Source organism: Methylobacillus rhizosphaerae, from assembly GCF_900187985.1.
Lineage (GTDB): Bacteria > Pseudomonadota > Gammaproteobacteria > Burkholderiales > Methylophilaceae > Methylobacillus > Methylobacillus rhizosphaerae.
Genome location: NZ_FZOA01000005.1, coordinates 1 through 57,671 on the forward strand (window position 1 = coordinate 1; position 57,671 = coordinate 57,671).

The 57,671-nt window shown below is 51.7% G+C and carries 48 protein-coding genes, 2 tRNA genes and 1 riboswitch; of the genes, 31 read left to right on the forward strand and 19 right to left on the reverse strand.

Features of this window, described 5'->3' with window-relative positions; translation table 11 throughout:
• The coding region (locus CHB59_RS06350) for a transposase (protein WP_143738696.1) at positions 1–248 on the reverse strand (248 nt) is incomplete at its 3' end.
• A 141-nt stretch (positions 249–389) separates the two neighbouring features.
• On the opposite strand from CHB59_RS06350, the gene CHB59_RS06355 reads away from it, so the two are divergent.
• Positions 390–914, forward strand: a complete 525-nt coding sequence (locus tag CHB59_RS06355; RefSeq protein ID WP_281252024.1) for a tyrosine-type recombinase/integrase — start codon at positions 390–392, stop codon at positions 912–914.
• Between the two features lie 37 nt (positions 915–951).
• Here the strand turns inward: CHB59_RS06355 and CHB59_RS06360 are convergent.
• Positions 952–1,037, reverse strand: a tRNA-Leu gene (locus CHB59_RS06360).
• 228 nt (positions 1,038–1,265) lie between these two features.
• On the opposite strand from CHB59_RS06360, the gene CHB59_RS06365 reads away from it, so the two are divergent.
• Positions 1,266–1,673 carry a hypothetical protein gene (locus tag CHB59_RS06365; RefSeq protein WP_089375413.1) on the forward strand — a complete coding sequence of 136 codons (408 nt, stop codon included), beginning with the start codon at positions 1,266–1,268 and terminating at the stop codon, positions 1,671–1,673.
• A 100-nt stretch (positions 1,674–1,773) separates the two neighbouring features.
• Positions 1,774–2,271 (forward strand): DUF2059 domain-containing protein, encoded by a 498-nt coding sequence (locus CHB59_RS06370; RefSeq protein WP_089375414.1) that lies wholly within the window; start codon positions 1,774–1,776, stop codon positions 2,269–2,271.
• Between the two features lie 103 nt (positions 2,272–2,374).
• Here the strand turns inward: CHB59_RS06370 and CHB59_RS06375 are convergent, their stop codons facing one another.
• Positions 2,375–3,568 carry a pyridoxal phosphate-dependent aminotransferase gene (locus tag CHB59_RS06375; protein WP_089375415.1) on the reverse strand — a complete coding sequence of 398 codons (1,194 nt, stop codon included), beginning with the start codon at positions 3,566–3,568 and terminating at the stop codon, positions 2,375–2,377.
• 197 nt (positions 3,569–3,765) lie between these two features.
• Between CHB59_RS06375 and uvrB the strand changes: the two genes are divergently transcribed.
• Complete coding sequence (gene uvrB, locus CHB59_RS06380) at positions 3,766–5,811, forward strand: excinuclease ABC subunit UvrB (protein ID WP_089375607.1); 2,046 nt, start codon at positions 3,766–3,768, stop codon at positions 5,809–5,811.
• A gap of 78 nt (positions 5,812–5,889) precedes the next feature.
• On the opposite strand, the gene CHB59_RS06385 is transcribed toward uvrB, so the two are convergent.
• Positions 5,890–8,592 carry an Rne/Rng family ribonuclease gene (locus tag CHB59_RS06385; protein ID WP_089375416.1) on the reverse strand — a complete coding sequence of 901 codons (2,703 nt, stop codon included), beginning with the start codon at positions 8,590–8,592 and terminating at the stop codon, positions 5,890–5,892.
• A 590-nt stretch (positions 8,593–9,182) separates the two neighbouring features.
• Here CHB59_RS06385 and CHB59_RS06390 point away from each other — a divergent pair.
• Genes CHB59_RS06390 through CHB59_RS06405 form a run of 4 tightly spaced genes read left to right on the forward strand, consistent with a single transcriptional unit; the run spans position 9,183 to position 12,083 of the window.
• Positions 9,183–10,163, forward strand: a complete 981-nt coding sequence (locus tag CHB59_RS06390; RefSeq protein ID WP_089375417.1) for an RluA family pseudouridine synthase — start codon at positions 9,183–9,185, stop codon at positions 10,161–10,163.
• On the forward strand, positions 10,156–10,812 hold the full coding sequence (locus tag CHB59_RS06395; RefSeq protein ID WP_089375418.1) for an HAD-IA family hydrolase: 657 nt from the start codon (positions 10,156–10,158) through the stop codon (positions 10,810–10,812). Before CHB59_RS06390 ends, CHB59_RS06395 begins: the two co-directional genes overlap by 8 nt.
• Positions 10,791–11,141: a Rieske (2Fe-2S) protein gene (locus CHB59_RS06400; RefSeq protein ID WP_089375608.1), complete on the forward strand. Its 351-nt coding sequence runs from the start codon at positions 10,791–10,793 to the stop codon at positions 11,139–11,141. The genes CHB59_RS06395 and CHB59_RS06400 overlap by 22 nt, the downstream gene beginning before the upstream one ends.
• A gap of 3 nt (positions 11,142–11,144) precedes the next feature.
• On the forward strand, positions 11,145–12,083 hold the full coding sequence (locus CHB59_RS06405; protein ID WP_089375419.1) for a S49 family peptidase: 939 nt from the start codon (positions 11,145–11,147) through the stop codon (positions 12,081–12,083).
• A gap of 67 nt (positions 12,084–12,150) precedes the next feature.
• Here the strand turns inward: CHB59_RS06405 and pgi are convergent, their stop codons facing one another.
• Positions 12,151–13,803 carry a glucose-6-phosphate isomerase gene (gene pgi, locus CHB59_RS06410; RefSeq protein WP_089375420.1) on the reverse strand — a complete coding sequence of 551 codons (1,653 nt, stop codon included), beginning with the start codon at positions 13,801–13,803 and terminating at the stop codon, positions 12,151–12,153.
• A 310-nt stretch (positions 13,804–14,113) separates the two neighbouring features.
• Here pgi and rpsF point away from each other — a divergent pair, with 310 nt between their 5' ends.
• The 12 genes from rpsF to CHB59_RS06475 all read left to right on the forward strand — a co-directional run bounded on the left by rpsF (position 14,114) and on the right by CHB59_RS06475 (position 27,458).
• Complete coding sequence (rpsF, locus tag CHB59_RS06415) at positions 14,114–14,497, forward strand: 30S ribosomal protein S6 (RefSeq protein WP_089375421.1); 384 nt, start codon at positions 14,114–14,116, stop codon at positions 14,495–14,497.
• A gap of 4 nt (positions 14,498–14,501) precedes the next feature.
• Entirely contained in the window at positions 14,502–14,801 is a 300-nt protein-coding gene (gene priB / locus CHB59_RS06420; RefSeq protein WP_089375422.1) for a primosomal replication protein N, read from the forward strand.
• A 12-nt stretch (positions 14,802–14,813) separates the two neighbouring features.
• The gene (rpsR, locus tag CHB59_RS06425; protein ID WP_011479550.1) at positions 14,814–15,041 is read left to right on the forward strand and encodes a 30S ribosomal protein S18; all 228 of its coding nucleotides are present in this window, start codon (positions 14,814–14,816) and stop codon (positions 15,039–15,041) included.
• 11 nt (positions 15,042–15,052) lie between these two features.
• Positions 15,053–15,502, forward strand: a complete 450-nt coding sequence (gene rplI / locus CHB59_RS06430; RefSeq protein WP_089375423.1) for a 50S ribosomal protein L9 — start codon at positions 15,053–15,055, stop codon at positions 15,500–15,502.
• 104 nt (positions 15,503–15,606) lie between these two features.
• Positions 15,607–16,992 (forward strand): replicative DNA helicase, encoded by a 1,386-nt coding sequence (gene dnaB / locus CHB59_RS06435; RefSeq protein WP_089375424.1) that lies wholly within the window; start codon positions 15,607–15,609, stop codon positions 16,990–16,992.
• Between the two features lie 2 nt (positions 16,993–16,994).
• On the forward strand, positions 16,995–18,068 hold the full coding sequence (gene alr, locus CHB59_RS06440; protein ID WP_089375425.1) for an alanine racemase: 1,074 nt from the start codon (positions 16,995–16,997) through the stop codon (positions 18,066–18,068).
• Complete coding sequence (gene radA / locus CHB59_RS06445; protein WP_089375426.1) at positions 18,068–19,432, forward strand: DNA repair protein RadA; 1,365 nt, start codon at positions 18,068–18,070, stop codon at positions 19,430–19,432. Before alr ends, radA begins: the two co-directional genes overlap by 1 nt.
• Before the next feature lie 152 nt (positions 19,433–19,584).
• Positions 19,585–19,674 (forward strand) — tRNA-Ser (locus CHB59_RS06450).
• A 478-nt stretch (positions 19,675–20,152) separates the two neighbouring features.
• Positions 20,153–22,339, forward strand: coding sequence for a TonB-dependent receptor plug domain-containing protein (locus tag CHB59_RS06460; protein ID WP_089375428.1), 2,187 nt, complete (start codon positions 20,153–20,155; stop codon positions 22,337–22,339).
• Between the two features lie 293 nt (positions 22,340–22,632).
• Positions 22,633–23,574, forward strand: coding sequence for a M14 family metallopeptidase (locus CHB59_RS06465; protein WP_089375429.1), 942 nt, complete (start codon positions 22,633–22,635; stop codon positions 23,572–23,574).
• Positions 23,575–23,633: 59 nt separating this feature from the next.
• Positions 23,634–27,119 carry a DUF748 domain-containing protein gene (locus CHB59_RS06470; RefSeq protein ID WP_089375430.1) on the forward strand — a complete coding sequence of 1,162 codons (3,486 nt, stop codon included), beginning with the start codon at positions 23,634–23,636 and terminating at the stop codon, positions 27,117–27,119.
• Between the two features lie 99 nt (positions 27,120–27,218).
• A complete protein-coding gene (locus CHB59_RS06475; RefSeq protein WP_089375609.1) occupies positions 27,219–27,458 on the forward strand; it encodes a hypothetical protein in 240 nt (79 codons plus the stop codon).
• Between the two features lie 50 nt (positions 27,459–27,508).
• Here CHB59_RS06475 and ribA read toward each other — a convergent pair whose 3' ends face one another.
• From ribA to CHB59_RS06490, 3 genes are all read right to left on the reverse strand, one after another.
• On the reverse strand, positions 27,509–28,135 hold the full coding sequence (ribA, locus tag CHB59_RS06480; protein ID WP_089375431.1) for a GTP cyclohydrolase II: 627 nt from the start codon (positions 28,133–28,135) through the stop codon (positions 27,509–27,511).
• A 70-nt stretch (positions 28,136–28,205) separates the two neighbouring features.
• The gene (locus CHB59_RS06485) at positions 28,206–29,252 is read right to left on the reverse strand and encodes a sigma-54 interaction domain-containing protein (RefSeq protein WP_089375610.1); all 1,047 of its coding nucleotides are present in this window, start codon (positions 29,250–29,252) and stop codon (positions 28,206–28,208) included.
• Between the two features lie 71 nt (positions 29,253–29,323).
• The gene (locus tag CHB59_RS06490) at positions 29,324–30,532 is read right to left on the reverse strand and encodes an acyl-CoA dehydrogenase family protein (protein WP_089375432.1); all 1,209 of its coding nucleotides are present in this window, start codon (positions 30,530–30,532) and stop codon (positions 29,324–29,326) included.
• A gap of 359 nt (positions 30,533–30,891) precedes the next feature.
• Here CHB59_RS06490 and ssuD point away from each other — a divergent pair, with 359 nt between their 5' ends.
• Complete coding sequence (gene ssuD, locus CHB59_RS06495; protein WP_089375433.1) at positions 30,892–32,049, forward strand: FMNH2-dependent alkanesulfonate monooxygenase; 1,158 nt, start codon at positions 30,892–30,894, stop codon at positions 32,047–32,049.
• Positions 32,050–32,059: 10 nt separating this feature from the next.
• Positions 32,060–33,265, forward strand: coding sequence for an acyl-CoA dehydrogenase family protein (locus tag CHB59_RS06500; RefSeq protein WP_245835075.1), 1,206 nt, complete (start codon positions 32,060–32,062; stop codon positions 33,263–33,265).
• Positions 33,266–33,359: 94 nt separating this feature from the next.
• On the opposite strand, the gene CHB59_RS06505 is transcribed toward CHB59_RS06500, so the two are convergent.
• From CHB59_RS06505 to CHB59_RS11740, 4 genes are all read right to left on the reverse strand, one after another.
• Complete coding sequence (locus CHB59_RS06505) at positions 33,360–34,631, reverse strand: bifunctional O-acetylhomoserine aminocarboxypropyltransferase/cysteine synthase (RefSeq protein ID WP_089375434.1); 1,272 nt, start codon at positions 34,629–34,631, stop codon at positions 33,360–33,362.
• A gap of 93 nt (positions 34,632–34,724) precedes the next feature.
• A complete protein-coding gene (locus tag CHB59_RS06510; protein ID WP_089375435.1) occupies positions 34,725–35,945 on the reverse strand; it encodes an SfnB family sulfur acquisition oxidoreductase in 1,221 nt (406 codons plus the stop codon).
• A 15-nt stretch (positions 35,946–35,960) separates the two neighbouring features.
• Positions 35,961–36,584: an OmpW/AlkL family protein gene (locus CHB59_RS06515; protein WP_089375612.1), complete on the reverse strand. Its 624-nt coding sequence runs from the start codon at positions 36,582–36,584 to the stop codon at positions 35,961–35,963.
• Positions 36,585–37,436: 852 nt separating this feature from the next.
• Positions 37,437–37,592 (reverse strand): hypothetical protein, encoded by a 156-nt coding sequence (locus CHB59_RS11740; protein ID WP_179212094.1) that lies wholly within the window; start codon positions 37,590–37,592, stop codon positions 37,437–37,439.
• Positions 37,593–37,726: 134 nt separating this feature from the next.
• On the opposite strand from CHB59_RS11740, the gene msuE reads away from it, so the two are divergent.
• The 8 genes from msuE (at position 37,727) to CHB59_RS06555 (ending at position 45,643) form a co-directional block, all read left to right on the forward strand.
• Positions 37,727–38,305: an FMN reductase gene (msuE, locus tag CHB59_RS06520; protein WP_089375436.1), complete on the forward strand. Its 579-nt coding sequence runs from the start codon at positions 37,727–37,729 to the stop codon at positions 38,303–38,305.
• A 54-nt stretch (positions 38,306–38,359) separates the two neighbouring features.
• The gene (gene sfnG / locus CHB59_RS06525) at positions 38,360–39,457 is read left to right on the forward strand and encodes a dimethylsulfone monooxygenase SfnG (protein WP_089375437.1); all 1,098 of its coding nucleotides are present in this window, start codon (positions 38,360–38,362) and stop codon (positions 39,455–39,457) included.
• Between the two features lie 17 nt (positions 39,458–39,474).
• Positions 39,475–40,611, forward strand: a complete 1,137-nt coding sequence (locus tag CHB59_RS06530) for an AMP-binding protein (protein ID WP_089375438.1) — start codon at positions 39,475–39,477, stop codon at positions 40,609–40,611.
• Positions 40,608–41,384 (forward strand): ABC transporter ATP-binding protein, encoded by a 777-nt coding sequence (locus tag CHB59_RS06535; RefSeq protein ID WP_089375439.1) that lies wholly within the window; start codon positions 40,608–40,610, stop codon positions 41,382–41,384. The genes CHB59_RS06530 and CHB59_RS06535 overlap by 4 nt, the downstream gene beginning before the upstream one ends.
• A 25-nt stretch (positions 41,385–41,409) precedes the next feature.
• Positions 41,410–42,291 (forward strand): branched-chain amino acid ABC transporter permease, encoded by an 882-nt coding sequence (locus tag CHB59_RS06540; protein WP_089375440.1) that lies wholly within the window; start codon positions 41,410–41,412, stop codon positions 42,289–42,291.
• A gap of 3 nt (positions 42,292–42,294) precedes the next feature.
• Positions 42,295–43,362: a branched-chain amino acid ABC transporter permease gene (locus tag CHB59_RS06545; RefSeq protein WP_089375441.1), complete on the forward strand. Its 1,068-nt coding sequence runs from the start codon at positions 42,295–42,297 to the stop codon at positions 43,360–43,362.
• Between the two features lie 105 nt (positions 43,363–43,467).
• Positions 43,468–44,793 (forward strand): ABC transporter substrate-binding protein, encoded by a 1,326-nt coding sequence (locus CHB59_RS06550; protein ID WP_089375442.1) that lies wholly within the window; start codon positions 43,468–43,470, stop codon positions 44,791–44,793.
• A complete protein-coding gene (locus CHB59_RS06555; protein WP_245835076.1) occupies positions 44,744–45,643 on the forward strand; it encodes an ABC transporter ATP-binding protein in 900 nt (299 codons plus the stop codon). Before CHB59_RS06550 ends, CHB59_RS06555 begins: the two co-directional genes overlap by 50 nt.
• Before the next feature lie 141 nt (positions 45,644–45,784).
• Here CHB59_RS06555 and CHB59_RS06560 read toward each other — a convergent pair whose 3' ends face one another.
• The 4 genes from CHB59_RS06560 to CHB59_RS06575 form a co-directional block, all read right to left on the reverse strand.
• Positions 45,785–46,909 carry a porin gene (locus CHB59_RS06560; protein ID WP_089375444.1) on the reverse strand — a complete coding sequence of 375 codons (1,125 nt, stop codon included), beginning with the start codon at positions 46,907–46,909 and terminating at the stop codon, positions 45,785–45,787.
• A 297-nt stretch (positions 46,910–47,206) separates the two neighbouring features.
• Complete coding sequence (locus tag CHB59_RS06565) at positions 47,207–48,613, reverse strand: efflux transporter outer membrane subunit (protein ID WP_089375445.1); 1,407 nt, start codon at positions 48,611–48,613, stop codon at positions 47,207–47,209.
• Positions 48,610–51,726: a multidrug efflux RND transporter permease subunit gene (locus CHB59_RS06570; protein ID WP_089375446.1), complete on the reverse strand. Its 3,117-nt coding sequence runs from the start codon at positions 51,724–51,726 to the stop codon at positions 48,610–48,612. The genes CHB59_RS06565 and CHB59_RS06570 overlap by 4 nt, the downstream gene beginning before the upstream one ends.
• Positions 51,727–51,749: 23 nt before the next feature.
• Positions 51,750–52,892 (reverse strand): MexX/AxyX family multidrug efflux RND transporter periplasmic adaptor subunit, encoded by a 1,143-nt coding sequence (locus CHB59_RS06575; RefSeq protein WP_089375447.1) that lies wholly within the window; start codon positions 52,890–52,892, stop codon positions 51,750–51,752.
• A gap of 130 nt (positions 52,893–53,022) precedes the next feature.
• Between CHB59_RS06575 and CHB59_RS06580 the strand changes: the two genes are divergently transcribed.
• Complete coding sequence (locus tag CHB59_RS06580; protein ID WP_089375448.1) at positions 53,023–53,655, forward strand: TetR family transcriptional regulator; 633 nt, start codon at positions 53,023–53,025, stop codon at positions 53,653–53,655.
• A gap of 53 nt (positions 53,656–53,708) precedes the next feature.
• On the opposite strand, the gene CHB59_RS06585 is transcribed toward CHB59_RS06580, so the two are convergent.
• The 3 genes from CHB59_RS06585 to glgB form a co-directional block, all read right to left on the reverse strand.
• Complete coding sequence (locus CHB59_RS06585; protein WP_089375449.1) at positions 53,709–54,281, reverse strand: manganese efflux pump MntP; 573 nt, start codon at positions 54,279–54,281, stop codon at positions 53,709–53,711.
• A gap of 11 nt (positions 54,282–54,292) precedes the next feature.
• Positions 54,293–54,444: riboswitch (yybP-ykoY riboswitch) on the reverse strand.
• A 94-nt stretch (positions 54,445–54,538) separates the two neighbouring features.
• Positions 54,539–55,294, reverse strand: a complete 756-nt coding sequence (locus CHB59_RS06590) for a lipopolysaccharide kinase InaA family protein (RefSeq protein ID WP_179212095.1) — start codon at positions 55,292–55,294, stop codon at positions 54,539–54,541.
• A gap of 129 nt (positions 55,295–55,423) precedes the next feature.
• The gene (gene glgB, locus CHB59_RS06595) at positions 55,424–57,598 is read right to left on the reverse strand and encodes a 1,4-alpha-glucan branching protein GlgB (RefSeq protein ID WP_089375451.1); all 2,175 of its coding nucleotides are present in this window, start codon (positions 57,596–57,598) and stop codon (positions 55,424–55,426) included.
• Positions 57,599–57,671 lie beyond the last annotated feature (73 nt).

Sequence of the window (57,671 nt, forward strand, 5' to 3'; positions counted from 1 at the left end):
TTTTTTAGGATATCTCGCTCATCCGTGACGCGACGCAGCTCAGCCTGAAGGCGACGGATTTCTGCTTGCTGATTAGAGGAGTGCTGTCGTTCGTCTTTAGGGGTGCCGCATCGCTTGATCCAAGCATAAATGCTATGACTTGAAACGCCCAACCGCTCAGCGACCTCTGCCACAGAAAACTGACGCTCAGTGACTTGCTTGACGGCGGCCTGTTTGAATTCTTCGGTGTAACGTTGTTGCTTGCTCATGATGTCTCCTCAACTTGCATAGTTTGAGGCTCTTGAGCTGTCTAGGAAAGTGGGGGCGATTCACGTCTAGGGTATTGGAAGCAAGAAAACCCGCTCTCAAAAATACGACAATTCAAAATTGAAGAAAGAGAATTATCCTATCTGACACAAAGCCAGATAAAGGACTTGATCCAGTGTTTGAATGGCGATGCATTACTGATCACCAAAATATGCCTGTCAACTGGTGCCAGGTGGAGCGAAGCGGAAAGCCTGAGACATTCCCAGGTCAGGGATGGCATGGTTCACCTCAACCGCACCAAGTCCGGTAAAAACAGGTCTATTCCCATAGACGACACCTTGTACTCGGAGTTGGAAAACCTTAAACCGAGAACACTGGGTGGCAACATATTCAAGCCAGCATACAACCAATTCCGTTCAGCAGTTGAACGGAGTAGGGTAGAGCTACCCAACGGACAACTATCTCACGTCCTGCGTCATACCTTCGCTACTCACTTCATGATGAATGGTGGCAACATCCTGGTATTACAACGATTACTGGGCCATTCAACCCTGGCAATGACCATGCGCTATGCTCACCTGGCACCTGACCATCTTCAGGAAGCGGTCATACTAAACCCATTAGCAAAACTTGATTTAGTTGACACAATGTTGACTAAAGGCGAATGACAGAAAATGCGGGAATTTATAAGTGCTTGATTTTACTTGGTGCCCGGGGCCGGAATCGAACCGGCACGCCCAAAGGGCGAGAGATTTTAAGTCTCTTGTGTCTACCAATTTCACCACCCGGGCAGGTGTGAGACGCTCCGAACGAAGCGAGGCCGTATTCTATCACTGCAACACCAGGATTGAGTAGTCAAAATCGTAAAATCTCAGCAACTGTGCTGCTTGGGGCAAGGTAAGGAAGCATGGCTGGAATGATTTCAATCAGGTGTCGAGACTTGGTCTGGTGGCAGAGTTTTCATCGAATCTTGTTTCTGTCGTGTTAGTCTTATTGGCATGATGATGAGTTGAGCCAATATGAGAGCAATATTATTCCCTGTTGTGATCCTGAGCGCCTGCGCTGGTGTGCCTCTGAATGAGCCGTTGAGTGTGCCTGTGCCGCAGGAGCGTGTTTATGCTACATATCCCAGATTTTTTACCGGGGCTTATATCACTGTGCGGCGTGATCCGGTGCAGAAGGATATTGGGGTCGGGTGTGAAAATGAAATCTATATCGATAATATCCGCTCATACACCATTATGCCGGGTGAGTATGCGAGTTTTTTCCTGACGGATGGCAAGCATGTGGTGAAGGTGGATACAGGACGGGGATCGTGCCAGGGTAAGCCAAGTTCTGAAACGATCAATGTATCCAATGGGATTTCTCAGGAATATAAGTTGTTGAGTCCGCCTGGAGGTTCGTTGCGCTTGTTCCGTACGATGTAATTCGTGGGGTTTTCGTGAGTTTGATAGTGATCTGACGGTCAGAGTAGTGGTAGTCTTACGTTTTGCTGTGAATGTCACTCAATTTTGACTGGAGATATAAATGATAAAGAAAGTACTTGCCATCGGGATGCTGGCAATGTTGGGGAATGCTTATGCTGCTGCTCCTTCCGATGAGTTGATACTCAAGTTCATGGAGGTTTCCAATGTGAAGCGCTCACTGGACAGCATGCGTACAAATGCAGATACCACATTGAGAAATAATTTTTTGCAAACCTTGCAATATCAGCAGTTGAATGACAAACAGAAAAAGATAGCAGAGGAGGCCAGCGACAAGGCGGTTAAGGTGCAGCAGGAATACTTGTCTTATGATTCCATTGTAAAGATGGTCCTGCCTTTGTATCGCAAAACCTTTACCAAGGAAGAGTTGCAGGCGGCTATCAATTTTTATAGCTCATCGGCTGGACGGTCGATCAACCAGAAAATGCCTGAGTTATCGACCGAGTCGATGAAGCTGACAAGCGAGCTGAATAAGAAAGTCATGACGCAATATCAACAGATTGCGCGCGATGCCGCGGAGCGTATCAAGGCGACACAGTAGGCGCGCATGCTGGCTGCTTTCAAACAAGATGTGAAAAAGTAAAGAAAAAGCCTGCATGATGCAGGCTTTTTTATATCCATGAAACTGGGCGGCAATAATGATGCTATGCCAAAGCTCGCTCAATGCGATCCAGAGCCCGCTGGAGGTTGTTCATGGAAGTAGCAAAGGAAATGCGGAAATAACCGTCAGCACCGAAGGCTGAGCCTGGTACTACCGCAACACCTTCCTGTTCGAGCAGGTATTCGGATAGTGCCATGTCGGTTGCTGCCTTGATCTTACCTTCATTGAACAGGTTGTTGATGGCCTCACGCGCGTCAGGAAATGCGTAGAATGCACCGCCGGCCTTGATGCATTGCAACCCCCTGATTCCATTGAAACGCTTGACGACAAATTCATGTCGCTCGCGAAAGGCATCAAGCATGGGAAGGATGCATTCCTGCGGCCCTTCCAGCGCAGCTTGTGCTGCTACCTGTGAAATGGAGGTCGGATTGGAGGTGGATTGTGACTGCAGGATTTCCATGGCCTTGATGATATGGGCAGGGCCTGCGGCATAGCCAATGCGCCAGCCCGTCATGGAATAGGCCTTGGAAACACCATTAAGCACAATGCAACGCTCCTTGAGTTCAGGCGTAGCATTGAGGATATTGTAGAACTTGTCTCCGGTCAGGTTGACGTGCTCGTACATATCATCGGTAGCAACCAGTATATGAGGATGTTTCTTCAATACCTCGCCCAGCGCCTTGAGTTCGTCCAGGCTGTACACAGCGCCAGTCGGGTTGGACGGCGAGTTGATCATGAACAGCTTGGTCTGAGGAGTGATGGCTGCTTCCAGTTGTGCGGCAGTCAGCTTGAAACCTTGCTCGATACCACATTCGATAATGACGGGCTTGGCACCGGCAACCAGCGCGATATCAGCATAGGAAACCCAGTAGGGTGCGGGCACAATGACTTCATCGCCGGGGTTCAGTACTGCTAACGCCAGGTTGAAGATACATTGCTTGCCGCCTACGCCGACGATGACTTCTTTTTCAGTGTAGTCAAAGCCGTTCTCGTTCTTGAACTTGGCGACGATGGCTTTTTTCAGGCCGGGAATGCCAGCTACAGGGGTATATTTGGTGAAACCTTGGTCAATCGCTTGTTTGGCGGCATCCTTGATGTGTTGTGGAGTGTCGAAATCCGGTTCACCTGCACCCAGGCCAATGATGTCGCGGCCTTCTGCCTTGAGTTTTGCGGCACGGGCAGTAACAGCCAGGGTAGGAGATTCTTTGATGGATTGAACGCGCTGCGAGAGTTCCAAGATCTAAATCCTATAGAGAAATTATAAAGATAACGGCAAAGTGGTTAATTTTACGCGCTTTATTTGCAATGCGGAATATGGTGCTGCGGGATATTTGCATGGTTTCTTTACCTTTTACTGGCATGCTTTCGCACACCGGTGCCGCGCAGGAGTGGCTGGCCTGTTAAAATCTTGTTTCCTTCTTATGGGTGATTGCTGTGATTGTCACTTTTCCTGGTAGCAAATATAAACTTTTCCAACCTTTCCCCCCGGCTGGTGATCAACCAACAGCGATTGAACGGCTGACCGACGGCGTGAACGAAGGGTTGGAATTCCAGACCTTGCTTGGCGTTACTGGTTCCGGCAAGACCTATACCATGGCCAATGTCATTGCGCGTACTGGTAGGCCGGCCATTGTGATGGCGCCCAACAAGACATTGGCTGCACAGTTGTATTCCGAGTTCAAGGAATTCTTTCCCGAGAATGCGGTGGAATATTTTGTTTCCTACTATGACTATTATCAGCCGGAAGCTTATGTGCCTTCGCGCGACCTGTTCATCGAGAAGGATTCCAGCATCAACGATCATATCGAACAGATGAGGTTGTCTGCCACCAAGGCATTGCTGGAGCGGGAGGACAGCATCATCGTTGCCACGGTGTCGGCAATTTACGGAATTGGCGATCCGGGCGAATATCACGGCATGGTGCTGCATATCCACCTGGGAATGAAAGTCACGCAGCGTGATATCGTCAACAAGCTGATTGCCATGCAATATGACCGCAATGACTTTGATTTTTCCCGAGGTACATTCCGGGTGCGTGGCGACGTGATCGATGTATTCCCCTCAGAAAACAGCGAAACTGCGGTGCGTATCAGCATGTTTGATGACGAAATTGAGAACATCACTTTATTCGACCCGCTGACTGGGCAGATTTTCAATAAGATCCACAATTTTCGTATTTTTCCTTCCAGTCATTATGTGACAGCGCGGGAGGCGACGGTACGCGCGATGGAAACTATCAAGCAGGAGTTGCGCGAGCGCGTGGACTTCTACATCAAGACCGGCAAGCTGGTTGAAGCGCAACGCATCGAGCAGCGCACGCGCTTTGACCTGGAAATGCTCAACGAGATTGGATTCTGCAAGGGCATCGAGAACTATAGCCGCCACCTGACTGGACGCCAGCCTGGAGATGCACCGCCGACCTTGATCGACTACCTGCCGGATAATGCGCTCATGATCATCGACGAGAGCCATGTCACCGTGCCGCAGGTTGGCGGTATGTACAAGGGCGATCGTGCCCGCAAGGAAAATCTGGTGGATTACGGATTCCGCCTGCCTTCGGCAATGGACAATCGTCCGCTGCGCTTCGAAGAATTTGAGCGCATCATTCCACAATGTATTTTCGTCAGTGCGACGCCTGCTGAATATGAGGCAACCCATCAGCAACGTGTGGTCGAGCAGGTAGTACGTCCTACTGGGCTGATAGATCCGGAAATATTTGTCAAATCCGCTGATACTCAGGTAGATGATTTGTTGTCTGAAATCAAACTCAGGGTGGATGTGGGGGAACGGGTGCTGGCTACTACGCTGACCAAACGCATGGCAGAGGACCTGACAGATTATCTATCCGATCACGGAGTCCGGGTACGTTATTTGCACTCAGACATTGATACTGTGGAGCGTGTGGAAATTATCCGTGATTTACGCCTGGGTGAATTTGATGTGCTGGTTGGGATCAACCTGTTACGTGAAGGGTTAGATATCCCAGAAGTATCATTGGTCGCTGTGCTGGATGCGGATAAAGAGGGTTTCTTGCGTTCTGAACGCTCGTTAATTCAGACCGCGGGCCGTGCTGCGCGTAACCTCAATGGCAAAGTGATTTTTTATGCCAATAAGATTACCCGTTCCATGAAGCTGGCTATGGACGAAACCCAGCGCCGTCGTGAGAAGCAGATGGCATTCAACACTGCACATGGGATTGTACCAACCGGGGTCAAAAAGCGTATCAAGGATATTATTGATGGCGTATACAGCAAAGAAGATATGCAGCGTGACCGTAAGGTCGCAGAGGAGCAGGCCAGTTATGGGAAAATGACCGAGAAGCAGTTGGTGAAGGAGATGAAGCGCCTGGAAAAGGCCATGCACGATAGCGCCAAAAATCTGGAGTTTGAGAAGGCTGCAGATTATCGTGACCAGTTGAAGAAGCTCAAGCAGGGATTCTATGGTGCGGAAATTCCAGATGGATTGGCAGACGAAGCCTGACATCATGCAATGCGCAATTGTCATGACATAATAAAAAGCCCGGAAGATCCGGGCTTTTTTATTGGTGTGCAACGCTACTTACTTCTGCGTTTCAACCATGACTAACGCTTCACCACTTTCTGCTTCCGCAGCTTTTTGTTGCCATGCTGCCGGCTTGCGCGGAGCACGCTTAGTAGGTACTACCTCTACCGGTGCGACAGCCTGCATTGCATCTGCCTTGGTTTCGACTAATTGCAGGGTGGATTCTGCATCGGCCGGAGCGGCAGATTTTTCCGCTTCTGTCTTGCGGCGGCGAGGTGCGCGTGGCTTTTTCTCTGCCTTGGCAGTTTCAGCAGCAGACTCTGCCGCTGCAGGCTCAGCAATCTCAGCTACTTTTTCCTGCTCGGCGACTGGAGCAACTGGAGTAGTTTCCACTTCAGCTTTGGGTGCTGCTGTCTTTTTGGATTCAGCGGCACTTGGTTTTTCGCTGCTTTCTGTGCTTGTTTGCGCAGGAGCTGCGGTTTCCGTGCTGACGGGTGCTGCCTCAACCTTGGTTTCCGCCTGTGCTGCAATGACCGGAGCGATAGTGGCTTCTGTCTTGGTTGCTTTGGCTGCTGCAGGTACGGCTGCCTGCTGAGGCTCTACTGCAGGCACAGTCGCTTCAACTGCTGTTGTAGTTGGCGATGTATCCTGAGTTAATGCCTGAGTAGCTTCAGCAACAGGCTGATTGTCACGATTTTCATTGCGAGGCTGGCGCTCGCGACGACCATTACGGCCGCGGCGGTTGCCACGTTGCTCGTTATTGGATTCCACTGCTGTTTCTGTCTGCACTGCAGCAGCTGTTTGCTGTGATGCTTTTGGCTGGCGCTCAGTGCGTTCTGGACGTTCAGTTTTTTCCTGACGAGATTGAGCTGCGCGCTGTTCAGCTTGCTGCTGGCGACGCTCATTATTATTGCTGCGCGGTTCCTTGCGTGGTTGCTCCTGGCGTGATTCAGCCTGCGCCTGGCGATCATTGCTGCTGTTGCGCTCAGTGCGGCGGTTGTTATTGCGGCGTTGTTGAGTACGGGAGGTATCGCGTTTCTGGTTTTCCTCTTGCGGCTTGACCTCTGGCTTTGCAGGGGCAGTCACGTTGGACAGCCAGGACTTGAAGCGACCCAACAGGGAGGTGCTGCTCGGTTTTTCCTTACTGACTGGCGCAGGGGAGGCTGGTGTAATGCCCTTGACGGCAGCTTCGGGTCGGACTGCTTTCGGTTCTTGTACCACTGAAGTTTCAACAGTATCGGAAGGCAACTCAACCATTTCGTAGCTGGCCCGACCGCTTTCTTCTACATCATCATGGCGGATGCGCAGGATGTTGTAGTTGGGCGTTTCCATGTGGATATTGGGAATCAGGACAACTTGCACGCCCATACGCTGCTCGATCTTGTGAATTTCCGAGCGTTTTTCATTGAGCAGGAAAGTGGCAGCCTCAACCGGGAGTTGCACCTGGATGATGGCACTGTTTTCCTTCATGGCTTCTTCCTGCGTGATGCGCAGGATATGCAAGGCAGTGGATTCTATGCCGCGGATATGGCCAGTGCCATGACAGCGGGGGCAAGGAATATGGTTAGATTCACCCAGGCTTGGGCGCAAGCGCTGGCGAGAAAGCTCAAGTAGGCCAAAACGCGAAATTTTGCCTGTTTGCACGCGAGCCCTGTCATGATGCAGGGCTTCACGCAGGCGGTTTTCCACTTCGCGCTGATTACGCTGGCTTTCCATATCAATGAAGTCGATGACAACCAGGCCACCAAGATCACGCAGGCGTAATTGACGGGCTACTTCGTCAGCAGCTTCCAGGTTGGTATTGAAGGCAGTCTGTTCAATATCACTGCCCTTGGTGGAGCGACCGGAGTTGACGTCCACAGAGACCAGCGCTTCTGTGTGGTCAATGACAATGGCACCGCCGGATGGCAGGCGTACTTCACGCGCAAAAGCAGATTCGATCTGGTGTTCGATCTGGAAACGTGAAAACAACGGAATTTCATCGCGGTAAAGTTTGACGCGAGAAACATTGTTCGGCATGACGTGATTCATGAACTGGATGGCTTGATCATGAATATCCGGTGTGTCGATCAGAATTTCGCCGATATCTGGCTGGAAGTAGTCACGGATGGCGCGGATTACCAGGCTGCCTTCTTGGTAAATCAGGAATGGGCCGCTTTGAATCGTGGAAGCACTTTCCACTGCAGTCCAGAGTTGCAGCAGGTAATTCATATCCCATTGCAGTTCTTCGACACTGCGGCCAATACCGGCGGTACGGGCAATAATGCTCATGCCGGTAGGGACTTGCAGTTGTGCCATGGTGTCACGCAATTCATTGCGGTCTTCGCCTTCGATCCGGCGAGATACGCCGCCACCGCGCGGATTATTTGGCATCAGCACCAGATAGCGTCCAGCGAGAGAAACAAAGGTGGTCAGTGCAGCACCCTTATTGCCACGCTCATCCTTGTCCACCTGGACAATCAGCTCCTGGCCTTCTTTCAAGACATCCTGGATGCGGGCGTTGCGACCGGACTCTCCACCATTCTGGAAATAGCTGCGAGCGACTTCCTTGAAAGGCAGAAAGCCATGGCGATCAGTGCCATAATTGACGAAAGCGGCTTCGAGGGATGGTTCGATGCGGGTGATGACACCCTTGTAAATATTGCTTTTTCGCTGTTCCTTGCCTGCGGACTCGATATCCAGATCGATGAGTTTTTGTCCGTCGACAATCGCGACGCGTAATTCTTCTGATTGCGTCGCATTAAATAGCATGCGTTTCATTGAGGACTCCCACGCTCTTCAAGCGGGCAGCAAACCATGGCTTTGGGGCAGCAGCGGTATAACTGAAGCTTAACTGTAATTGCCTGTCGTACTGTAGACAGGCAAAACCACACGATACGAGCAGATTGGAGTCCGCAAGAGGTAACGCGAAGCAATAGTTTCTCAATTTTTCAGCTAGGCAGTGTTTGCCTTCAGGTTACTTTTCCCTGTATGCCGTATGACGCATATCGAAATGACATTTTGAGTCACCTGGAAAAAGAAATTCCGATACCGCCGTGTGCGATATCAGCTTGAATTTGTTAACGAAAGTTTTCGTAAACTATTGGGTCTAAACCCCGGTACGTCTATTTCTGTCTCGGATTAGCCGTCATTATCGGCTAATATGCTATTTTTTCAGTATATCCTGGCCTGTTGCGCCACATTTAGCTTAATGTCTGGTTTGCGGCGGCTAGAGCGCATATTTTTGTTACAAATCGCTACTTGTACATATAGATTGGCGAGCGAGTTAACCAAGGTATTTTTCATTACAGTTGTTATATCTGAGGAGGCGCTTGGCGCATTGGCCTCAAGATGGTCGTAGTATAGGTGAGATGACTAATTTAAGCAAAACAAGAAATCAATTTAACCCCGCAATTGTCAACATGCTCACAATAGATGAGGCAAGTGAAGGGCAGCGAGTCGATAACTTCCTGGCAAAAATCCTCAAAGGAGTTCCCAAAAGTCATATTTACCGCATCCTGCGCAGTGGTGAGGTGCGGGTCAACAGCAAGCGAGTGGATGCAAGCAGCAAGCTGAATCTCGGAGATCAGGTCAGGGTGCCGCCAGTCAGGATGGTGCAGCCTACGGAAGAGACAGCGGTTAAGTCGGTGACTTCCAAGTTTGACGGTGCCGTGATTTTTGAAGATGAGGCGTTGCTTGTTATTGATAAACCAGCAGGTTTTGCGGTGCATGGCGGCAGCGGTATCAGTCGTGGAGTGATCGAGCAACTGCGTCTGGAGCGCCCGCATGCCAAATTCCTGGAACTGGTGCATCGCCTTGATCGCGAGACTTCCGGTGTTCTGTTGTTGGCCAAGAAGCGTAGCGCGCTGGTTAATTTGCATGATGCAATACGCAACAACCAGACGGACAAGCGCTATCTGGTACTGGTACACGGACAATGGAAAGACCAGAAGCGCCGGGTCCGACTACCTTTGCATAAGTTTGTGCTGCCGAGTGGTGAGCGCAGGGTGGCAGTGCAGGATGACGGCCAGGATTCTGAAACCATTTTTTATCTGCGTCAGGCGCTGGGCAAGTTCACCTTGCTGGAGGCGCAGCTGGTGACAGGAAGAACGCACCAATTGCGTGTGCAGCTGTCTCATCTGGGCTTCCCGATTGCAGGGGACGATAAATACGGCGATTTTTCCTTGAACAAAGCATTGCAGAAACGAGGCTTGAAGCGGATGTTCCTGCATTCGGCAGAAACCAATATTCGGCATCCAATTAATGGTGAAAAACTTAATTTAATCGCGGAGTTGCCGAAAGAACTTAATAAATTTGTTGAGAATTTGAAGGTGGAATTGAAGCATGAGTAAACAGTTTGATCTGATTGTGTTTGACTGGGATGGAACCTTGGCGAACTCAACGCAGATTATCGTGAACAGTATTCGCCAGGCTGCTGTTGAGAGCGGGCTGGAAGATCCGGGCCAGCTGGCAGCTAGCAGTATCATCGGGCTGGGTTTGCGTGAGGCGATAGAGCAGTTGTTCGGTGTGATTACCCAGGAACAGCTGCAACAGATGGCTGCCCGCTACAACGTGCATTACAACGCCCGGCAGGATGATGTGCTGTTATTTGAGCATGCATATGAGACTGTGACCAGGTTGAATCGGCAGGGGTATATGCTGGGCGTGGCAACAGGAAAAGGGCGGCGCGGGTTGAACCATGCCTTGGCGCATAGTGGCCTTGGCGAGTTGATTCATGGTACACGTTGTGTGGATGAATGCCATTCCAAGCCGCATCCGCAGATGCTCATGGAGCTGATGGATGAGTTCGGGGTCGAGCCTGGACGCACTCTGATGGTCGGCGATACCAGCTTTGACCTGCAGATGGCGCAGAATGCCAAGGTGGCCAGCCTGGGCGTCACCTATGGAGCGCATCCGCTGGAGCGGCTACTGCCGCATTCTCCGCTGGCACATTTCGATGAGTTTGCTACACTCAGCCAATGGTTGGAATTAAACGCTTAATCTGCCAAAGTCATGAGTTGCAGGAGGGCGGCAAGGGTGTGCGCTTTGATCTTCCTGAGGTCGGTGACCGGGTGACAGGGTTTGCTGTGCGCTTTGATGGCAAGGTCTTTGCCTACATCAATCGTTGCGCCCATGTCCCGATCGAACTGGATTGGAGCCCGGGCGAATTTTTTGATGCTACGGGAAACTACCTGATATGTGCGACGCATGGCGCCTATTACCAGGCCGATACTGGCGATTGTGTGGCTGGACCATGCCGAGGGAAGCGTTTGGAACCTATCCAGGTGGTAGAGCAAGCACAGCAAATATTGATAACTTTGAAAGTGTAATGAATGTCTGAAAATCATCTTAATGATCCCCATTGGGAGCGTGAAACATTGCATCAGCTTGCCTTGGCAACGGTCAAGGAGCGTCGCCGGTCGCGGCAGTGGGGAATTTTCTTCAAGTCGCTCGGCTTTCTTTACCTGTTTCTTGTATTGTTTTACGTGACTGGCTGGAGTGAGGGTTCTACTGCCTCAGTCGAGCATACGGCCTTGATTGAGATCAATGGCGTCATTGGCAGCGATGATGCTGTGAATGCTGATGCCGTAATTGCCAGCTTGCGGTCCGCCTATGACAGCAAGGGAACCAAGGGCATTATTCTGCGTATCAATAGTCCAGGGGGCAGTCCGGTGCAGGCAGGGATCATCAATGATGAGATCAAGCGGCTGCGCAAATTACACCCCAGTATTCCTGTGTATGCAGTAGTGCAGGATATTTGTGCTTCCGGCGGATACTATATTGCGGTTGCTGCAGACAAGATATTTGTGGATAAAGCAAGTATTGTTGGTTCTATCGGAGTCTTGATGGATGGGTTCGGGTTTACCGGCGCGATGGAAAAGTTCGGAGTGGAACGCCGCTTGATGACAGCAGGCAGCAACAAGGCCATGCTGGACCCGTTTTCTCCCGTAAATCCACGCCACCAGGCATTGGCTCAGCAGATGCTTGACCAGATTCATGCTCAGTTTATTGCAGTGGTGCGGGAAGGGCGCGGCAAGCGCCTCAAGGAAACCGAGGATACCTTCAGTGGCTTGTTCTGGAGCGGCGAAAGCAGTGTGGAACTGGGTCTGGCAGACGCATTGGGCAGTTCTGACTATGTGGCACGTGAGGTCATCAAGCAGACCAATGTCGTGGATTTCACGGCGAGAGAAGGCCTGGCAGATCGTTTTGCCAAGCGTCTTGGTGCCAGTGCGAGTGCCAATATTCTAGGCAAGAAGCTCAGTCTGGAGTAGTAAGTTGCCGCAATAAAAAAGCCACGGCATGCCGTGGCTTTTTTATTTCATGTTGTGGATAACAACATTAATCCTTGAACTTGAAGTAATTCATCAGGCCATTGGTGGAGCTGTCGTATTCCGTAGAGCGCTTGCCATCATTCAGTTGCGGCAGGATCTTGCGTGCAATCTGCTTGCCGTATTCAACACCCCACTGATCGAATGAATTGATGTTCCAGATGATGCCCTGCACAAAAATCTTGTGTTCGTAAATGGCAATCAGCTTGCCCAGCATTTTGGGCGTCAGTTTGTCGAACAGGATGGTGGTGCTCGGGCGGTTACCTTCAAAGACCTTGTGGGGAAGCAGTATTTCCAGCGCGTCCCCACTCAAGCCCTGGGCAATCAACTCAGCCTTGGCTTCTTCCAGTGTCTTGCCCTGCATCAGCGCGCTGGTCTGGGCAAAGCAGTTGGCAAGCAGGATCAAGTGGTGCTCATTGCCATGGTCACCAACCTTGTACTGGCTTTCCAGTGGCATCATGAAGTCACAGGGAATCAGGCGGTTGCCTTGGTGGATGAGCTGGTAGAACGCATGCTGGCCATTGGTGCCGGCCTCACCCCAGATGATGGGGCCCGTGGTGCATTGCACGGTGCGGCCATCACGGTCGATGAATTTGCCGTTGCTCTCCATGTCTGCCTGTTGCAGATAAGCAGGGAAGCGGGACATGCCCTGGTCGTATGGCAGGATTGCCATGCTGTCCACGCCAAAGAAATTGTTGTACCAGACACCCAGCATGGCCATGATGACTGGAATATTCTGCTCCAATGGCGTGTGCTTGAAGTGCTGGTCCATTTCGTGACCACCCAGCAGCAGGTCCTCGAAATTATCCATACCGATGTAAATGGCAATCGACAGGCCGATCGCGGACCAGAGCGAGTAGCGTCCGCCTACCCAGTCCCAGAATTCGAACATGTTGGCAGCATCAATGCCGAACTTGCTGACTTCCTTGGCATTGGTGGAGATGGCAACAAAATGTTTGGCCACCTGTGCTTCGTCTTTTGCGGATTGCAGGAGCCAGTGACGCGCGGAGCGCGCATTGGTCATGGTTTCCTGGGTCGTGAAAGTCTTGGATGCCACGATGAATAGTGTTGTTTCCGGGTTGCACTGTTCCAGGGTTTGGGCCAGGTGCGCACCATCAATATTGGAAACGAAATGGGTATTCAGGCCGTCTTGGGCGTAAGGCTTGAGCGCGCCGCACACCATGACCGGACCGAGGTCGGAACCACCAATACCGATATTCACAATATCGGTGATGGGCTTGCCGGAGTAACCTTTCCATTCGCCGGAGCGGATGCTGTCGCTGAACTTGCGCATCTGGGCCAGTACGCGATTGACGTCTGGCATGACGTCCTTGCCATCTACATATACTGGTGTATTGCTGCGGTTGCGCAGGGCGGTGTGCAATACGGCGCGGTTTTCAGTGAAATTGATTTTTTCTCCTGAAAACATGCGGTCACGCCACTCCTCGACTTTGGAATCTCGTGCCAGCTTGAACAACAATGGCAGCGTTTCATCGGTGATGCGATGTTTGGAGTAGTCCAGCAGCAGGCCTTCGGTGTTCAGGGAGAATTTCTCGAACCGGCGTCCGTCTTTGGTAAACATGTCCCGCATTTGCAGGGGGAGGATTTCTTGATAATGGGCACTGAGGTCATGCCAGATAGGGCAGTTTGTCGGGTTTGTCATTGCGGGTATGTATTATTGGTGATGTATGTAAATTTAGTTTGGTCACATTAAATAGGTTTGGCGTTGACTGCACTGCCAATCCAACCTGCCTGAAAAGTCATGACCAGTATTCAATCCTGATGATTCTATTCAATTCTGAGTAAATAAACAATTTTTAGTCTCAATAAACAGATGGCGGATTGCCCTGGTCTGTATGCATAAAAGTCGGGTTGTAATTGATTCGGAAATGTTTTTAAGCTATGATTGCGAGTTTTCCACCTTGCCTTACCGTTAGCGCATGCGGAAGGCTGTTAATCCAAAAGGAGTTTCTATGCGACATTATGAAATCGTTTTTATCGTCCATCCGGACCAAAGCGAGCAAGTACCAGCGATGATCGAGCGTTATCGCACACTCGTGACCACCAATGGTGGCGCTATCCACCGCCTGGAAGACTGGGGTCGTCGTCAATTGGCTTACCCAATCCAGAAAATCCACAAAGCACATTACGTGCTGATGAACATCGAAGCCAGCCAGGCAGTGCTGGATGAACTTGAGCATGCATTCAAGTTCAACGATGCTGTGTTGCGTCATCTGACCCTGAACACAGATGAAGCAGTGACTGCGCCATCCCCAATGATGAAGGAAGAAAAGTCCAAGTCATTGCTGGCTAAGGACGAAGCTGCTGCACCAGCAACAGAGCAGGCATCTGCTTAATTAAGTGAGTTTAAACCGGCTGGAGTTGAGCGGCACGGTCATCAAGGTGACTGAGCTGCGGTATACCCCGGCAGGAATACCAGTATTGAGTTTTGACCTGCAGCATTTGTCTGAGCAGGTCGAAGCGGGAATGAAGCGTAAAGTCGAATGTGTCGTTCCTGTCATGGCCATGGGGTCATTGGCGATGGAAGCGCAGAAGATGGAAGAGGGTAATCAGGTCAATGTGACAGGTTTTCTCGCCAGGCGCAGTCTCAAAAGTGCTCAACTGGTATTGCATGTACAAACATTAAAGAAAATTATTTGAAAGGTTTTCATCATGGCACGCGATATGTTCAAACGCCGCCGCTACTGCCGCTTCTCGGCAGAGGGCATCAAGCAAGTGGATTACAAGGATGTGGATCTGCTGAAGGACTTCATCAACGAAAACGGCAAGATCATCCCTGCACGTATTACCGGCACCAAGGCCAAGTATCAGCGCCAGCTGACAACTGCAGTGAAGCGCGCGCGTTTCCTGGCTCTTCTGCCATACACTGACAAGCACTAAGAGGTGAAACCATGCAAGTTATTCTGTTGGAAAAAGTAGTAAACCTGGGTAACCTCGGTGACATCGTCAAGGTAAAGGACGGCTATGGCCGTAACTTCCTGATTCCTCAAGGTAAAGCAAAGCGCGCGACCGAAGCCAACAAGGCTGAGTTTGAAGCGCGCCGTGCCGAGCTGGAAAAGCAACAGGCAGAACAATTGGCTGCAGCCCAGCAACGTGGTGAGAAACTGAATGGCTTCCTGCTGCAAGTCAGCCAGAAGGCTGGTGTGGATGGTCGTCTGTTTGGTTCCGTGACCAATGGTGACATTGCTGAAGCGCTGAGCGCACAAGGCTTTGAAACTGCCAAGGCTGAAGTTCGCCTGCCAGAAGGTCCGCTGAAGGTGATCGGTGATCATCCTGTCAGCATCGCACTGCACCACGATGTCGTAGTTGAAATTACTGTTTCCGTATTGGGCGAACAGTAAGCGCTAGATTGTTGTGCTGAAAAAGCCGCCTGACAGGCGGCTTTTTTATTACCTGTGTTGATGGGCAACTCCAATCCATCAGGTGAAAATTGCTATAATGCGGCATGGCTGACGATACTCTAGACTCTCTAAAACTTCCCCCTCACTCTGTTGAGGCTGAGCAATCCGTGCTTGGTGGTTTATTGCTTGAAAATGAAGCCATGGACCGTATTGCCGATATTCTGGGGGCGGATGATTTTTATCGTCATGATCATAAGCTGATCTTTACGCATATCAGCCGCCTGTTCGAGCGAAGTAGGCCTGCTGACATTGTAACGGTGGCAGAATCGCTGGAAAACTCAGCAGAACTCTCCAGCGTTGGCGGCTTGGCTTATCTTGCGGCATTGGCCCAAAATACGCCAACGGCAGCCAATATACGCCGATATGCCGAGATCGTGCGCGAACGTGCGGTAATGCGCAAACTGGTGGAAGTTGGCTCCAATATCGCAGAGAGTGCTTACAATCCCTTGGGACGTGATGCACAGCAATTGCTGGATGAGGCAGAAGCCAAAATATTCCAGATTGCCGAGGGTGGGAAGCGCTCCACGCAAGGTTTCCTGGATATGAAAACCCTGCTGCCGCAAGTGGCGGACCGGATTGATTACCTCTATCAGCGCGATAATCATAGCGATGTGACAGGTATTCCTTCCGGGTTTACTGATCTTGACTCCATGACTTCAGGGATGCAGGCCGGGGACTTGATTATTGTCGCGGGCAGGCCATCCATGGGGAAGACCGCATTTTCCCTGAATATTGCTGAAAACGTTGCCCTGGATACAGGCATGCCGGTGGCGGTATTCTCGATGGAAATGGGCGCAACACAGCTGGTGACCCGGATGATAGGTTCTATTGGCAGGCTGGATCAGCACCGCATGCGGAATGGTAATCTGGAGGATGAGGACTGGGTACGCCTGACCACTGCATTGGGTAAGTTGAATGAGGCTCCAGTGTATATTGACGAAGGTGCCGGCCTGAGTTCATTTGAAGTCCGTGCCCGCGCACGCCGGCTACATCGCCAGGTTGGCAAGCTGGGCTTGATCGTGATTGATTACCTGCAATTGATGACAGGCGCATCAACCGGCGGGAAAAGCGAGAATCGCGCAACAGAAATATCGGAAATCTCCCGCTCCCTCAAGGCCTTGGCAAAAGAGTTGGATGTCCCGGTGATTGCCTTGTCGCAGCTGAACCGCAGTGTGGAGCAACGCCCGGACAAGCGTCCCGTCATGTCGGATTTGCGTGAGTCTGGTGCGATTGAGCAGGATGCTGACTTGATTCTTTTTATTTATCGTGACCAGGTCTACAATCCTGACAGCCCGGACAAGGGCACGGCTGAAATTATTATCGCCAAGCAGCGTAATGGCCCGATTGGCCGGGTGCGTCTGACTTTCCTCGGTGAAAATACCAGATTTGAGAATTTTGTCGGCCAGTACGAAGACAACTACGGCGAGTAAACATGCGTGCAATTACAGCAACACTCAACCTGACCGCCTTGCGGCATAACCTGCAGCTGGTGCGCCAGCTGGCGCCCGCAACCCGGATCATGGCGGTCGTCAAGGCAGATGCCTATGGGCATGGATTGCTGAGGAGTGTACCCGGGTTGGAGGAGGCTGATGGTTTTGCTGTGTTGCGCCTCAGCGAAGCATTGACATTGCGTGAGGCTGGCTATAGCCAGGTGTTGCTGCTACTTGAAGGGGTATTTTGTGCGGATGAGCTGCATGCAGCCGCTGAGCATGGTATCAGCATCGTCGTGCATAATGAGTCGCAGCTTGCCATGCTGGAAGCCAAGGCTGGCTCGATATCCCGCCCTGTATCCGTTTTCCTGAAAATGAATAGCGGCATGAACCGTCTCGGGTTCAGGCCGGCGGAATATCGGCAAGCGTGGCAGCGTCTGCGTGACTGTACTGCGGTGGCTGAAATCAGCCTGATGACACATTTTGCGACAGCAGATGATGAGCGAGGCATCACCGTCCAACTGGAAGCCTTTGATACTGCTGCAGGCGCGTTGCCTGGTGCTGTGAGCTTGGCCAATTCTGCTGCCATACTACGATTCCCCGAGGCTCACAGGGACTGGGTACGCCCAGGCATCATGTTATATGGCGCATCGCCAGTGGCTGGCCAGGGTGCAACCAGCTTCGGTTTACGTCCCGCCATGCGCCTGACCAGCGAGGTGATTGCAATCCAGACGCTGGAAGCAGGAGAGAGCCTGGGATACGGCAGCCGCTTTACTGCGACAGAAACCATCAGGATTGCAGTAGTGGCATGTGGTTATGCCGATGGCTATCCGCGACATGCGCCCACTGGTACCCCAATTGCGATAGATGGGCAGTTAAGCCGGACCCTGGGCAGGGTATCCATGGATATGTTGTTCGCAGATGTCAGCCATCTACCTGCTGCCAGGGTTGGCAGCGAAGTGGAGTTGTGGGGAGATACTGTATCAGTGGATGCAGTCGCTGAAGCTTCCGGCACAGTGGGCTATGAATTATTGTGTGCTGTGGCTCCTCGTGTACCTTTTAAGGTCATGGATTAATGGCCAAGGCAAAAACAGTATACAGCTGCACCGAATGTGGTGGGCAAACCCCGAAGTGGCAGGGGCAATGCCCCTCCTGCATGGCGTGGAACACCCTGGTGGAAAGTATTGTCGAGCCTGCAGGCAATCAACAGAACCGTTACGCATCACTGGCGCAGTCTGCCGGGCTGCAGAAGCTCGCAGATGTTGAAGCGCTGGAAGTGGCCAGGCACCCGACAGGTATACAGGAGTTTGACCGCGTGCTGGGTGGTGGGCTGGTGCCGGGCGGGGTGGTATTGATCGGCGGCGATCCGGGCATAGGCAAATCTACATTGCTGCTGCAGACTTTGTGCCATGTTGGTCATGCGCGTAAAGCCATTTATGTATCTGGCGAGGAATCTGCACAGCAGATTGCCATGCGGGCAAAGCGCCTGGGACTGGATGCGGGCCCGGTCGAGCTGCTGGCGGAAATCAGCCTGGAAAAAATCCTGGCGACCTTGCAGCAGCACAAGCCGGAAGTGGCGGTCATTGACTCCATCCAGACCTTGTATTCCGAATCCCTGCAATCTGCTCCAGGTTCCGTGGCCCAGGTGCGAGAGTGTTCTGCGCAACTGACGCGCTATGCCAAGCAATTTGATGTCACCATCATCCTGGTGGGGCATGTGACCAAAGAGGGCGCGCTGGCTGGTCCGCGCGTGCTGGAACACATTGTCGATACGGTACTCTACTTCGAAGGTGACCAGAACTCGAGTTTCCGGCTGGTGCGTGCATTCAAGAACCGCTTCGGTGCGGTCAATGAGCTGGGCGTGTTTGCCATGACGGAAAAAGGCCTGCGTGAAGTCAGCAATCCTTCCGCCTTGTTTCTTTCACATCATGCAGAACAGGTTTCCGGCTCCTGTATCACCGTCACGCAGGAAGGGACGCGGCCTTTACTTGTAGAAGTGCAGGCATTGGTCGATGAGGCGCATGCGCCCAATCCCAAACGTCTATGTGTCGGCCTGGAACAGAACCGCTTGGCCATGCTGCTGGCTGTTCTGCACCGCCATGCAGGCGTGGCATGTTTTGATCAGGATGTATTTATCAATGCAGTGGGGGGGGTGCGCATCAGTGAGCCGGCAGTGGATCTTGCCGTATTGCTGGCGATAGTGTCATCACTGAAGAATAAACCGCTGGATAATAAACTGATCGTATTCGGTGAGGTTGGCCTTGCGGGTGAAGTGCGACCCGTGCAGCGGGGCCAGGAGCGATTGCGAGAGGCAGCCAAACTTGGTTTCAAGCAGGCTATCGTTCCCAAGTCCAACTTACCCAAGCAGGCGATTGAGGGTTTGACGGTGCAAGGCGTGGAGCGTCTTGAACAGGCATTGACGCTGTTGCGTAACGGATAATGGATAAGTAAATGATTTGATAGTTAATAGCCAGGTTTTTCGTGCAGCATGTCGGATGAGCATGAATGGTGAAAGTAGGGAAATTATTAACTAAATTACCAAAAGGCTTGGTTTCTACGAAGTATTTAATATATAATCCGGCCTCGTTTCGCGGAGAGGTGGATGAGTGGTTTAAGTCACCACCCTGGAAAGGTGGCACAGGGGCAACTCTGTCGAGGGTTCGAATCCCTCCCTCTCCGCCATATCAGGCTCATGCCTTGATACTTCTGCTGCAGGCACTCGGTGGGTTTGTCCACACGGCTGCACTGATCCTATGAAGCTTCCGCTTCCATGCACACCGGTACTTAATCTTCGCTTACGCGATCATGTCTTTTATTTCCATCGTCGTACTCCTCAGAATATCGTTCCTCACTAGGGAACGGTAAAGTCACGCTCGTTTCATTTAGTCTTTATACCTCCGTCCAGCGGGTTGCGATGCGCAAGGCGCGTGAGCATGCCGTGCGTCTGGATTAGGAACTTCAGGCCATCCGTCTGGGGCTGATGTTGAATGTGAATTGACTGCCCGAAGTTGCTGCAAACCTGGCACTTATCAATGAGATATAGAGAGTTGCCTTGAGGGCTCCAGTCGTGAGCGATTTTAAGTAGCATTTAATATATAATGAGAACTGTTTGTATTTAAAAATACATTTTACTTAAAATTCTCGGGGGGGTATCACTATTATGGCCACTTTCAGGCTTAGCTGTTCTACGTTTATTCTTGTTGCGCTTGGTACGACCAACAATGTTTTTGCTCATGATGAAGTGATCTCGGCACTTGAGGAAACCGTAGTCAAGGCAGATGCGATTGATAATTCAGCCAAAGCTGCGAATGAGGCTAAGCAGAATGCGCTCAATGCCAAGACGATTATCGATGCGGCGCAATTAAATCAGTTCGGTGATCAGCCACTTGGAGATGCGTTACGACGTGTTGCCGGGGTGTCTTTTGATGGTGCCAACCGCGCACGCGAGATTAGATTACGCAATATTGGGCGTGAATATACCCAAGTACTGATCAATGGTCGCCGTATCCTTGATGGCAATGCTGACCGTGCGATTCAGGTGGATCGCATTCCCAGTTCCTTGGTTGAGCGTATCGAGATCAATAAGGCACCACTGGCTAGCATGGATGCCCAAGGGGTAGCAGGCACAGTCAATATCATCCTTAAACAGGGAGTTAACAAACCGATTGCGAATGAGGTATCGATTGGAGCTGGTTACCTTGAAGGAGTGGGAGGGCTTGCCGATGGTACTTTCCTCTACGGGATCAGCGATGATGTCGTGAAGCTCTCACTTAGCGGAGGGGTTCAACAACAGCGTCGAAGCGAGGCTTCAGACGAATATACGCATACTGGAACGGGGGCACGTAATGGCGGCTCGATCAAAGAGGAGGTCCGGCGTTTTGATCAGATCAACTTGACTCCCAGAGTCGATATGCAGGTTTCTGAAAAAGACAGTCTGGTTTTTGAGCCTAGTTACTTGAAAACGACTGAATATCGCGATCAGAACGGTCACCGGCTGATTGCCAATCAGACTGCATTTGATCGCCACGAACCTGAAAAACGCGAACGTGTAAGAGAAAATATCGGCTTATACAGTGCGTGGCAGCATACTTTCAATGATGATGCGGATATCAAGGCCTCCTTGGATTGGCAAAGTGCTTCCGAAGATACTATCCGCAATGGTTATCGCTTTAATGGTGCCAATGTGTTACAGCAAACCCGGTATCGTAAAGCTGATATTGACATGAGCCTTTTGCGAGCAGAGCTGGCAGGACGCTTCAAGGTGGGAAGTCACAGCTTAAGTGTGGGCTTGGTTTCTTCTGAAGAGAAGCGGGATGAAGATAATCTGGATATCACCAATGGTGTGGTGGACGCAGCTAATCGGTCACGACGCTACAAGGTTGGAGAGCAGATTTATAGTGCCTACCTCCAAGACAGCTTCTCTCTATTCGAGGGTAATCGTATTACCGTTGGATTACGAGGGGAAAAGTCCTCGACCAAATTGACGGACTTCTTTGGTGATTCGCAAACCAAGGACAAGCTCATCTGGTTACCATCCTTGAATGTGGTACAAGCGTTGCAAGAAGATTTGGACATCCGCGCCGGTATTGCCAAAACTTTACGTCGCCCTTCATTGCGTGATCTGTCTCCATCGATTGTGACCAATGGTGGCACGATTGCTTCACCAGATACCGCAGGCAACCCAAATGTCATTCCTGAAACAGCATGGGGTCTTGATATCGGTATCGATAAGTATTTATTCAATAAGCGAGGCTTATTAAGTGCAGGCGCTTTCCAGCGTAATTTCAGCGATAAGCTTGAAAGCCTCACTGGTCTTGAAAATGGGCGCTATGTTTCCCGCCTGCAGAACGGTGGAGATGGCCACATGTATGGTCTTGAGCTGGATGCACGCGTTCCGCTTGATTTCCTGAACATGCAAAATGTCAGTGTCTGGTCTAATTTGACTAGGGTATATACCCGGATCAAGGACGAAAGTACTGGCGAACGTCGAGAGGTCTGGGAGCAACCTGATTATGTAGGTAATCTGGGGCTGGACGTATTTGTACCCAGAATCAAGACGACCTTTGGGATCAGCGCAAACTACTCCAGTGGCTATGATCAAAAGTATCGCTTGGCTGCAGGCGGCTATCGTGGTGCCAAGCTTGAATCCATGACGAGAGTGGATCTAAGTGCCCGTACTGAACTTACGCCAAGATGGCTATTGAGTGCATCTGTATTGAATGTGCTTTCTCAGAAAGAGCATAGAGTAGATAGCACCTACAACAACAATGGCCAACTTAATGCGTATACGCGGGCAATTGAGCCTACCTATCGTTCGATGTATGTACGATTGACCTATTTGTTTTAAGGGGCTGTCAGCTTACACAAAGTACAACACACAAACGCGCATGACCAATCTCTATGTGTGGAAGTGTTTTATGGCATTGATTAAATTGTGATTCTTGCGTAAGTTGGAATCCATTCTTCTCTGCCAGGATTTAAAAAGCCCCGTTTATCGGGGCTTTTGCATTTCACGATGGCCGAACTGCCATTTCTATATAGATAGTTGCAAGACGTTCATCTGTCATTTTCCTGCTTGAATGCGCGCAATTTATTCTCCTGATGTTTGCAAAAATTGCGTCGCAGCGGCGATAATCTGGCATGGCTCATCATTTCCACTCCATTGCCTTCAGCGGCATCCGCCCCGGTAAGCGCCTGATTGTTCTGGGCGGGGTACATGGTAACGAACCTTGCGGCACCCAGGCGATTCAGCGCGTAATCAGCGAGATTGAGCAGGGAAAACTGCTCATACAGGCTGGCAGTGTTACGTTTGTACCTGTCTGCAATCCACTGGCGCGCAAGCAGTTCACCCGGGAGGGAGAGCGTAACCTGAACCGCAGGTTGTTGCCGACAGAGCGTCCTTTACAGTTTGAAGACCACATTGCCAACTGGCTGTGCCCGTTGCTTGCCGCACACGAAGTGCTGCTGGATCTGCATTCCTTTCATACACCAGGCGAGCCATTCGCGATGTTGGGCCCGAAAAACAACCAGGGCAGGCTGGAGCCTTTTGCACACGATAAGGAAGAAGAGGCATTAGCCAGGTATCTCGGGGTCAACCTGTTTGTTGATGGCTGGCTGGATACCTATGCGGCTGGCGTCATGCGGCGCCAGGGGCAGCCAGCAGGCGCTGAAGAAGATGCCAGTTATGGTGTGGGTACCACGGAATACATGCGCAGCCAGGGCGGCTACGGACTGACACTGGAGTGTGGTCAGCATGAAGCGCCAGCGGCACCTGAGGTAGCGTATCGCGCAATTATCAATACCTTGGCATGGCTGGGCATGATAGAAGCCGTCCAGCCGGAAGAAATATCTGACCGGAAGACGCTGCGTTTATTTGAGGTCGTGGATAAAGAGGATGAGGCGGATTATCTGGCGCAGGAATGGCAGGGCTTTGAGTTCCTGCGTGCGGGTACATTGATCGGCACCCGCGTTGATGGCCGGAAAATCCAGGCAGCTGAGGATGTTTATATCGTATTTCCCAATCCTCATGCGGCAGTTGGCAACGAGTGGTTCTATCTTGCCAGGCCAATAGATCGTGTTTAATTTGCAGCCCAGGTTGCAGGAACTTGCCTTGGAGGTTTGAGGCAAACAACGGAGGACTTATGTTGAATCGGCTAATAAAAATAACAAGCAGCTTACCATTCCTGATGGTGCTGGGTTTCTGGGTATCGTATCTATTGTTCGGCTATTTTGCTGTCAATCCCATATCCCAGCGCTTATTACCATGGATAGCCGAAAACAAGCTGGCCAGCCGCCTGACCGTGGAACGGGTCAGTTATGACCCGTTGCGCTTGGCAGTTACCGTCAACAATTTGAAGCTGACGACAGCCGATGGCGATGATCTGGCCGGTTTCGAGCGCCTGCATACCGACCTGGAACTGAGCGGGCTGTTCCGCTTTGCCTGGCGCCTCAAGGATATCCAGCTCGATGCACCGCATGTCAATTTTGAGGTGACATCGACAGGCAGCAACTGGGCAGACCTGATTGCCAAACTCAATGAAAATCCCAAGGAGGAAAGTTCCGGGGATATGGCGCGTCTATTGATTGATCATATCAAGATTGCGCGTGGGGACATTGCCTATGCTGACCACAACCGTGCCGAGACTTTCCGTGCGGCTTTGGAGCCATTGGACCTGGAGCTGGATGGATTCTCCACTTTGCCGGAAGACCTCGGGGACTACGCTATCATGGCCAAGCTGCCTGAACAGGGCGGTACGCTGAAGTGGAAGGGCGAGCTGGGTTTGAACCCGATTGTATCCAGTGGCAAGGTCGAACTGGATGGATTGAAGCTATCCAGCCTGTTGAAGGTATTGCCGCCTGATGCTTTGCCGGTCAGGCTGGACGAAGGTTTATTGAAGGCACAGCTGGATTATCAATTCTCCATGCCGCAAGAGCAGCCGCAAGTCACGGTCAGCCATATGCAACTGACCCTGGATAGCCTGGCAGCCGTGCTGCTGCAATCCCAAGACCAGGCAGGCAAGGTTGGCTTGCAGCAATTGCAGGTGGATTTGCCTACGCTGGAATACAAGGCTGCGCCACAGACACAGGTGCAATTGGCAGGGCTCAAGCTGGGCATGAATGGATTGAGCCTGGAGCAGGCAGGCAAGCCATTATTTGAGCTGCCAGAAATGGCGCTGGAAGATGTCAGCCTGGATTTGATGCAGCGCAAGATTGATATCGGCAGCCTGAAACTGGCTGACGGTCATCTTTATGCCGAGCGGGCCAAGGATGGGATGGTGGACTGGCAGCAACTGCATGTTGCCACTGCAGATAGCGCTGGCGCCACGTCAGAAGATACCCAGCAAGAAGACGTTCAGGCTGAGTCGGAACCATCGCAGCCATTTGATATTACGCTTGGGCAATTCAATATTGCCGGCTTCAAGGCGGATTATGCAGATCATGCCTTCAAGCACCTGATGAAAGTTGCGGTTAATGATATCAACCTGAGTCTCAAGCTGGCTGGCCCTCAGGACGCGATTGTGCTGGATGATATCCATGCAGAAGTTGGCAAGGTCTCTGTGGCATCTGCGCTGGATAATACGCCTGCTGCAACACTTGGCAAACTGGAGGTTCAGGGTGGCAAAGTGGAGCTGGCAGAAAGCAAGGCAACCTTGGCTGCCATTGTATTGAGCGGGCTGGATACCCGGGTACTCAGGGACAGCAAGACCATCAACTGGGCCAGCATGCTGGAACCGGCAACAGCCCAGTCAGATAACAAGGCTGAGCCAGCCCCGGCTCAACCTCAGTCATCGTCGTGGATGCTGGACCTCAAGCGACTGGCATTGGCTGATGCTGCCATCCATTTCGAGGATAAAAGTACACCCACGCCGGTCAAACTGGATATCCAGCAGGCCGCAGTTGAAGTCAAGGATATTTCCCTGGACCAGAAGAAGGCATTGCCAGTGAGCCTGGCATTCAAGGTCAAGCAGGGCGGTGCATTCAGTTCACAAGGCAAGATCGTGCCTGAAACCCTGAACGGTGATTTCAAGCTGAAGCTGAACCAGCTTTCGCTCAAGCCTTTTGCACCTTACGTGAACCAGGCTGCTCTGCTCAAGCTGAATGATGGGGCCGTGAATATTGCCGGTAATCTTGATCTCAAGCAGGGAAAGCAGTTATCCCTGCAATATAACGGCGGTTTCAGTGTCAATCATCTGAATATCGTGGAAGAAGAGGGTGGACAGCCTTTCCTTGGCTGGAAAAGCCTGTCTACGGACAATCTGCGGCTGAGCTTGGCGCCAGACCAGTTGCGCATAGGCGAACTGCGGATCACTGAGCCGAATGGCAAGTTCATCATCTATGAAGACCGCAGCCTGAATGTCACGCGCATCCTGCGTGACCAGGGAAGCGCAGCCGCACCGGCGGATACTGCACCGGCAGCCAAGGATGGCGAGGCGTTCGCCGTGGCAGTGAACCGGATTCGCATAGACAAGGCGCAGCTGGAATTTGCCGATTTGTCATTGACGCCGCAATTTGGCACCAACATCCATTCCTTGTCTGGTGTCGTGAATGGCCTTTCCAGCAAAGAGGATGCGACCGCCCAGGTTGAACTGGATGGCAAGGTCGATGAATATGGTTCCGCCCGCATTCGCGGCTCACTGCAGCCATTCAAGGCCACAGACTTCACTGATCTCAAGCTGGTATTCCGCAACCTGGAAATGAACCGCCTGACACCATATTCAGGCAAGTTTGCAGGGCGGCGCATTGATTCCGGCAAACTTTCAGTAGACCTGGAATACAAGATCAAGCAGCGCCAGCTGGCAGGTGAGAACAAATTTGTCGTCAACAAGCTCAGGCTGGGAGAGCAAGTATCCAGCGAAGATGCCGTGAACCTGCCACTCGACCTGGCCATCGCCTTGCTGGAAGACAGCAATGGCGTAATTGACCTGGATCTGCCGGTATCAGGTAGCCTGGATGATCCTGAATTCAGCTATGGCAAGATCGTATGGAAAGCGATTGTGAATGTGCTGGGTAAAATCGTGACTTCGCCATTCCGTGCCCTGGGTAACTTGCTTGGTATCGGCGCAGACCAGCTGGAAGCCTTGTTGTTTGATCCGGGCAGTGCCGAGCTGGCACCGCCAGAACAGGAGAAGCTCAAAGCGATCAGTGAAGCGCTTGCTAAGCGTCCCGCGTTGATATTGGCAGTGGCTCCTGTTATTGACGACAAGGTCGATGGAAGTGCCTTGCAGGAGCAGTTCGTGCGCAACCAGGTGGCTGCCCAGATGGGTATCAAGCTGGAGCCTGGAGACAAACCTGGGCCTGTGGATGTCCATAGCAGGAAAGCACGAGCTGCGCTGGAAAGGCTGGCAAAAGAGCAGCTGACGGCAGAAGTATTGGATACGATCAAGGCGGAAAAGGAAGAAGATGTCCGCTACAATAAATTGCTGGAAGCATTGAATCAGCATGCTAAATTGGAGCCATCCTGGCTGGAAGCACTGGCAAACGCACGTGCTGAAGTTGTGCAGAAATACCTGCAGGAAACACTGGCGCTGGCTCCGGAAAAACTGCAAATCAAGCCACTTGTGCAGCAGTCAGGCAGTGATGGCGAGGTGCACATGCCACTGGAGCTTGGTGCCGGGCAGCAAGAGTGACTTTATCTGGCGGCACTCCTGTGCCATGATGTAGTCATAGTCAGGAGGGCCGATACATAATTTGTATCAGGCATGAATATCAACCACATGGAGAACATCATGAAAGTAGATATTTATAAAAGCGCGACCAGCAGCAACAAGTACATTTCAGTCAGGGCTGGTGACGATGTGGCAAAAGTGCAGACATCAGACCCTGATTTTGCCAAGCTGGTACACCAGAACTCAGATGTTGAGGTCACCCAGGGCGAGCATCACGCAGGTTACAATGCAGACCTGATCATTCGTGATATCGAGCAGCATGGCTACCACCTGCATCATGTGAAGAGAAACTTCAGTTAAATAAAAAATAGCGGCCTGGCCGCTATTTTTTATTTAACTGAAGTTTCAAGTCAAAGATCGCCGAAATCCAGTTTGGAAGCTGGCTCTGCCAGGAAATGCCCCAGCTTGTCGCGCTTGGTCAGCAGGTATTGCAGATTGTCCTGGTTGGGCTGGATCAGCAATGGAATGCGCTCATTGATGGTTAAGCCGGCCTGTTGCAGACTGGATACCTTGTCTGGATTATTGGTCATGAGGCGCAAGGAATGCACGCCAAGTTCCTTGAGGATATCAACGGCGGCAGTATAGCTGCGCTGGTCAATCGGCAGCCCGAGGTGCAGGTTGGCATCCACCGTGTCCAGCCCCTGATCCTGCAATGCGTAGGCGTGAATCTTGTTGGCTAGTCCTATGCCGCGGCCTTCATGGCCCTTGAGGTAGAGCAGGATGCCTTGTCCGGCTTCTGCAATCATGCTTTGCGCCAGTACAAGCTGCTCACCGCAATCGCAGCGATTGGAGGAAAAAATATCCCCGGTCAGGCATTCAGAATGCACGCGTACCAATACGTTTTCCTGTTGCAGCACCTGTCCTGCGACAAGGGCAACATGTTCCTGGCCGCTCTGCTGATCCTGATATACATGGATAATGAATTGGCCGTACTTGGTAGGCAAAGTAGACGAAGAAATTTTACTGATCGTGCTCATATGGATATTACTGTGTGCAGCGTACAAAATGCAGACAGGCAGATTAAAGTAAATCTGCCTGTGATGCCAGCTATTTCAGGGCAGAAATTGCGCCCATCTTGATCAGCCTTGCGCGAACGATGTTGCGACTGACACCTAAAAGGCGCGCAGTTTGCACCTGGTTATTGTGGCAATAGTGATAGGCTGTCCGTATCACCGTGTCTTCAATATGTTCATAAAGGCTGCTGTGGCCTGCTTCAAACAATTGATGCAAGGCTTGCTGCAGCGGGTCTCCCAGGCTGGCATGACCGGATTCCTGTCGTGCGCGGTGTAGCTGGATGGATGAAAGTTGCAGGTCTTCACTGCGTAGCCGATTGGCCTTGCAGATCAGCAGCGCATGGTGGATGGCATTTTCGAGTTCACGGATATTTCCCGGCCAGGCATGCGAGAGGAGTTTGCGCTGGGCATCTTCATCAATCTCAATCTGGCCATAGCCAAGCCGCCTTCGATATTCGCCGACAAAATATTCAGCCAGAGGCAGGATATCTCCTGGGCGGTCGCGCAATGTTGGGATCTCCAGATGAGCAACACGCAGGCGATAAAATAAATCCTCGCGGAAATTGCCAGCCAACACCGCCTCTTCAAGCCTGACATTGGTGGCCGCGACCAGGCGCACATCAATCGGGGTTGGCTTGCGCGCGCCCAGCCGCACGACTTCACGTTCCTGCAGCACGCGTAGTAATTTGACCTGGATACTCAGGGGCAGGTCGCCGATCTCATCCAGGAAAATAGTGCCGCCATTGGCAGCCTCGAACCAGCCAGTCTTGGCAGCGAAAGCGCCGGTAAATGCACCTTTTTCATGGCCAAACAGCTCACTTTCGACCAGATTTTCGGAAAACGCGCCGCAATTGACGGCGACAAACGGCTTGCCTTTGCGGTGGCTGAGATCATGGACGTGACGTGCAATCAGCTCCTTGCCTGTGCCGGTCTCGCCTATGATCAGGACATTGGCATCACTGGGAGCGATTTTCTGGATGCGAGCGAGCAGCGCCAGGGATTTCGGGTCTTCGAATACCTGGGCAGTGGCGCGTATGGACGTGGTGAGCGACTGCGAGTTGGGTAGCGTTAACAGGTTCATGTTTTCCTCTTGCGCGTAAAAGCTTTCTAATTCTTGAGGGGTAAATCCCATATGGTCGTTGTCCATAATGTTCATGAGTAGAATGATGGCCTGGGGTACTGATATTTCAGTGCCCATTCGCCAAGTTCCTTGATTTTGTAGTCAACGGGATCATGCAGAGTATGGGTGCGCAGGTTGCGCCAATGCCGGTCAAGCCGCAGCCCAGCATGCGTTGCCCTGGAGCCAGCTACCTCAAACATGCGGCTGGTAATGTCCAGCCCGATTCTGGTCGTGACGACCTTGGCAGCGCCAATCTCGATGGCTACCTTGCCACGCGCTTCTTCTGACAGGGATGCCTGCTGTTCCCATGCAGCATCAAATTGTGCGGCAGCCAGGTTGGTCAACGCGCGGGCACTTTGCAAACTGGCCCAGAACTCGCCATAGTGGGCGAGGGTATAAGGGTCATCTTCAGGGAGGGCTACGCCTGAAAGGTGCCATGCCCTGGCCTCGTTGAGCGTATAGTGCCGGGCATCCTCAAATGCGCCTTCGGCGATACCCAGGTAGATATTGGTCAGGATCAACTGTGCCAGCAGGGGGCGCAGGCAGGAGAAAGGCGTACTCAATGGGCCTGGTTCCTGCAGGAGGTCATCTTTCTCAACCCGGACTCTCTCGAAATTGACACTGCCGCTATCGGTCTGGCGTTGTCCGATATTATGCCAGTCCTGCAAGACATTGATCCCGGTACGGGCTGTAGGCAGGGCGGCAATCAGCAGTTCTTTTGTATCCTGGGCATAGGCTGAAACAATCAGCATTTCAGAATCCATGGCGCCAGAACAAAAACTCTTTTTCCCGGAAAACTCATGCCAGTGCTTGACCTGACGACTGGTGGTACGTGCGTCCAGCGGGTTGAGGGCATTGCCCCAGAACCAATTGAGCCTGGCGGTATGCCTGAACCAGGGTTGCCATTGATCCGGCCTGCCGAACATGCGCAAGGTCGCCAGCATGAGGTGGTGGAACGCAAATACGTGTGCAATTGAGCTGTCCACCCGGGCAAACTCGCGCACTATCTGCATGGTTTCCTGCCAGTTGGCTCCCAGGCCGCCTTCAGTGCCAGGAATCGAGAGTGCCAGCAATCCGCTATTGCGGATCAGGTCACGTTCAATTTTAGGGGTGCCACCTGCCTGATCACGTTCAACAGCGGTCAGGCGAAACTCGGCAGCCAGCTCCCTGGCAATTTCAAGGGAGCTCTTGAGTGTATCTGCTGGATTTGCAGCTTCTGGTACTGATATTGAAATAGCCAAGAGTTATATTCCTTTATTGGTTAATAAGAATATGGCAAATATCGTGCCAGAAATGGCAAGGGCAGGGAGTCATGCTTGCTGCTGGGCAAGCAGCAGGACGCGAGCCCAATATGGGAGAGGCTTGCGGGCAGCTTGAGAAATATCTTTCCGATCAAGTGTTGCTGATGACGCAGCAATATCAATGTGGAATATTCAGCAATGATTGCTGCTCAGGAAGCAATTGAGCAGATAACTGCTTATATAGCAGCACATAATACAGCTGTTAAAAAATATTTTGTTTTAAAACAAACTGTTAAATAGTGGCATGGAGTTTGCTGATTCAACACTGACAATGTTTTTTCAGTACAAGGACAGCTTAGATGGAAATATTCTGGTTTCTTCCCACTCATGGAGATAGTCGCTATCTTGGTACCAGCCATGGTGGCCGTGCCGTAAGTCATCACTATTTGAAGCAAATCGCGCAGGCTGCGGATGAGCTGGGATTCAAGGGGGTATTGATCCCGACCGGCAGGTCATGCGAAGACTCCTGGGTGGTTGCATCTTCGCTGGTCAATTTTACGGAAAGATTGAAGTTCCTGATTGCCATCCGCCCCGGTGTGATTTCACCGACTGTATCAGCGCGGATGGCGGCAACCCTGGATCGCATATCGGATGGGCGCTTACTGATCAATGTCGTCAGCGGCGGTGACCCGGATGAGCAGCATGGCGATGGTAATTTCCTCAGCCATTCAGAGCGTTATGCCGAGGCTGATGAATTCCTTAAGGTATGGCGTGGTGTGGCAGCAGGAGAGTCTGTGGATTTCGATGGAGAGTACATCAAGGTCAAAAATGCAAAAACCATGTATCCACCTGTGCAGAAACCATATCCTCCCTTGTTCTTTGGAGGTTCCTCGCCCGAAGCGGTGGAATTGGCGGCGCAACAGATTGATGTCTACCTGACCTGGGGTGAGCCGTTGGAAGCAGTACGAGAAAAAATTGAGGCGGTGAAGGCACGTGCCGCTGCTCATGGGCGGAAACTGAAATTCGGCATCCGTATGCATGTTATTGTACGCGAGACCAGCGAGCAGGCATGGCAGGCTGCCGATGAGCTGATTTCCCATGTGACGGATGACACCATTGCCTCGGCCCAGAAAGCATTTTCACGTTTTGACTCTGAAGGCCAACGCCGCATGTCGGCCCTGCATGGCGGACGCCGTGACAAACTGACTGTTGCGCCTAATCTCTGGGCCGGTGTCGGACTGGTACGCGGAGGTGCAGGCACAGCGCTGGTAGGTAATCCGGAAGAGGTGGCGGAGCGCATCCGTGAGTATGCCGCCCTGGGGATAGATTATTTTATTTTCTCGGGCTATCCGCACCTGGAAGAGGCATACCGAGTGGCCGAACTGCTGTTTCCGCTATTACCTGTAGAACAGCAACATGCACATGGCGACATCAACCTGACCGGGCCGTTTGGGGAAATGGTGGCCAACGATATCGTGCCGCCGCCAACTAGCAGCAAGCTCACAGCGATTAAATAGGGAGAGATATGTGAATCAGGTCGAGACCATCAATATAGCGGAAACGGTACAGGCTGAAGAGGCACCATTATATGTAGCACAGGCATTGGCCAGGGAGTTTGCTCGGACTGCAGTTGCAAGGGATCAGCAAGGAGGGACACCCAAGGTTGAGCGAGACCGGATCAGGGCCAGCGGCCTGCTCAGCCTGATCATACCAGTTGAGTCTGGAGGTTGGGGAGCCAACTGGTCTGAGACGCTCGGCGTCGTGCGTGAGTTCGCCCGGGTCGACAGTTCGATTGCCCAGGTCTTTGCTTTCCAGCACCTGATGCTGGCCACTGTACGGTTATTTGGCACGGAGAATCAGTGGAGGCAGTGGTGGCAGCAAACTGCTGAGCACAATTGGTTCTGGGGCAATGCCCTCAATCCATTGGATACACGGACCAGCAGCCAGGTCATATCCGGACAGCGTGAATTCCATGGCAAGAAAAGTTTTTGCTCTGGCGCAACGGATTCCGACATGTTGATAGCCTCCGCGCTGGACGCAGAAACCGGCAAGCTGCTGATTGCCGCGCTACCCACCGCGCGGGAAGGCATTATCCTGCATCAGGATTGGGATAATATCGGTCAGCGCCAGACTGATAGCGGCAGTGCGGATTTCCAGCATGTATTGGTCCATCAGCATGAATTGCTGACCGACCCAGGCCCGCTCAGCACGCCATTTGCCTGCCTGCGACCCCTGATCGCGCAACTGATTTTTTCCAGTATCTACCTTGGCATTGCCGAAGGTGCCCTGGCAGAAGCAAAGCAATATACCCTCGGGCAATCGCGCGTCTGGCCTGGCTCATTGGCAGGCAACATCCAGGCTGATCCTTATACCTTGCTGCATTATGGCGAGTTCTGGGTAGCGCTTGAAGGGGCAAGGCTATTGACCGAGCGAGCAGCTGCATTGCTGGACGCAGCATGGAGCAGGGCAGAAGCACTCACAGCGGAAGAACGTGGCGAAGTTGCTGTCGCAGTGACTGCCGCCAAAATTGCCACTACCCGCGCAGGCCTGGATATCACCCAGCGCATGTTCGAGGTCACGGGCGCGCGCGCAACCACCGCTGCACTGCGGCTGGATCGCTTCTGGCGCAACCTGCGGGTATACACCCTGCACGACCCGGTAGACTTCAAATTGCGGGAATTGGGCGACTGGGCCTTGAATGGTGCATATCCCGATCCATCATTTTATTCCTGATGATCGCATACCATGCCCGGAGTGAGATAGAGCGCATATAATGAAGAAGCCCGGAACCCCGGGCTTCTTCATATTTCAGCGCAGGAGCAGCGTGCTAGACTTTTATAAGCGCCTGTTCCAGATCGGCAATCAGGTCATCAATGTGTTCGATACCCACTGACAAGCGTACCATGTCTGCACTGACACCCGCACTGGCCAGCTCTGCCTCATTCAGTTGACGGTGAGTTGTCGTGGCAGGGTGGCAGGCAAGACTTTTTGCATCGCCAATATTCACCAGTCGCGTGAATAATTGCAGGGCATCAATGAAGCGTGTGCCACCTTCCCGGCCATCTTGCACACCAAAGGAAAGAATGCCGGAGGCGCGGCCTTTGAGATAGCGTTGTGCCAGGTGATGTTCAGGATGATCGGGCAATCCAGCATATTTGACCCATTTCACCTTCGGGTGCTGTTGCAGGTATTGCGCAACCTTGAGTGCATTTTCGCTATGCCGTTCAATCCGCAGCGGCAAGGTTTCCAGGCCCTGCAGGATCAGAAATGCATTGAGCGGACTCAAGGCCGCGCCAGTATTACGCAGCGGAACAACACGGGCGCGGGCGATAAACGCTGCTGGACCCAGCGCTTCCACATAGTTGACTCCATGGTAGCTGGGGTCAGGCGTGTTAAGGCTGCTGAAGCGTTCCTTGTGCTCACCCCAGGGGAAGCGACCGCTATCAACGATGGCGCCGCCAATGGAGTTGCCATGACCGCCAATATATTTGGTGAGCGAGTGCACTACGATATCAACACCATGTTCGAAAGGCCTGCTCAGGATTGGTGTGGCAACCGTGTTGTCTACAATCACTGGCACGCCATGTGCATGGGCAGACCTGCTGATGGCCTCAAGATCAATGATGTTGCCCAGGGGGTTGCCTATCGTCTCGGCAAAGACCAGTTTAGTGCGACTATCGATCAGTCGCTCCAGGCTTGCTGGATCACGGTAGTCGAAAAACCGTACTTCTATGCCTTGTTTAGGCAGGGTATGGGCAAACAGGTTGTAAGAGCCGCCATACAGGGTGGATACAGAAACGATATTATCTCCGGCCTCGGCAATAGTCTGGATGGCATAGGTAATAGCGGCCATGCCAGATGCCAGCGTGAGTGCGCCAATGCCTCCCTCCAGCTGGGCCAGCCTTTCCTCCAGTACGGCATTGGTGGGATTCATGATGCGGCTGTAGATATTGCCTTGCACTTTGAGGTCAAACAGGTCTGCACCGTGCTGGGTACTGTCGAAAGCGTAAGAAGAAGTCTGGTAGATCGGTACAGCTACGGCCTTGGTTGTTGGGTCTGGATGGTAGCCTGCGTGTATGGCTAGGGTTTCTGGTTTCATGAGTTATCCTAGGTGCTTATCAAGGTTTTCTTATGTAATTTCTCTCATAATAAACGCGGAATGAACCCGCGTTTATACCAATTTCTTGTTTGCTTATAACCAGGGATGTCGTGGCGGGTTTACCTCGTTGAGGTAATAATTGCCAATGGCATGATATTTCCAGCGCACTGGATCGTGCAGGGTATGGGTGCGCGCATTGCGCCAGTGCCTATCCAGGTTGTACTCCTCCAGTGTGGAGCGTGTGCCAGACAGCTCGAAGAGCTTGTTACTTGCCAGCAAGGCAATTTCGGTGGTGAGCACCTTGGCTTCAGCGACTGCGATAGAAGCTGCAGCGACTGTAGCCTCATTGGCCTCGGCAGACGCAATCTGTAGCTTCTCCGCAGAACGATCAAGTAATGCGATAGCCGCGTGCAGGCGCAACTTCAAATCGCCAATTTGATGGATAGTATAAGGGTCCTCACTGGCATGCTTGCTGTGCTGGTCATCTATCCACGGACGTGCATGTTGACGTATATAAGCAATGGCTGCTTCGATGGCACCTTCAGCAATCCCGGCATCCACCGCTGCCTGGATAAATTGTGAAGTAGGTCCCCCTGCTGTGGGGCGGGCAAATGCCTGATAAATTGGGACAACATGTTCCCTTGGCACTTTGACCTGGTCAATGATCACAGTGCCGCTGGCTGTGGTGCGTTGCCCGAAACTGGACCAGTCATTGACCACCTGTAATCCGGCAGTACCTTGTTCAGCCAGTGCAAGATAAGGCAATCCGGCTTCATCTACCGTGACAATAGGAATCCAATGGGCGAGCAGGGCGCCAGTGGAGAAAAATTTTGTCCCATTAACGACATAACCATCCCCATCGGGCGTGATTTTGGTGGCAAACTCGGCAACAGTCCGGCTGCCTTTCTCGGAAAACGCATTGCCAAAGCGGGCGCCCCTGAGGACGAGATCAAAGAAAAAGCGCTTTTGTGCTTCTGAGGCATCCAGGATCAGGTGCTCAACCACAACCAGATGATTCTGTGGCAATTGTCCAAGCGAGGGATCAACCGCAGAAATAATGCGGATGACCTCCCCGACAGTACGGAAAGATACACCAGCACCGCCATACTCCTTGGGAATAGTAATGGCCCATAAGCCGCTTTGGGAAAAAGCATCCAGTTCAGCAATGGGAAGAATTCTTTTGCGGTCGCGCTCGGAAGCCTTCTCACGGAATTGTTCTGCAAGCGTATGAGCCACCTGAATCGCTTCTGCATCACTGCTTATGCGATGGGCAACAGTACTCAGGTACGGTCTTTCAATAATGATTTCACTCATGATGATGACTCCAGATTAAAAACGATAACCGACATTGATCGAATAGACAGTGGGATTGACATCAACATCGCCGGCATCAGCGCCATTGATGCGCACCTTGGTATTGATGCGGGCATAGCGCACATCAGCACCTATAGTCCAATGATTATCCAGTGCGTAATCCAGTCCAGCCTGCAACGCAGGGCCCCACGAATCGCGTAGTTTCAGCTTGGATCCATCATCCAGCTTTTCATCGACAAAGGCCGTGTAATTCAAGCCTAAACCTACAAATGGCCGCAACCTTGCTTCCGGACGAAAGTGATATTGCAGGCTGAGAATCGGCGGCAGATGCTTGGTTTCTCCAGCATGTGAGCCATTGACATGAATCTGATGCTTGAAAGCCAGCCCGCCAAGCAGGTCAATGGCCCAGTTCGGCGTGATGAAATAGCCGATATTGAAAGACGGGCCTGCTCGATGATCAATGGTGACATTGGCCGTGTGGTCAAAAATAGCACCGTTTTCCGATTTGGGAACAATCAGGGAAACCCCGGCACGCACCTGCCAGGGCGAAAGTACTTCGTTGCCAGTATCTGCGACAGCGGTTATGGGAAGAACCAACAGACCAGCCAATGTGAAGGAAAAAGAAAAACGTCTCGGCATATAGTGTCCTTTTGTAATTATGAAAATAATTGCAAAAGTGCCAGCCATTGGAGGAGGTGTAGCACTAACGCATGTTACACATTGCAGTTAGTGTGCCAAATATTAATTGTATGATTTATATGATATTTTATTTTTATCAAAGAGCGGTAACCAGCAGTTTGCTGAATCGCTGCTGGAAATAACATAATTTTTAAACGCATATTCTTACATCTCTCCAATTATTGAAGTAGCAAAGAAAAATGACTGGATTACCCTATTATTTTTAGGCGGTATAAGAAGTTACAGGTCGGTACTAATCTGTTATTATAATAGTGATTGATCATCATTATTAATTGGAAATAAAGAATTGAATATTTAATATTGGATTTTAGTAATGCAACACAGGAAACAATTAAATTGTTAACTATTGTTAATTATATTTGTTAATTTTTTTGCTTTAAACTATAAAAAAATAATTTAAATATTTGATTATTTATTGTTTTTTATAAATTTTACTGTTGATGAATTCTGTGTAATAAACATCACTATATTTTTTGTTAAATGGAGATTAGTCTACTGAGTGCTACTATCGCTACGTATTTCTTTCATCTGGCACTTTTACCAGAGAGGAGTATCTATTTCGACATAAGGATGATGTCGAGTAGGTGTGCGTGAATTTGTAGTTAAATTTTATGCCGGGCAAGACAGAATGGTTTTCCCTTTCTTTTCCATTTTGGCTTGCCCTGGCTTTTTTAGTTAGAGTCATCTGAGATTGCCTGAGTAAATTTATTACCTTACTTAGCATAGTACATATAAGCTAAGGATTAGACATCTAATGAGAGTGCTGCTGAACCCCGGGATTCCCGGGGTTTTTTATTGTGTTTTGTGCTGGATAAGGGAAAGTGGCAACTGGGATGCTGCTTCCTGCGCAGCATCTTGTGCCATATTGAAGTGAATCAACTGTGCTTTTCTCCCCATTCGCTGCTGATTAATCAGCAGCATTCCAGCAGTTAGCATGTCCTGCAGCATCAGTTTTTTAATCTAAAAATATACAACATATTGAAATATAACAATTTTTAATTGTGGCATGGATGCTGCTATCTATCTAATGTGCATTGCAGTCCTGAGAGTGGCTGCAGTCAGATAAGTAGATAGGAGCTTGCATGAGTAAACCATTGAAGCTGGTCGCCATATCCGGGAGTCTGAGCCAGCCATCCCGTACGACCACGTTGTTAAAAACCATAGTGCATGAGTTGCAGAGTAAGTTGCTGCTCGATGTCCATGTGATTGAGCTGCAAAAACTGGGGCCATCACTTGGGGGAAGCCTGAGTCGTCTTGAGTTGTCCCAAGCAGCGCTGGATGAGATTGCCAGGATAGAGGCTGCAGATTTCCTCGTGGTGGCAACGCCTGTATATCGTGCTTCTGTCACTGGCTTGTTCAAGCACCTGTTCGATTTCGTCGGGCATGAAACCCTGTTCAACACTCCTGTATTCCTGGCTGCCACGGGCGGAAGTGATCGCCATGCACTGGTGATAGATCACCAACTACGTCCTTTATTCAGTTTTTTCCAGGCATTGACCTTGCCACTGGGTGTCTACGGCACTGAAACAGATTTCATCGAAGATGATGCCGGTGGCTACGACATTGGCAGTGATGCCCTGCAACAGCGGATTGCCTTGGCTGTGGAGCGGGCGTTGCCGTTTCTTCAACAATTGCAATCACCCACCAGCATTGCCGCATGAATGATTGATGACCTGCGATGACAGGTCACTTCTCGTATTTTGAAAGGATAGACCATGAGTACACAACAAACCGAAATCAAATTTGCCTATTGGGTGCCGAATGTCAGTGGTGGCCTGGTAGTCAGCAAGATTGAGCAACGCACAAGCTGGGATATTGATTACAACGTCAAGCTGGCGCAGCTTGCTGAACAGAATGGCTTTGATTATGCCCTCAGCCAGATTCGTTTTACTGCTGGGTATGGCGCTGAATTTCAGCATGAGCCCGTCGCATTTTCCCATGCTTTGCTTGCTGCGACGACCAAGCTCAAGGTGATTGCCGCAATCCTTCCTGGGCCATGGAACCCTGTCGTTGCTGCGAAACAATTGGCCACCATTGATCAACTGACCAAAGGGAGAATTGCCATCAATGTCGTCTCTGGTTGGTTCAAGGGTGAGTTCACCGCCATCGGCGAACCATGGCTGGAACATGACGAGCGCTATCGTCGTTCTGAGGAGTTCATCCGTGCGCTCAAGGGTATCTGGACCACGGATAATTTCAGTTTTCACGGCGATTTTTATCGATTCCATGATTACACGCTGAAACCAAAACCCTACAACCAAAATCCGCATCCTGAAATCTTTCAGGGCGGCAGCTCACGCGCTGCGCGCGACATGGCATCCCGTGTCTCGGACTGGTATTTCACCAATGGCAATACCGTGGAAGGTATCAAGGCGCAAATTGACGATATCAGGGCCAAGGCGGCAAGCAATCATCATAAGGTCAAGATCGGCGTCAATGCGTTCATTATTGCCCGTGATACTGAAGAAGAAGCCAAAGCAGTACTTCAGGAAATTATCGACAAAGCTGATCCAGAAGCGGTAAATGCCTTTGGTGATGCCGTCAAGCATGCAGGCAAGGCCAGTCCTGAGGGTGATGGTAATTGGGCCAAGTCCACTTTTGAAGACCTAGTGCAGTACAACGATGGCTTCAAGACCAATCTGATCGGCACGCCGCAACAGGTTGCGGAGCGGATTGTGGCGCTCAAGGCGATAGGTGTGGATCTGGTGCTGTCTGCGTTCCTGCATTTCCATGAAGAAGTGGTGTATTTCGGTGAGCGAGTGCTGCCATTAGTACGTGAACTGGAAAAGCAGCAGGAAGCCAAGGCTGCATAAACAGGCAAAGAGCGCATATGGTAGACAATACTTTTCCGCACCAGTTATTGCATCAGGCAGCGACTCAGCCGGCATTAGTGGCATTACGTCATAAGTATCTGGGCATCTGGCATCAGCAGTCGTGGCGCGAATTGAGCGATGAAGTTGGGAGTCTGGCCAGGGCGTTGGCGGAATTGGGATTGGGGCAGGGAGATACCTTGGTATTGCTGACTTATCCACGACGGGAAGCCCTGTTGCTTTCCATGGCGGCTCAGTGGCTGGGGGCCATTGCTGCCCCTGTTGACCCCGACCTCGATAAAGACACACTGGCTTTGTTGCTGAGCCACCTGCAGTCACGGTTTGTATTTGCCGAAGGTCAGGATCAAGTAGGGCAGGCGTTGCTGCATGGCGCTACACGAGTGGTGTATGCAGAGGCTCGTGGGATGACAGCTTATTCTCATGAGAATCTTCATGCCTACATTGAGTTGGTGCAGACAGATACAAAGGGCGTGCATCCGCTTATGGCCCGGGAGCAGGATGTTGCTTTTGCTCTGTATCGCATTACTGACGAGCAGCAGGTGCAGGTAGAGCATTTCCGCCATGTGGAATTATTGCAGGAAGGCCGTCACCTGGTTTTGACCGAGAGATTGGGGCAACGGGAAGAAGCCTTTGCCGCACGGGTATTTGCGACCAGCGGGCATTTGCGCTATCTGTTGTCCCCATGGTTGACAGCTGGATTCACCCTGAATTTTCCTGAAAATATTGTGACACGGGACGCAGATCGGCGTGAACTAGGGCCGACATTGGTAGTTGGCACCAGAGAAACCTATCAACGGCTTGAATCCCTGGTTAAGGCGAGGCTGCCGATTGCAGGCAGCTATGTTGGCAGATTTGTGACTTATGCCTTGCAGAGTGATGGTTCAAGGTTTCAGAAACTCCTCGCCTATTGGTTGATCAAGCGGCCACTGAAGGATGTCATCGGCTTTTCGCACATTCATCTGCCATTGCTGATCGGCCCAGCTTTATCGCAGGAGTCACTGCATTTTTTCCGCAGCCTGGGCATCCATATCCGCACCTGGGACAAGATTGCCAACTGGCGTACTTTGTCTGCGACGACTTCAAACAAACTGCTGGCAGAGACACAAACAGACAGTATCAAGAGGGCATTGTCATGACCGCACATGCTCCTTTGCTGGAGTTACAGCATATCTCGCTTTCATTCAAGGGCATCAAGGCGATTACTGATATCAGTTTTGCCGTACAGCAGGGTGAGATATGTGCGCTGATCGGCCCGAATGGTGCGGGCAAGAGCTCACTGCTCAATGTCATCAATGGTGTATACCAACCTGATGAGGGCGTAATTAGCTTCAACAGCAAAAGTTATAGCCGCATGAAGGCGCATCAGGCAGCTGTACAAGGCATTGCCCGCACTTTCCAGAATATCGCCTTGTTCAAGGGCATGAGTGTGCTAGATAACGTGCTGACAGGGCGTAATCTGAAAGTACGCAGCAACTGGCTGGAGCAGATGCTGAATAGTGGACGAGCACCTGCCGATTATGTAAGTCAGCGCATCAAGGCCGAAGAGGTGATTGATTTCCTGCGTATCAACCAGTGGCGTAACAGTATTGTCGGTACCTTGCCTTACGGTCTGCAGAAGCGCGTGGAACTGGCACGGGCGCTGGCATCTGAACCCAGACTGTTATTGCTGGATGAGCCTATGGCCGGTATGAACAACGAGGAAAAGGCCGAAATGAGCGCATTCATTCTGGATACACAGCGTGAGTTTGGCACCACCGTTGTACTGATCGAGCACGATATTGGCGTGGTGATGAATCTCTCAGGCCACGTGGTGGTGCTCGACTATGGCAAAAAGGTTGGAGATGGCACACCAGATGAGGTGCGTCATAACCCGGAAGTCATTGCTGCCTATCTTGGCACAAAACATTAAGTACTATTCATAAGGAAATGATGTAATGGACTTTTTCCTTGAAGTATTGACTGGGGGATTGCTAGCCGGTGTCATGTATTCACTGGTGGCGATCGGCTTTGTGCTGATCTACAAGGCTTCAGGCGTATTCAACTTTGCCCAGGGTGCGATGGTGTTGTTTGCAGCGCTGACATTTGTCAGCCTGTGGGAACATGGCATTCCGTTCTGGGGTGCGTTTGTTATGACGCTGTTATCCATGCTGGCACTGGCGTGGGGAGTAGAGCGCGTTGTACTGCGGCCTTTGGTCAACCGTCCACCTATTACCCTGTTTATGGCAACGCTGGGATTGAGTTATGTGATTGAGGGGCTGGCGCAACTTTTGTGGGGATCGCAGGTGCATGGTCTGGAGTTAGGTATCAGTGATGAGCCGCTGGAGGTGGGAGGTATGCTGGTATCACAGTTTGACCTGTTCGCTGCCGGTGTTGCCGGGGTACTGGTGCTGATTCTGTCTCTGCTGTTCAATAAAACACGTATAGGCATTACTTTGCGTGCTGTGGCAGATGACCAGCTGGCAGCCTTGGCAGTGGGTATCAGGCTTGAACGGATATGGATGATTGTCTGGGCCGTGGCCGGGTTTGTCGGCCTGGTGGCCGGTCTGTTGTGGGGTGCAAGGCTGGGGGTACAGTTTTCTCTGTCGCTTGTTGTGTTGAAGGCTTTGCCGGTGCTGATTATCGGAGGGTTTACTTCTGTGGGAGGTGCCATTGTCGGAGGACTCATCATCGGCGCTTCGGAAAAGCTGGCTGAAATCTACCTTGGGCCGCTGATTGGCGGCGGTATCGAAAACTGGTTTCCGTATGTGCTGGCATTGTTGTTCCTACTGGTGCGTCCCTCAGGGATTTTTGGCGAGCGCGCCATTGAAAGGGTGTAAGCCATGCTGTACAGAGAATCCGGACAATTTAATACCTCATATCGCGCGGATCAGCGCTGGTTCAGGTTGTGGCAACAGCGCTGGGTGTTTGCAACATGGATGATACTGGCATTTGTTGTGGTGCCGCTGATTGGCAATGATTACTGGTTAAATGCCATCCTGATCCCGTTCTTGGTACTGTCTCTGGCTGGACTAGGACTGAATCTGCTGACTGGATACGCTGGGCAGATATCATTGGGGTCGGCGGCATTTATGGCCATAGGTGCTTTTGCCACCTATAACTTCCAGTTGCGTATTGAAGGCATGCCGCTGCTTATCAGCCTGTTTCTTGGAGGGCTGACTGCCGCCGGGGCAGGGGTGGTTTTCGGTTTGCCTAGTCTGCGTATCAAGGGATTTTATTTGCTGGTTTCTACCCTGGCAGCGCAATTTTTTGTCACCTGGATATTGACGCAATGCGGTTGGTTTTCCAATTACAACGCTTCAGGTGTCATCACGGCACCTCCACTGGTGGTGCTCGGGCAGAATATCAGCTCTCCAGCTGGTCGCTATCTGTTGACGCTGAGTGTGGCATTCGTACTGTTCTGGCTGGCACGGAATATTGTGCATGGTGAACTAGGGCGCCGCTGGATGGCGGTACGCGATATGGACACCGCTGCTGCCGTCATCGGTATTCCTATTTTGCAAACCAAGTTACTGGCTTTTGCCATCAGTTCCTTTGTTCTTGGTATTGCCGGCGCACTTTGGGCCTTTGCTTACCTGGGAACAGTGGAACCACATGGCTTTGACCTCAGTCGCTCATTCCAGATTCTGTTCATCATCATTATTGGAGGGATGGGCAGTATTCTGGGGAGCTTTCTTGGCGCGGCTTTTATCGTGCTGTTGCCAATTCTTTTATCCAACCTTTCTGCCACCTTTCTTGCAGGCTGGGTTGATCCAGGACAACTGGAAAACCTGCAGAAGATCATTTTTGGCGCGCTCATTATCTTCTTCCTGATCAAGGAACCGCAGGGCTTGGCCCGTTTATTAGAGATTGTCCGTCAACGTGCGCGTGTCTGGCCTTTGCGGTTCTGAGTATCAAGTGCCTGATAGGAAAATAAAATACATCAGGAGATTTATGCAATGTGTTGAATTTTAATGAATAAATATATTTAAAAATCATTGATTAAGGATATTGACATGTTTTCTTTTAAAAAACGCGCTGCATTGATCGGCGTATTGGCTCTGGGGATGGTTGCAACTGTCCAGGCAGCCAACGAGCAATATTTTCCCTTGCAAAGTTACCGCGTCGGCCCTTATGCCGCGGGCGGAACCGGTTTTTTTGGCGGTTTCATTGACTACCTGCAATATGTCAACCTCAAGGAAGGCGGCGTCAATGGCGTGAAGTTCACTTGGAGCGAGTGCGAAACCGAGTATGTGGTGGAAAAAGGCGTGGAGTGCTACGAGCGACTGAAGAAGGGCCTTAACGGCGCACCTGCTGCTGCCACCAATCCATTGTCCGTAGGGATTGCCTATGCCACGCTGGAACGTTCGGCTGCCGACAAACTACCGCTGATCACCATCAATCATGGTCGCACCGACTCTACAGATGGCAGCGTGTTCCCTTATGTTTTCCCTTTGCAGCTTAATCCTTACAGCGAGGTGTCGGCCATCATCAATTATATCGGCCAGCAGGCTGGAGGCTTGGACAAGATCAAGGGCAAGAAGATTGTGACGCTATATCATGGCTCGCCCTATGGCAAGGAGACCAACCCGATTCTTGAGTTACTGGCGAAAAAATATGGTTTTGAACTGACCCTGTTGGAAGTGCCGCATCCGGGTAATGAGCAGCAATCACAATGGCTGAATATCCGCCGTATCAAGCCGGATTGGGTCATTCTGCGCGGTTGGGGCGTGATGAACCCGGTGGCGCTCAAGACTGCGCAGAAAACCGGTTTCCCTGCGGATCACATTATCGGCAACATCTGGAGTAACTCTGAAGAGGATGCTGCACCGGCAGGCGCGGCAGCCAAGGGTTTCATCTCCATCACCACGCATCCTTCCGGCACCAACTTCCCGGTATTGCAGGATATCGGCAATACCGTGATCAAGGCTGGCAAGGGTAATCTGAAGGACTCTAAACGCTTTGGCACCGTGTATTACAACCTGGGAGTGGTGAACGGTATCCTCAATGTGGAGGCCGTACGCGTGGCGCAGGCAAAATTCGGCAAGCGGCCATTGACGGGTGAAGAGGTGCGCTGGGGCTTCGAGAATATCAGGCTGGATGATGTCCGTCTCAAGCAATTGGGTGCCTATGGCCTGGTACAACCGCTGAAGCTGTCTTGCTCCGACCATGAAGGCGGGGGCGCGGTGCGTTTCCAGCAATGGGATGGAAAAAAATGGCAGGTAGTTTCTGATTGGGTGCAGGCTGATCGCAAACTGTTGCGCCCGATTATCGAAGAGTCCTCGCATCAGTATGCCAAGGAAAAGGGCATCACGCCGCGTGATTGCGCCAAGGAATCTTGAAATAGGCCATAAAAGTGTGCCATGCCACGCTGGCATGGCACATGAGCGATGTTTCCCCGGTGCTGTCGTCAGTATCGGGGAAAACCCGTTCAGTTCAAGGATTATTATGTCGGCCCCGTATATCTTGCAGCTTAACCAGATTGAAGTTATCTATGACCAAGTGATTCTGGCCGTAAAGAATGTCTCTCTTGCCGTAAGGCAAGGCAGCATTGTGGCGTTGCTGGGAGCGAATGGAGCTGGCAAGAGCACTACGCTGAAAGCCATTGCAGGCCTGGTCAGGGCCGAGATTGGTGAAGTGGTGCAAGGGCGGATTTACTATCAGGGACTGGATATCACTCATGCTGCTGCGGCAGACCTGGTGAATCAAGGACTGGTACAAGTGCTGGAAGGTCGGCATTGCTTTCCGCATCTTACCGTAGAAGAAAATCTCTACAGTGGCGCGTTTGCCCGCAAGCCGCGTGCGGTTGAACTCAATCAGGCATTGGAGAGGATTTACCATTATTTCCCCCGCCTGCTGAAATTGCGCAAGAACCAGGCCGGATATACATCAGGTGGCGAGCAGCAGATGGTGGCTATCGGTCGTGCGTTGATGGCCAATCCTAAGCTGGTATTACTGGATGAGCCTTCCATGGGGCTTGCGCCCTTGATGGTGGAAGAGATTTTCCAGATTGTGCATCAGTTGAACCAGGAAGAAAAAGTGAGTTTCCTGCTCTCCGAGCAAAATGCCACGGTTGCCCTGCAGTATGCCCACTATGGATATATTATCGAAAATGGCAGGGTGGCAGCAGAAGGAGAAACCAAGGTATTGAGTGTACGGGATGACTTGCAATCCTTATATCTGGGACTATAGGTGCGGCAGCCCTGATCCAATCTAGATAAAACATTAAATTTAATTAATAATTAATTGATAATTAATTTAATTTTTATTAAATACATAATGGGCCGTACCTGATTCAGGGCGGCCCATTATGTTTTGATGAGTGTATATTTCCTAGAAAAAATGCGCTACATGGAAACGGACGGCAATCCCGTCTATATCTGGCTGGCCCTGATTGCGGGTTTCCTTGTAGTAATAAGCCTCAATCCGCAAGTTGCTGCCATCAATGAGATAGCTGGCTCCCAGATCGTAGCGCTTGCGCTCCAGGCCAGCCAGTGCTGCAGCATTATTGTTGTCGTTCTCGAAACGCTCATAGACGAACTTCGGCTGGATTTTGCCGATACCGACGACTTGCGGGAAGGTATAGCTGCCCGTGACAAAAAATCCCTTACCGCTGGCAATGCTTGGGTCTTGTGTGTTGTCGTTATCATATTTGTAATAGGAACCCTCTGCACCGACTACACCTCCACCGGTAACGGCTTTCTCCAGGCGCCCATCCAGGTTCCAGTAGCGGTAGTCTCCGGGATTGGCAGCAGTGCCTGCACCATCCTTCTGGAAACGGTAAGAGCCACCAATGGCGAGAATGTCCTTGGCGCCATCATAGCTGGCGAGGTTGTAGAATCCTGGCTCCGCATCCCAGAAGTTATATGACAAACGGCCTGCGAAAGAAAGATTGTCTGACTGGTTGGAAGTGCCGGAGCCGCTGCGTCCTTCAAATGCGCCAACATGGTATTTGAGCTTCTGGTTCAGCAATACGCCCCAGATGGATGCGCCATTGTCCCGCCCTCCCAGGCGATTGGGCGCCTGCTCCGAGAATGGAAAGTCAAAGGTTGGCGGGTAGTAGGGCGCTGAAGCAGAAGCACGGCTGGCCGGAGGCAGAAAACGCCCAACGAAGATATTGAAATGCTCGTTGAGTTCCAGGCCAATGCGCGCATCCAGAATGCTGATGTCGTCATCCGCATCCTTTTCTGTATTCAGCTCAAAGGAAACATATTTGTGCAGCTTGCCGTTGGTATAGAGGCGGGCGCTTTCCAGATCGAAATCATTGGACCTGTCCTTGCCATTGGGAGCAGCGTCTTTTTCTGAGCGATAGCTGGCCCGGGCGGCAATACCGATATTGATGAACTGGTCATCATTGCGCGCAAAGGTGGGGTCGGCATAGGCTGGAAGGGAAAGCGAACCCAGGCCAAGTAGAAATGGCAATACCGCCGGACGGTATTGGAATCTTGTAATTATCATGTTGTATACACCCTGAAAGATAAATGAATAGTCGGCAGGGCTGGAAACCCAGCGGTTGTAGCCTGCGCTACAGGGGATATAGGCATTTTGTGTGCCTGATTGATAATTACTTATTAATCAAATAATTATTGAAATTTATTAATGTATTATCCTGCTTGCTAAAAAGCAAAATGAGGAATGCATGCTGGCCTGTCAGCATGCATGACCATGGCCACCATCACTGACATTGATTCTTCCAGTCTCGGTGCTGGATACATAGAACGTGCCATGGGGATTGAGGGGGCGATTATACGACAGTTATGCTGGCTGCCATTCCCCTCCCAGCACCTTGAATAGGTTGATGCTGTTTGACAGGGATAATTGCTTCAGTTGTACGAGTTGTTGTTGTGCATCAAACAGGCTGCGTTGTGCATCCAGAACTTCAAGATAATTGGCTATCCCTTTGTCATATCTGCGCATTGTCAGATTCAGTCTTTCTTGTTCTGTGGCAGTAACGCGCGATTGCGCTGTAATCTGGAGCTCGATTTGTTCACGGCTCAGCAAGACATCGGAAACTTCGCTGAAGGCAGTCTGGATGGCTTTTTCATATTCGGCGATGGTGATTTCCTTACGAACCGTGGCCAAGTCAAGGCTGGCCCGATTCCGCCCATGATTGAAGATGGGCAGCGTCAATTGCGGCGTGAATGACCAGGCTTTGTCACTAGCACCAGAAAACAATCCGGACAAATGTTCATTGACCAGGCCAATATTGGTGGTCAGCTGGATACGTGGAAAAAAGGCCGCCCTGGCGGCACCGATATTGGCGTTGGCTGCTTTCAGCCTGTGTTCTGCTGCCCGGATATCAGGACGGTTTTCCAGTAATGCAGAAGGCAGCCCGGCTGGTAGCGGGGAAAAATCCATGCTGTCCAGCGCGTCCTGTGGCGTATTCACGGCAATGCTGGGCTGGCCGGTCAACAACTGTAATGCATTCAGGGCCTGGGTATATTCGCGCTGCAGGGCGGCAATGCTGGCTTTTGCTGCTTCCAGCTGCAATTCAGCCGCCTTGAGGTCGATGGCATTATCCAGCCCGGCCTGTTGCCGGCGCACAATCCGGGAGTAGGTGAGATTGCGGGCATGCTCCGTCTCTCTTGCCAGCCGGATACGCTCAGAGAGTGCACGGACGTTGATATAGGATGCCGCGACTTCGGCGATCAGACTGGTACGCGCGGTCTGTTGTGCTTCCTGTGTGGCAAGATATTCCTCCAGGGCTGCTGTGGTCAGGCTCTTGACGCGTCCGAAGAAATCCAGCTCGAAGTTGCTGATGCCCAATCCCACGCGATACATATCAACGTCAAAAGATTGTCCACGGGCAAAAATCATTTTGCTGCGTTCATAACTGCCGGTTACATCCACTCCGGGCAGCTTGTCTGCACGCTGTATGCCGTATTGCGCACGTGCTTCTTCAATGCGCAAGGCAGTCACGCGCAGGTCGCGGTTATGTGTCAGCGCGGTATCAATCAGGCGTTGCAATTCAGGGTCAGTGAAATACTCCTGCCAGCTGCCTGGATGAGTTGTATGTTCCGCAGAGTCACCTACCGGAAATTGCGCGGGAACCGGGGCGGCAGGGCGCGTGTATTCAGGATTGAGAGAGCATGCGCCCAATGCGAGCATGATGGAAATCACGCTGGCTTTCAGGGACAGGTAGTGTGGTGGTGACAAAGTCATGATGATGACTCCTGCACGTGATGCTGTGGACGTTTGATATAGCGTCCGAGCACGGCAAAAAACAGGGGAACAAGGAAAATGGCGAGCAGGGTAGCGGCAATGATGCCACCCAGCACGCTGGTGCCAATAGCAGATTGCGCGCCGGAAGCCGCACCGGAAGCAAGGGCCAGTGGCAGCACGCCGACACCGAAAGCCAGTGATGTCATGACAATGGGGCGCAGCCGCAGGCGGGCTGCTTCCAGCGTGGCATCCAGCAGGCTCATGCCGTCGGCATATAAGTCCTTGGCTACCTCTACAATCAGGATAGCGTTTTTGGCAGACAAGCCGATGGTGGCAATCAGGCCTACCTTGAAGTAGATGTCGTTGGGCATGTCACGCAAAGTGACTCCCAGCAGGGCACCCAGGATGCCGAGCGGTACGACCAGAATGACCGCCAGCGGGATCAACCAGCTTTCATACAGGGCTGCCAGCGCCAGAAAGACTATCAATACCGAGAGCCCGAACAGCATGGGTGCCTGGGCGCCTGAGCTGCGCTCTTCCAGTGATTGTCCGGACCAGGCATAGCCAATGCTGCGCGGTAGCTTGTTGGCAATGGCCTCGATGGCTTGCATGGCTTCTCCACTGCTGTATCCAGGGGCAGCAGAGCCATTGATGGCAAAAGAAGGATAACCGTTGTAGCGCGTCAGTTGTGGCGGCCCGGAAACCCACTCCAGCGTCACGAATGCGGATAATGGAATCATGCTGCCATTGCTACTGCGCACACGTAACTTGCCGATATCCGCCAGCTCCAGCCTATCCTTGCCGTCTGCCTGCATAATGACACGCCTGACCTGGTTGCCATGCATGAAGTCACCGATATAGCTGGAGCCGAACATGGAGGCTAGCGTGGTGTTGATTTCATCCATGCTGACACCCAGGGTTTCGGCCTTGCGGCGATCGATATCCAGGCTGACCAGGGCAGCTTCAGGCAAGCCGGCAAACATGAGGTTGGTGATGGCCTTGCTCTTGGCACCTTCTTCCATTAGTTGATCCTTGGCGGCGAGAAATGCCCGGTAACCTGCCGAGCCACGATCCTGCAATCGCAGATCGAACCCATTGGACGAGCCAAGTTCAGGCAGGGGGGGCGTGTTCACGGCGAACACAATGGTGTTCTTGAGGTCAGCAAATTCAATATTCACGCGATCCACAATGGCCTGGACATGTTGCCGGGCATCCTTGCGCTCCTGCCAGTCTTTCAATGTGGCAAACAGCATGCCGCTGTTGGAGCCTGTGCCATAAAAGCTGAATCCACCTACCTCATAGACATACTTCACGGGCTCATTCTTGTTGAGATAGTCTGCAATCCTGCTCAGGGTGTTCATGGTTTCGTGCATGGTGGCTCCCGCTGGAAGCAGCACTGTGATCATGAAATCTCCTTGATCCTCGTCCGGCAGAAAGGCTGTCGGCAGCCGGACAAACATGAAGGCGACCACGACAATAATAGTGCAGTACACCAGCAACCAGCGGAATGGACGTTTGATGATGGCTGCCACTCGTTTCTGGTAGCGGCTGGTCAATGCCGTGAATGCGCGGTTGAACCAACCAAAGATGCCACGTTTTTCATGATGGTCGCGTGCGATGGGTTTGAGCAGTGTCGCGCAGAGTGCTGGCGTCAGTGACAGTGCCAAGAATGCCGAGAATGCAATCGAAACAGCGAGTGACAGGGAGAACTGGCGGTAAATATTGCCTACTGCGCCGCTGAAAAAAGCCATGGGTACAAATACGGAAACCAGCACAACCGTGATACCGATAATGGCGCCGCTGATCTGCTGCATGGCCTTGATGGTTGCCTGCAGGGGAGGCAGGCCTTCCTCGGCCATGATGCGCTCCACGTTTTCAACAACGACAATGGCATCGTCGACCACAATGCCGATAGCCAGCACCATGCCAAACATGGTCAGGACATTGATGGAAAATCCTGCTGCCAGCATCACGGCAAATGTGCCCAGCAGTGCTATCGGTACCACGATAGTGGGAATCAGGGTGGCTCGCAGGTTCTGCATGAACAGGAACATAACGAGAAACACCAGTACGATGGCTTCAACCAGTGTATTGACGACTTTCTGGATGGATATCTCGACGAAAGCAGATGTATCGTAGGGAATCTGGTAGCTGACGCCGGCTGGAAGATAGCGCACCAGTTCATCCATGGTGGCACGGATGCGCTTGACGGTGGCAACAGCATTGGAGCCAGGAGCCATCTTGACTGCCATGCCCGCAGCATTATTACCATTCACGCGTGATACAAAGGCATAATCGCTACCGCCAAATTCCACTCTGGCCACATCTTTCAGCAGGATGGCAGATCCATCTGCCTTGCTGCGCAAGGGGATATTGCCAAACTCTTCCGGCGTGGTTAATGCATTATCAGCAATCACATTGGCGCTGATAGGAGCGTAGTCCGGCACGGCAAGATTGCCGATATCGCCGATGGTGACACGCGCATTATGGCTGCGGATGGCAGAGGCCAGATCAGCCGCTGTCAGATTCATTGAGGTCAGTTTTGCCGGGTCTGGCCATATCCGCATGGCATATTCCGGGCTCCATATCTGCACCTTGCCAACACCTTCAACGCGCCGCAAGGCTTGTAATACATTGGCGGCAGCCAGCTCGCCCAGTTCAACTTCCGACAGGCGGTTGCCTTCGGAGGTGAGCGATACAATCAGTTGAATGCTGTCTGCAGATTTCTCTATGAAAATGCCATTGCGGCGCACAATCTCAGGCAGGCGTGCTTCCACGGTTTTCAGGCGGTTCTGCACTTCCACTGCCGCAAGGTCGGGATTGGTACCCTGGCGGAATGTCAGGCTGAGGGAGGCGGCCCCCGGGCTGCTGGTGGCTGAGGTATACATCAGCCCGGGCGCACCATTCATCTCGCGCTCAATGATGGCAGTGACAGACTCTTCGATCACGCGAGCCGATGCGCCGGGGTAGGAGGCACTGATATTCACTACTGGAGGCGCAATATCCGGGTACTGCGCGACAGGCAACCCCCGGATGGCAAGCAAGCCTGCCAGTATGATCAACAGGGAAATAACCCAGGCAAAGACCGGGCGCTCAATAAAAAATCTAGCCATAAAGCTCTCAGTCTGTTGAGAAATCAAGGTTGAACACTATTGCGTACCTTCACCTTGCTGCCAGGTGCCATCATGGCAGGTGCGGTGGTAATCACGCGCTCGCCGCCATGGAGGCCGCTGGTGATGATCCATTGGCCATCCTGCATGGCTGGGGCCGTGACTTCAATGGCCTGTACTTGCTCCTGCTGGTCAACGACCATGACAGAACTACTTTCTGCAGTCCTGACCAGCGCATCACGCGGGATGAGAATGGCAGACGGATTTTCAGCCTGTGTCCATTTCACTTCCACATAGGCACCCGGTAACAGTGCCCGTTCCGGGTTATTGAACAAGGCTCGCATGGCCACGGTATCTGTATTGCTATCTACCGCCATATCGGAGAAAAACAACTTCCCTGATTGTTCATATTCAGAGCCATCAGGGAATATCAGCTTCACCTCCATGCTGTCCTTTGACATTCCCTGCATTTTTCCTGCCTTGATGGCACGCTGCAGCGCCATGACTTCTGTCGCGGGCTGGGAAAAATTGACATAGATGGGATCCAGTTGCTCCACTGTGGTAAGCGGAGTAGGGGAGTCCAGGCCGACCAGTGCTCCCTCAGTCACCAATGCACGCCGGGCGCGTCCATTAATGGGCGAAGTGACTTTGGCATAGCCAAAATCCAGGTTTGCTTTGTCCCACTGGGCTTTTGCCGTCAGTACCTGGGCTTTTGCCTGCATTTCCTCAGCAATGGCTGCCTGGTATTCCCGCTCACTGACAGAATGATCACTGGCCAGGTCGCGATAGCGGTCAAGTTTATCCAGCGCATTGCGATGACCAGCCTCGGCACTTGCCAGCGCACCTGCTGCCTGATCGCGCGCTGCTGCCAGCAATTCAGGATTGATCAGGAATAATGGTGTGCCTTTTTTGACTTCCTGGCCTTCCTGATACAACCGCTCAGTGACGATGCCTGCTACCCGGGCACGCACTTCAGCTTGACGGTATGCCTCCAGGCGTCCGGGAGCTGTCATGGTGGCAGGCATGGTTGTGACAGCAGCTATATGCACTTCGACTTCAGGTGTCGTACCGTCGTCATTTCCTACTTGTTCTTGCTTGCAGGCTGAAAGTGTTGCTAACGTGACGGCAACAAACAGTAATTTTCTGTAACAGGAAGAGATTGGGGGCATGGATTCTTGTCAATGGCGCTGATGAGCGCAATGATTGTTAAATTATGTTAGCACTATACTATAATCAATCATGATTGATTAATTGTTGGTTGTATAATAACAACCTGCAGTTTAAGGTGATGGAGTTGACGTGGCTAGAAAAACCAAAGAAGAGTCTTTGCAAACCCGGGAGAACATTCTTGATGCGGCCGAACGGGTGATTTTATTACGTGGTATCAGTTACGCCACAATGGCCGATATCGCAGATGCCGCGCATGTGTCGCGCGGGGCGGTATACGGACATTTCAAGAATAAGGCCGACCTGTCTGTTGCCATGTGTGAACGGGCGCTTGCACTGGCAGCCACTCCTGAGCGTACTCCAGGCGCTTCCATTCTGGAAACCTTGTTCGAGCAGGGCATGTATTTTCTGCGGCTTTGCACCGAGCCGGGGACAGTGCAGCGTGTATTGCAGATACTGTATGTTCAGGGTGACCCGAATAAGGATAACGAACCTTTGCTGGAAATCCGTGAGCGCTGGGAACACCAATGTCGGCAGGAAATCACGGCATTGATCCGTTCCGCCATGGCCGAAGGAGAGCTGCCAGCAGACTTGGATATCAATCTTGCCAATCTTTACCTGTTTTCCCTGTTTGATGGTATTCACAGTACTTTGTTCTGGACCAATCGTGTCCGTCAGGAGGATCGGTGGCAGACCGCTGAGATCCTGTATCGGGCCGGTTTTGTTGCCTTTATCAAGGCACCTCAGTTACGTAATCGACAGTAGCACTGCTTGTGCCCATCTGGCTGTTCATATTGGTCTTGTAGCGCGCGAGACTGTCAGCCTGTCAAGCTGGAAAGATGCTGATACAGGATCAGGCTGCCGATACCAATCAGCAACATGCCGCCGATAATTTCAGCCGAGTGCTTGGAAGCTGAACCCAACATGCGCCCCAGCAATACCCCGATACTGACCATGATGCAGGTAACGATGCCTATCATGGCAGCTACTGGCAGGATGTCTACATCAAGGAATGCCAGGCTGACGCCCACGCTCATGGCATCAATGCTGGTGCCCAGGGCAGTTACTGCCAGCAGGGCGAATGAGTGGCTGCGGGGTTTTTCATGATCGGATGTATCCGGCTTTAATCCAGACCAGATCATGCGCACTCCCAATATGGAAAGAATGGCAAAAGCGATCCAGTGATCCCAGGCGGTGACGTAGCCTGCTGCCATGCGACCAAGGCCCCAGCCTATCAATGGGGTAACAGCTTCGATACTGCCGAATATAATGCCTGTACGTAGTGCTTCAACCAGGCGTGGGCGGTGCAGCATGGCACCTTTTCCGATTGCAGCAGCAAATGCATCAGCCGACATGGCGAGTGCCAGGAGGAAAACGGAAAGGATATTCATGGATCATCAATATTGTCGGGCGTGGTTCACCAAATGTCAGCCAGACCGCCCGAGCAGAAGGTACCGGCTTTCATTTAGTCTCGCCAAGCAGAATGGCTGCCCGTACCACGACAAGTGTCGATTATGTTGACACGGGCGCTTCGCAAAGAAGCCGGCTACTCCCTAAAGATGGCACCATTCTACTATATAAAGTGTTTTTAAGCCATTTTGACACTATTGGTTGTGGATATGAGAAAGAGAATCATATCCAGGCAGGGTCAGTGCTTTTGCTTACGTAAGGTGCGGGAAGTAATACGTTGTGCCATCCACCTGGAAAATTGCCCCAATTTTCCTACCTGGTAATATTGATGAAGAAAATACAGGCGCTGACGCAAGCCGAGTTGCGGCGTATCCCGGTTCAGCGTCGTCAGGTCGTGAAGGGTGCATTGCCAGGAAAACCACTTGAAGCGGGCCTTCTCCAGATCAATGAGGACGCTGTCAAACTCACCTTGGGGCTGTTCGCGTATAAAAATATGCTTGGGATACAAGGCGCGATGCTGGACTTTGTGTGCATGCAGCGTAGCGACAGTCCGTGCGATGGACTTGATCAGTTTTCGCTGCCGCGAGAGTGGCCATTCTTCTGCTGAAAGCCAGGCCAGAACTGCATCCAATGATACATATCCCTGGAGTTCCACCGTCAGCAACACGGCATTGGTATTGCCATCGAGTTTTTTCTCTGAAAAAAACAAGGGAACAGGAACAGGGATGCCATGCTGTTGTAAGTGCAGCAGCATGGCATATTCGCACCTAAATGTGGGAACGCCTATGACAGGATGCCGCCATGTGCGGCGCATGAAATTCTGCTGGCGTTTCAGGAACGCATGGAACCCGGCGGCATTGCTACTGTCTGCAATCGGGATCCTGCTTACGCCACTCCAGCCTTGCCGGTGTATATTGGGAGCTTCAAACCAGCCTGCCTGTAAGTACCAGAGGGTGTCAAAATCCGGTGTGCCTGCATGCGCATCTTCTTGCATATGATCAACCTGGAAACACATTGCTTCACCATGAAAAATTCCCGTTGCTGTGTGAATAAAACTACAACTGTCACAAAATTGCAACACTCCATATGTAAACAATGGTTGATCAATGCAAGTGCACTGGCTTCAATCCAACATCAGGACAATACCAGCCAGAGGTGGCAGGGTGAGCACAAGAGAATTCCCATGCCCCATACAGGGGTGCGGTTCGCTCTGCAAGCCCATGCCATTACCTTGGCTACTGCCACCATAGCGCTCGGCATCGCTGCTGAAAATTTCCTTGTAATGTCCTGCCTCTGGCACCCCTATACGGTAACCGGTGCGCAGCACCGGAGTAAAATTGAGCAAGACCAGGACAAAGCTGCCGTCCTGGGCGCGGCGCAGGTAACTGATGATGGACTGATCCCGGTCATTGCAGTCTATCCACTCAAAACCGTATGCATCGAAGTCGAGTTCATGTAGGGCAGGGAGCTGGCGATACAGGTGCGCCAGATCCCGGTTCAGGTGCTGCACACCCTGGTGCCAGTGATGTGAAAGCAGCTGCCAGTCCAGACTGGCATTGACATTCCATTCTCGACCCTGGCCGAACTCATTACCCATAAAATTGAGTTTTTTACCGCTCATGCTCATCTGGTAGGTCATGAGCAAGCGCAAATTGGCGAATTTCTGCCAGCCATCTCCTGGCATTTTGTCCAGCAGGGAATATTTGCCATGCACTACTTCGTCATGGGAAAAGGGCAGGACGAAGTTCTCGCTGTAGGCATAGAGCTGCCCGAATGTCAGTTTGTCATGATGAAAGCGGCGATGAACAGGGTCATTCTGTATGTAGTCCAGGGTGTCATTCATCCAGCCCATATTCCATTTCATGGAAAAGCCCAATCCACCCAGGTATACCGGGCGGGAAATCATCGGCCATGCCGTGGACTCTTCTGCGATGGTCAGTGCGCCTGGGAAATCTTCATGCACCATGACGTTGAGCTGGCGGAGAAAGTCAATGGCCTCCAGGTTTTCACGTCCACCATACTGATTGGGGAGCCATTCATCTGCTTTCCGCGAATAGTCAAGATACAGCATAGAGGCCACGGCATCGACACGCAGGCCGTCAATATGAAACTCGGATAGCCAGTAATGGGCATTTGCCAGCAGGAAGTTACGGACTTCATTGCGTCCATAATTGAAAATATAAGTACCCCAGTCCTGATGTTCACCACGTCGGGGATCTGCATGCTCAAACAATGCCGTACCATCAAAGCGCGCCAGTGCCCAGTCATCCTTGGGGAAGTGCCCGGGCACCCAATCCAGGATGACGCCGATACCAGCCTGATGGCAGCAATCGATAAAATAGCGCAGCTCGTCAGGACTGCCAAAACGATTGGTGACACCGAAATAGCCCGTCGTCTGGTATCCCCATGACTCATTCAAGGGATGTTCGGAAATCGGCAGCAACTCAATGTGGGTATAGCCCATTTCCTGTATATAAGGGATCAGTTCTGCGGCAAGTTCACGATAGCTGAGGAATTGTCCTTCGCTATTGCGCTTCCACGATCCCAGATGCACTTCGTAGCAGTTGAAGGGTGCATGCAACCAGTCAGCCCTGCTGCGCTGATCCAGCCAATCCTGATCCAGCCAGGTATATTGCCCACTAGCCGTGACACGGGCAGCGGTGCCTGGCAGTTGTTCGAAGCTGAAGCCATATGGATCTGTCTTGACCAGGACTTGTCCTGTTTGGCGATTGCGGATTTCGAACTTGTAAATATCGTGATCGGTCAGGCCCGGGATGAAAATTTCCCAAACGCCACTGCTGCCATGGACACGCATGGCGTGCAGTCGACCATCCCAATGGTTAAAGTTGCCAATGACGCTGACACGCTCCGCGTTGGGCGCCCAGACAATAAAGCGCACGCCATGCACTCCCTGTTGCACGCATAAATGTGCGCCGAATGTGCGGTAAGCCTGCTTCAGCCTGCCTTCACCAAACAAGTAGAGCTCATCATTTGAGAGTGCTGTCCAGAATGTATAGGCATCATGGGTCTCCCAGCTGTGTCCGGACTTTTCCAGCTTGATACGACACGGAACTGGAGGAGGAGTCTTGCCTTGCCATTCAAATAGTCCTGCCTCATGGGTACGGTGCAGTGCCTGCCAGCCGGCATCAGTCTGCAGCCAGATTTTATCGGCATACGGTTGCAATATGCGCAGGACATAATGATTGCCGTGTTGATGCAGGCCGAGATATGAAAAAGGATCATGATGGCAACCGGCAAGAATCTGTGTCAGTGCAGGAGCTTGTTTGGATGTGCTCAATGTTGGTTCCAGTTCTGCAAAATTTGGTTAGTGGCCTTAATTATAAAATTGCGGTGCGCTATGGATTAGCGGC

Excerpts from the sequence above, each read along its gene's own strand:
- CHB59_RS06365 (WP_089375413.1), top strand. The coding sequence starts at position 1,266 with ATGAGAGCAATATTATTCCCTGTTGTGATCCTGAGCGCCTGCGCTGGT.
- CHB59_RS06370 (WP_089375414.1), top strand. The coding sequence starts at position 1,774 with ATGATAAAGAAAGTACTTGCCATCGGGATGCTGGCAATGTTGGGGAAT.
- CHB59_RS06385 (WP_089375416.1), bottom strand. The coding sequence starts at position 8,592 with ATGAAACGCATGCTATTTAATGCGACGCAATCAGAAGAATTACGCGTC.
- CHB59_RS06390 (WP_089375417.1), top strand. The coding sequence starts at position 9,183 with ATGACTAATTTAAGCAAAACAAGAAATCAATTTAACCCCGCAATTGTC.
- CHB59_RS06395 (WP_089375418.1), top strand. The coding sequence starts at position 10,156 with ATGAGTAAACAGTTTGATCTGATTGTGTTTGACTGGGATGGAACCTTG.
- CHB59_RS06400 (WP_089375608.1), top strand. The coding sequence starts at position 10,791 with ATGGTTGGAATTAAACGCTTAATCTGCCAAAGTCATGAGTTGCAGGAG.
- CHB59_RS06405 (WP_089375419.1), top strand. The coding sequence starts at position 11,145 with ATGTCTGAAAATCATCTTAATGATCCCCATTGGGAGCGTGAAACATTG.
- pgi (WP_089375420.1), bottom strand. The coding sequence starts at position 13,803 with ATGACAAACCCGACAAACTGCCCTATCTGGCATGACCTCAGTGCCCAT.
- rpsF (WP_089375421.1), top strand. The coding sequence starts at position 14,114 with ATGCGACATTATGAAATCGTTTTTATCGTCCATCCGGACCAAAGCGAG.
- rpsR (WP_011479550.1), top strand. The coding sequence starts at position 14,814 with ATGGCACGCGATATGTTCAAACGCCGCCGCTACTGCCGCTTCTCGGCA.
- rplI (WP_089375423.1), top strand. The coding sequence starts at position 15,053 with ATGCAAGTTATTCTGTTGGAAAAAGTAGTAAACCTGGGTAACCTCGGT.
- dnaB (WP_089375424.1), top strand. The coding sequence starts at position 15,607 with ATGGCTGACGATACTCTAGACTCTCTAAAACTTCCCCCTCACTCTGTT.
- alr (WP_089375425.1), top strand. The coding sequence starts at position 16,995 with ATGCGTGCAATTACAGCAACACTCAACCTGACCGCCTTGCGGCATAAC.
- radA (WP_089375426.1), top strand. The coding sequence starts at position 18,068 with ATGGCCAAGGCAAAAACAGTATACAGCTGCACCGAATGTGGTGGGCAA.
- CHB59_RS06460 (WP_089375428.1), top strand. The coding sequence starts at position 20,153 with ATGGCCACTTTCAGGCTTAGCTGTTCTACGTTTATTCTTGTTGCGCTT.
- CHB59_RS06465 (WP_089375429.1), top strand. The coding sequence starts at position 22,633 with ATGGCTCATCATTTCCACTCCATTGCCTTCAGCGGCATCCGCCCCGGT.
- CHB59_RS06470 (WP_089375430.1), top strand. The coding sequence starts at position 23,634 with ATGTTGAATCGGCTAATAAAAATAACAAGCAGCTTACCATTCCTGATG.
- CHB59_RS06475 (WP_089375609.1), top strand. The coding sequence starts at position 27,219 with ATGAAAGTAGATATTTATAAAAGCGCGACCAGCAGCAACAAGTACATT.
- ribA (WP_089375431.1), bottom strand. The coding sequence starts at position 28,135 with ATGAGCACGATCAGTAAAATTTCTTCGTCTACTTTGCCTACCAAGTAC.
- CHB59_RS06485 (WP_089375610.1), bottom strand. The coding sequence starts at position 29,252 with ATGAACCTGTTAACGCTACCCAACTCGCAGTCGCTCACCACGTCCATA.
- ssuD (WP_089375433.1), top strand. The coding sequence starts at position 30,892 with ATGGAAATATTCTGGTTTCTTCCCACTCATGGAGATAGTCGCTATCTT.
- CHB59_RS06505 (WP_089375434.1), bottom strand. The coding sequence starts at position 34,631 with ATGAAACCAGAAACCCTAGCCATACACGCAGGCTACCATCCAGACCCA.
- CHB59_RS06510 (WP_089375435.1), bottom strand. The coding sequence starts at position 35,945 with ATGAGTGAAATCATTATTGAAAGACCGTACCTGAGTACTGTTGCCCAT.
- CHB59_RS06515 (WP_089375612.1), bottom strand. The coding sequence starts at position 36,584 with ATGCCGAGACGTTTTTCTTTTTCCTTCACATTGGCTGGTCTGTTGGTT.
- CHB59_RS11740 (WP_179212094.1), bottom strand. The coding sequence starts at position 37,592 with ATGCTGCAGGACATGCTAACTGCTGGAATGCTGCTGATTAATCAGCAG.
- msuE (WP_089375436.1), top strand. The coding sequence starts at position 37,727 with ATGAGTAAACCATTGAAGCTGGTCGCCATATCCGGGAGTCTGAGCCAG.
- sfnG (WP_089375437.1), top strand. The coding sequence starts at position 38,360 with ATGAGTACACAACAAACCGAAATCAAATTTGCCTATTGGGTGCCGAAT.
- CHB59_RS06530 (WP_089375438.1), top strand. The coding sequence starts at position 39,475 with ATGGTAGACAATACTTTTCCGCACCAGTTATTGCATCAGGCAGCGACT.
- CHB59_RS06535 (WP_089375439.1), top strand. The coding sequence starts at position 40,608 with ATGACCGCACATGCTCCTTTGCTGGAGTTACAGCATATCTCGCTTTCA.
- CHB59_RS06540 (WP_089375440.1), top strand. The coding sequence starts at position 41,410 with ATGGACTTTTTCCTTGAAGTATTGACTGGGGGATTGCTAGCCGGTGTC.
- CHB59_RS06545 (WP_089375441.1), top strand. The coding sequence starts at position 42,295 with ATGCTGTACAGAGAATCCGGACAATTTAATACCTCATATCGCGCGGAT.
- CHB59_RS06550 (WP_089375442.1), top strand. The coding sequence starts at position 43,468 with ATGTTTTCTTTTAAAAAACGCGCTGCATTGATCGGCGTATTGGCTCTG.
- CHB59_RS06555 (WP_245835076.1), top strand. The coding sequence starts at position 44,744 with ATGCCAAGGAAAAGGGCATCACGCCGCGTGATTGCGCCAAGGAATCTT.
- CHB59_RS06560 (WP_089375444.1), bottom strand. The coding sequence starts at position 46,909 with ATGATAATTACAAGATTCCAATACCGTCCGGCGGTATTGCCATTTCTA.
- CHB59_RS06565 (WP_089375445.1), bottom strand. The coding sequence starts at position 48,613 with ATGACTTTGTCACCACCACACTACCTGTCCCTGAAAGCCAGCGTGATT.
- CHB59_RS06570 (WP_089375446.1), bottom strand. The coding sequence starts at position 51,726 with ATGGCTAGATTTTTTATTGAGCGCCCGGTCTTTGCCTGGGTTATTTCC.
- CHB59_RS06575 (WP_089375447.1), bottom strand. The coding sequence starts at position 52,892 with ATGCCCCCAATCTCTTCCTGTTACAGAAAATTACTGTTTGTTGCCGTC.
- CHB59_RS06585 (WP_089375449.1), bottom strand. The coding sequence starts at position 54,281 with ATGAATATCCTTTCCGTTTTCCTCCTGGCACTCGCCATGTCGGCTGAT.
- CHB59_RS06590 (WP_179212095.1), bottom strand. The coding sequence starts at position 55,294 with ATGCAAGAAGATGCGCATGCAGGCACACCGGATTTTGACACCCTCTGG.